Origin of the sequence: Pseudomonas congelans, assembly GCF_900103225.1 — a bacterium.
GTDB lineage: Bacteria > Pseudomonadota > Gammaproteobacteria > Pseudomonadales > Pseudomonadaceae > Aquipseudomonas > Aquipseudomonas congelans.
Map to the genome: position 1 here is coordinate 322,471 of NZ_FNJH01000003.1, position 56,142 is coordinate 378,612.

Annotated in this window: 55 protein-coding genes, 4 tRNA genes and 1 riboswitch (1 of these 60 only partly in view); of the genes, 37 read left to right on the forward strand and 22 right to left on the reverse strand. The window is 59.4% G+C overall.

Annotated elements, in window-relative coordinates; genetic code table 11:
- Nucleotides 1-235: 235 nt before the first annotated feature.
- Nucleotides 236-1,690, reverse strand: coding sequence for a TrkH family potassium uptake protein (locus tag BLR20_RS12775; RefSeq protein ID WP_010436914.1), 1,455 nt, complete (start codon nt 1,688-1,690; stop codon nt 236-238).
- Between the two features lie 173 nt (nt 1,691-1,863).
- Between BLR20_RS12775 and BLR20_RS12780 the strand changes: the two genes are divergently transcribed.
- Nucleotides 1,864-2,424 carry a nitroreductase family protein gene (locus BLR20_RS12780; protein ID WP_054994325.1) on the forward strand — a complete coding sequence of 187 codons (561 nt, stop codon included), beginning with the start codon at nt 1,864-1,866 and terminating at the stop codon, nt 2,422-2,424.
- On the opposite strand, the gene BLR20_RS12785 is transcribed toward BLR20_RS12780, so the two are convergent.
- The 6 genes from BLR20_RS12785 to BLR20_RS12815 form a co-directional block, all read right to left on the reverse strand.
- Nucleotides 2,425-3,774 (reverse strand): sensor histidine kinase, encoded by a 1,350-nt coding sequence (locus BLR20_RS12785; RefSeq protein ID WP_032612449.1) that lies wholly within the window; start codon nt 3,772-3,774, stop codon nt 2,425-2,427.
- Nucleotides 3,775-3,860: 86 nt separating this feature from the next.
- Complete coding sequence (locus BLR20_RS12795; protein WP_010436907.1) at nt 3,861-4,340, reverse strand: hypothetical protein; 480 nt, start codon at nt 4,338-4,340, stop codon at nt 3,861-3,863.
- A 186-nt stretch (nt 4,341-4,526) separates the two neighbouring features.
- Complete coding sequence (locus tag BLR20_RS12800) at nt 4,527-5,204, reverse strand: response regulator transcription factor (protein WP_003424789.1); 678 nt, start codon at nt 5,202-5,204, stop codon at nt 4,527-4,529.
- 7 nt (nt 5,205-5,211) lie between these two features.
- The gene (locus BLR20_RS12805; RefSeq protein ID WP_054994326.1) at nt 5,212-5,625 is read right to left on the reverse strand and encodes an SH3 domain-containing protein; all 414 of its coding nucleotides are present in this window, start codon (nt 5,623-5,625) and stop codon (nt 5,212-5,214) included.
- A gap of 146 nt (nt 5,626-5,771) precedes the next feature.
- Nucleotides 5,772-6,071 carry a YciI family protein gene (locus BLR20_RS12810; RefSeq protein ID WP_003314712.1) on the reverse strand — a complete coding sequence of 100 codons (300 nt, stop codon included), beginning with the start codon at nt 6,069-6,071 and terminating at the stop codon, nt 5,772-5,774.
- Nucleotide 6,072: 1 nt separating this feature from the next.
- Nucleotides 6,073-6,669, reverse strand: coding sequence for a septation protein A (locus tag BLR20_RS12815; protein ID WP_054994327.1), 597 nt, complete (start codon nt 6,667-6,669; stop codon nt 6,073-6,075).
- A gap of 65 nt (nt 6,670-6,734) precedes the next feature.
- On the opposite strand from BLR20_RS12815, the gene BLR20_RS12820 reads away from it, so the two are divergent.
- The 9 genes from BLR20_RS12820 to arfB all read left to right on the forward strand — a co-directional run bounded on the left by BLR20_RS12820 (nt 6,735) and on the right by arfB (nt 13,787).
- Nucleotides 6,735-7,598, forward strand: a complete 864-nt coding sequence (locus BLR20_RS12820) for a PHP domain-containing protein (protein WP_054994328.1) — start codon at nt 6,735-6,737, stop codon at nt 7,596-7,598.
- 13 nt (nt 7,599-7,611) lie between these two features.
- Entirely contained in the window at nt 7,612-8,241 is a 630-nt protein-coding gene (locus tag BLR20_RS12825; RefSeq protein WP_025991105.1) for an L-threonylcarbamoyladenylate synthase, read from the forward strand.
- Between the two features lie 119 nt (nt 8,242-8,360).
- Nucleotides 8,361-9,059, forward strand: a complete 699-nt coding sequence (locus tag BLR20_RS12830) for a segregation and condensation protein A (RefSeq protein WP_170855934.1) — start codon at nt 8,361-8,363, stop codon at nt 9,057-9,059.
- 15 nt (nt 9,060-9,074) lie between these two features.
- On the forward strand, nt 9,075-9,842 hold the full coding sequence (scpB, locus tag BLR20_RS12835; protein WP_004412831.1) for an SMC-Scp complex subunit ScpB: 768 nt from the start codon (nt 9,075-9,077) through the stop codon (nt 9,840-9,842).
- 210 nt (nt 9,843-10,052) lie between these two features.
- Entirely contained in the window at nt 10,053-10,244 is a 192-nt protein-coding gene (locus BLR20_RS12845; RefSeq protein ID WP_002554453.1) for a DUF1289 domain-containing protein, read from the forward strand.
- A gap of 184 nt (nt 10,245-10,428) precedes the next feature.
- Nucleotides 10,429-11,661 carry a 23S rRNA pseudouridine(2605) synthase RluB gene (gene rluB / locus BLR20_RS12850; RefSeq protein WP_024648258.1) on the forward strand — a complete coding sequence of 411 codons (1,233 nt, stop codon included), beginning with the start codon at nt 10,429-10,431 and terminating at the stop codon, nt 11,659-11,661.
- 17 nt (nt 11,662-11,678) lie between these two features.
- Nucleotides 11,679-11,936 (forward strand): hypothetical protein, encoded by a 258-nt coding sequence (locus BLR20_RS12855; RefSeq protein WP_235810025.1) that lies wholly within the window; start codon nt 11,679-11,681, stop codon nt 11,934-11,936.
- A complete protein-coding gene (locus BLR20_RS12860; protein WP_010436879.1) occupies nt 11,933-13,342 on the forward strand; it encodes an amino acid permease in 1,410 nt (469 codons plus the stop codon). The genes BLR20_RS12855 and BLR20_RS12860 overlap by 4 nt, the downstream gene beginning before the upstream one ends.
- A gap of 31 nt (nt 13,343-13,373) precedes the next feature.
- A complete protein-coding gene (gene arfB, locus BLR20_RS12865) occupies nt 13,374-13,787 on the forward strand; it encodes an alternative ribosome rescue aminoacyl-tRNA hydrolase ArfB (RefSeq protein ID WP_003314723.1) in 414 nt (137 codons plus the stop codon).
- A gap of 209 nt (nt 13,788-13,996) precedes the next feature.
- On the opposite strand, the gene BLR20_RS12875 is transcribed toward arfB, so the two are convergent.
- From BLR20_RS12875 to phhA, 4 genes are all read right to left on the reverse strand, one after another.
- Nucleotides 13,997-15,196: an MFS transporter gene (locus tag BLR20_RS12875; RefSeq protein ID WP_010437497.1), complete on the reverse strand. Its 1,200-nt coding sequence runs from the start codon at nt 15,194-15,196 to the stop codon at nt 13,997-13,999.
- A 137-nt stretch (nt 15,197-15,333) separates the two neighbouring features.
- A complete protein-coding gene (locus BLR20_RS12880; RefSeq protein WP_054994329.1) occupies nt 15,334-15,513 on the reverse strand; it encodes a hypothetical protein in 180 nt (59 codons plus the stop codon).
- A 453-nt stretch (nt 15,514-15,966) separates the two neighbouring features.
- The gene (locus BLR20_RS12885) at nt 15,967-16,323 is read right to left on the reverse strand and encodes a 4a-hydroxytetrahydrobiopterin dehydratase (RefSeq protein WP_003342603.1); all 357 of its coding nucleotides are present in this window, start codon (nt 16,321-16,323) and stop codon (nt 15,967-15,969) included.
- A gap of 35 nt (nt 16,324-16,358) precedes the next feature.
- Nucleotides 16,359-17,156, reverse strand: coding sequence for a phenylalanine 4-monooxygenase (gene phhA, locus BLR20_RS12890; RefSeq protein ID WP_010437499.1), 798 nt, complete (start codon nt 17,154-17,156; stop codon nt 16,359-16,361).
- Between the two features lie 266 nt (nt 17,157-17,422).
- Between phhA and BLR20_RS12895 the strand changes: the two genes are divergently transcribed.
- A complete protein-coding gene (locus BLR20_RS12895; RefSeq protein ID WP_054994330.1) occupies nt 17,423-19,000 on the forward strand; it encodes a sigma-54-dependent transcriptional regulator in 1,578 nt (525 codons plus the stop codon).
- A 106-nt stretch (nt 19,001-19,106) separates the two neighbouring features.
- On the opposite strand, the gene BLR20_RS12900 is transcribed toward BLR20_RS12895, so the two are convergent.
- Entirely contained in the window at nt 19,107-19,373 is a 267-nt protein-coding gene (locus tag BLR20_RS12900; RefSeq protein WP_054994331.1) for a DUF2790 domain-containing protein, read from the reverse strand.
- A 341-nt stretch (nt 19,374-19,714) separates the two neighbouring features.
- Between BLR20_RS12900 and acs the strand changes: the two genes are divergently transcribed.
- The 14 genes from acs (at nt 19,715) to astE (ending at nt 35,409) form a co-directional block, all read left to right on the forward strand.
- Complete coding sequence (gene acs / locus BLR20_RS12905) at nt 19,715-21,670, forward strand: acetate--CoA ligase (RefSeq protein ID WP_010437502.1); 1,956 nt, start codon at nt 19,715-19,717, stop codon at nt 21,668-21,670.
- A 529-nt stretch (nt 21,671-22,199) separates the two neighbouring features.
- Nucleotides 22,200-22,976 (forward strand): ABC transporter substrate-binding protein, encoded by a 777-nt coding sequence (locus BLR20_RS12910; protein WP_010437503.1) that lies wholly within the window; start codon nt 22,200-22,202, stop codon nt 22,974-22,976.
- A gap of 84 nt (nt 22,977-23,060) precedes the next feature.
- The gene (locus BLR20_RS12915) at nt 23,061-23,750 is read left to right on the forward strand and encodes an ABC transporter permease (RefSeq protein WP_054994345.1); all 690 of its coding nucleotides are present in this window, start codon (nt 23,061-23,063) and stop codon (nt 23,748-23,750) included.
- A complete protein-coding gene (locus tag BLR20_RS12920; RefSeq protein ID WP_010437505.1) occupies nt 23,747-24,445 on the forward strand; it encodes an ABC transporter permease in 699 nt (232 codons plus the stop codon). The genes BLR20_RS12915 and BLR20_RS12920 overlap by 4 nt, the downstream gene beginning before the upstream one ends.
- A 1-nt stretch (nt 24,446) precedes the next feature.
- A complete protein-coding gene (locus BLR20_RS12925) occupies nt 24,447-25,559 on the forward strand; it encodes a succinylglutamate desuccinylase/aspartoacylase family protein (RefSeq protein WP_054994332.1) in 1,113 nt (370 codons plus the stop codon).
- A 22-nt stretch (nt 25,560-25,581) separates the two neighbouring features.
- On the forward strand, nt 25,582-26,346 hold the full coding sequence (locus BLR20_RS12930; protein ID WP_010437507.1) for an ABC transporter ATP-binding protein: 765 nt from the start codon (nt 25,582-25,584) through the stop codon (nt 26,344-26,346).
- A gap of 135 nt (nt 26,347-26,481) precedes the next feature.
- Entirely contained in the window at nt 26,482-27,474 is a 993-nt protein-coding gene (gene argR / locus BLR20_RS12935; protein WP_054994333.1) for a transcriptional regulator ArgR, read from the forward strand.
- Nucleotides 27,475-27,710: 236 nt separating this feature from the next.
- Nucleotides 27,711-28,928: an aspartate aminotransferase family protein gene (locus BLR20_RS12945; RefSeq protein WP_010437509.1), complete on the forward strand. Its 1,218-nt coding sequence runs from the start codon at nt 27,711-27,713 to the stop codon at nt 28,926-28,928.
- 133 nt (nt 28,929-29,061) lie between these two features.
- Nucleotides 29,062-30,093 carry an arginine/ornithine succinyltransferase subunit alpha gene (gene aruF / locus BLR20_RS12950; protein WP_024639111.1) on the forward strand — a complete coding sequence of 344 codons (1,032 nt, stop codon included), beginning with the start codon at nt 29,062-29,064 and terminating at the stop codon, nt 30,091-30,093.
- Nucleotides 30,094-30,156: 63 nt separating this feature from the next.
- Entirely contained in the window at nt 30,157-31,182 is a 1,026-nt protein-coding gene (gene astA, locus BLR20_RS12955; protein WP_010437511.1) for an arginine N-succinyltransferase, read from the forward strand.
- On the forward strand, nt 31,179-32,648 hold the full coding sequence (gene astD / locus BLR20_RS12960) for a succinylglutamate-semialdehyde dehydrogenase (protein WP_162091535.1): 1,470 nt from the start codon (nt 31,179-31,181) through the stop codon (nt 32,646-32,648). The genes astA and astD overlap by 4 nt, the downstream gene beginning before the upstream one ends.
- Nucleotides 32,649-32,694: 46 nt before the next feature.
- A complete protein-coding gene (gene astB, locus BLR20_RS12965) occupies nt 32,695-34,041 on the forward strand; it encodes an N-succinylarginine dihydrolase (protein WP_054994334.1) in 1,347 nt (448 codons plus the stop codon).
- 61 nt (nt 34,042-34,102) lie between these two features.
- Nucleotides 34,103-34,390, forward strand: a complete 288-nt coding sequence (locus BLR20_RS12970; RefSeq protein ID WP_003314741.1) for a hypothetical protein — start codon at nt 34,103-34,105, stop codon at nt 34,388-34,390.
- An 11-nt stretch (nt 34,391-34,401) separates the two neighbouring features.
- Nucleotides 34,402-35,409, forward strand: a complete 1,008-nt coding sequence (astE, locus tag BLR20_RS12975) for a succinylglutamate desuccinylase (RefSeq protein WP_054994335.1) — start codon at nt 34,402-34,404, stop codon at nt 35,407-35,409.
- A gap of 106 nt (nt 35,410-35,515) precedes the next feature.
- Here astE and BLR20_RS12980 read toward each other — a convergent pair whose 3' ends face one another.
- Nucleotides 35,516-36,028 (reverse strand): 6,7-dimethyl-8-ribityllumazine synthase, encoded by a 513-nt coding sequence (locus BLR20_RS12980; protein ID WP_003369893.1) that lies wholly within the window; start codon nt 36,026-36,028, stop codon nt 35,516-35,518.
- A 126-nt stretch (nt 36,029-36,154) separates the two neighbouring features.
- Nucleotides 36,155-36,320: riboswitch (FMN riboswitch) on the reverse strand.
- A 212-nt stretch (nt 36,321-36,532) separates the two neighbouring features.
- Here BLR20_RS12980 and ltaE point away from each other — a divergent pair.
- The 7 genes from ltaE (at nt 36,533) to BLR20_RS13015 (ending at nt 42,491) form a co-directional block, all read left to right on the forward strand.
- Entirely contained in the window at nt 36,533-37,537 is a 1,005-nt protein-coding gene (gene ltaE / locus BLR20_RS12985; RefSeq protein WP_054994336.1) for a low-specificity L-threonine aldolase, read from the forward strand.
- Nucleotides 37,538-37,681: 144 nt separating this feature from the next.
- The gene (gene alaS, locus BLR20_RS12990) at nt 37,682-40,306 is read left to right on the forward strand and encodes an alanine--tRNA ligase (protein ID WP_054994337.1); all 2,625 of its coding nucleotides are present in this window, start codon (nt 37,682-37,684) and stop codon (nt 40,304-40,306) included.
- 90 nt (nt 40,307-40,396) lie between these two features.
- Nucleotides 40,397-41,629, forward strand: a complete 1,233-nt coding sequence (locus BLR20_RS12995) for an aspartate kinase (RefSeq protein WP_003369901.1) — start codon at nt 40,397-40,399, stop codon at nt 41,627-41,629.
- Nucleotides 41,630-41,799: 170 nt separating this feature from the next.
- On the forward strand, nt 41,800-41,988 hold the full coding sequence (gene csrA, locus BLR20_RS13000; protein WP_002554426.1) for a carbon storage regulator CsrA: 189 nt from the start codon (nt 41,800-41,802) through the stop codon (nt 41,986-41,988).
- A gap of 62 nt (nt 41,989-42,050) precedes the next feature.
- Nucleotides 42,051-42,141 (forward strand) — tRNA-Ser (locus BLR20_RS13005).
- A 109-nt stretch (nt 42,142-42,250) separates the two neighbouring features.
- Nucleotides 42,251-42,327, forward strand: a tRNA-Arg gene (locus tag BLR20_RS13010).
- An 87-nt stretch (nt 42,328-42,414) separates the two neighbouring features.
- Nucleotides 42,415-42,491 (forward strand) — tRNA-Arg (locus BLR20_RS13015).
- A 44-nt stretch (nt 42,492-42,535) separates the two neighbouring features.
- Here the strand turns inward: BLR20_RS13015 and bamE are convergent.
- Nucleotides 42,536-43,024 carry an outer membrane protein assembly factor BamE domain-containing protein gene (gene bamE, locus BLR20_RS13020; RefSeq protein ID WP_054994338.1) on the reverse strand — a complete coding sequence of 163 codons (489 nt, stop codon included), beginning with the start codon at nt 43,022-43,024 and terminating at the stop codon, nt 42,536-42,538.
- A gap of 325 nt (nt 43,025-43,349) precedes the next feature.
- Between bamE and mgtE the strand changes: the two genes are divergently transcribed.
- Complete coding sequence (mgtE, locus tag BLR20_RS13025) at nt 43,350-44,792, forward strand: magnesium transporter (protein ID WP_003424840.1); 1,443 nt, start codon at nt 43,350-43,352, stop codon at nt 44,790-44,792.
- A 187-nt stretch (nt 44,793-44,979) separates the two neighbouring features.
- Here mgtE and BLR20_RS13030 read toward each other — a convergent pair whose 3' ends face one another.
- From BLR20_RS13030 to BLR20_RS13040, 3 genes are all read right to left on the reverse strand, one after another.
- Nucleotides 44,980-45,306: an Arc family DNA-binding protein gene (locus BLR20_RS13030; RefSeq protein ID WP_002554423.1), complete on the reverse strand. Its 327-nt coding sequence runs from the start codon at nt 45,304-45,306 to the stop codon at nt 44,980-44,982.
- 431 nt (nt 45,307-45,737) lie between these two features.
- Entirely contained in the window at nt 45,738-45,923 is a 186-nt protein-coding gene (locus BLR20_RS13035; RefSeq protein ID WP_010434883.1) for a PA3371 family protein, read from the reverse strand.
- A 36-nt stretch (nt 45,924-45,959) separates the two neighbouring features.
- The gene (locus tag BLR20_RS13040; RefSeq protein WP_010434882.1) at nt 45,960-46,199 is read right to left on the reverse strand and encodes a hypothetical protein; all 240 of its coding nucleotides are present in this window, start codon (nt 46,197-46,199) and stop codon (nt 45,960-45,962) included.
- A 317-nt stretch (nt 46,200-46,516) separates the two neighbouring features.
- Between BLR20_RS13040 and BLR20_RS13050 the strand changes: the two genes are divergently transcribed.
- Nucleotides 46,517-46,593, forward strand: a tRNA-Arg gene (locus BLR20_RS13050).
- Nucleotides 46,594-47,113: 520 nt separating this feature from the next.
- On the opposite strand, the gene BLR20_RS13055 is transcribed toward BLR20_RS13050, so the two are convergent.
- Nucleotides 47,114-48,040, reverse strand: a complete 927-nt coding sequence (locus BLR20_RS13055; protein ID WP_025991046.1) for an alpha/beta hydrolase — start codon at nt 48,038-48,040, stop codon at nt 47,114-47,116.
- A gap of 121 nt (nt 48,041-48,161) precedes the next feature.
- Between BLR20_RS13055 and BLR20_RS13060 the strand changes: the two genes are divergently transcribed.
- Nucleotides 48,162-49,130 (forward strand): LysR family transcriptional regulator, encoded by a 969-nt coding sequence (locus tag BLR20_RS13060; RefSeq protein WP_054994339.1) that lies wholly within the window; start codon nt 48,162-48,164, stop codon nt 49,128-49,130.
- Nucleotides 49,131-49,258: 128 nt separating this feature from the next.
- Here the strand turns inward: BLR20_RS13060 and BLR20_RS13065 are convergent, their stop codons facing one another.
- Nucleotides 49,259-51,673, reverse strand: a complete 2,415-nt coding sequence (locus tag BLR20_RS13065; RefSeq protein ID WP_010434877.1) for a DUF3772 domain-containing protein — start codon at nt 51,671-51,673, stop codon at nt 49,259-49,261.
- 338 nt (nt 51,674-52,011) lie between these two features.
- Here BLR20_RS13065 and BLR20_RS13070 point away from each other — a divergent pair, with 338 nt between their 5' ends.
- Entirely contained in the window at nt 52,012-52,713 is a 702-nt protein-coding gene (locus BLR20_RS13070) for a glutathione S-transferase family protein (protein WP_054994340.1), read from the forward strand.
- 211 nt (nt 52,714-52,924) lie between these two features.
- Nucleotides 52,925-53,509, forward strand: a complete 585-nt coding sequence (locus tag BLR20_RS13080) for a TetR/AcrR family transcriptional regulator (RefSeq protein ID WP_054994341.1) — start codon at nt 52,925-52,927, stop codon at nt 53,507-53,509.
- Between the two features lie 19 nt (nt 53,510-53,528).
- Here BLR20_RS13080 and BLR20_RS13085 read toward each other — a convergent pair whose 3' ends face one another.
- From BLR20_RS13085 to BLR20_RS13095, 3 genes are all read right to left on the reverse strand, one after another.
- Complete coding sequence (locus BLR20_RS13085) at nt 53,529-54,341, reverse strand: oxidoreductase (protein ID WP_054994342.1); 813 nt, start codon at nt 54,339-54,341, stop codon at nt 53,529-53,531.
- A 65-nt stretch (nt 54,342-54,406) separates the two neighbouring features.
- Complete coding sequence (locus tag BLR20_RS13090) at nt 54,407-55,408, reverse strand: NADP-dependent oxidoreductase (RefSeq protein WP_054994343.1); 1,002 nt, start codon at nt 55,406-55,408, stop codon at nt 54,407-54,409.
- Between the two features lie 59 nt (nt 55,409-55,467).
- Nucleotides 55,468-56,142: the 3' portion of an SDR family NAD(P)-dependent oxidoreductase gene (locus tag BLR20_RS13095; RefSeq protein WP_054994344.1), read on the reverse strand. The gene runs 114 nt beyond the window's last position; only the last 675 of its 789 coding nucleotides appear in the window; its start codon lies beyond the right edge, outside the window; the stop codon is at nt 55,468-55,470.

The window sequence follows — 56,142 nt, forward strand, 5'->3', positions numbered from 1 at the left end:
ACGAAGTCGGGCCGGAAACGGAGCTGCGGGCTTTGCCTACTTTGGCCCCATCAAAGTAGGTCGCCGAGGGGCGAAAAGGTGACCTGAGCCGAACCCAAATCCACCTGACAAAGAAAAACCGTTGTGTGACGCAGAGCGTCACGATCTGCATTCCCACGCGGAGCGTGGGGACGATAAAAATCTCCGTTTTCCGGACTCTTCAAGACTTGTGTACGACGATGAGTGCTGCCAGACCTCAATGCCGCCAGAATGCCGGTACACACAGCACCAGCACAGTAATGATTTCCAGACGACCCAGCAGCATGCCGCCGGACAGAATCCATTTGGCCGCATCCGGCAAGGTAGAGAAATTGCCCGCTGGCCCGATGACCTCACCCAACCCTGGCCCTACACCCGATACTGTACTGGCAGCGCCAGTCAGTGCGGTCATCCAGTCCAGCCCGAGCAGCGACAGCATCAGCGCGATCAGACAGATAGTGATCGTGAAGAAAAACGAAAAAGTCAGGATCGAGCGCACGATTTCGTCGTCCAGCCGATGGCCGTTGTATTTCTGCTTCATCACCGCGCGCGGATGGATCAGTTGATTGAGGTTGGTCTTGAGGAGAATGTAGGCCACCTGAAAGCGGAAGATCTTCACCCCGCCCGCGGTCGAGCCGGAACAACCGCCGATAAAGCCCAGATAAAAGAACAGCATCAGCGAGAAATTGCCCCACAGGCTGTAGTCACCCAGTGCAAAACCCGTCGTCGTCACCACCGAGGTCACGTTCAGCGCGACATGGCGCAGCGCCTCGGTCCACGGCAGGTCAGTGGTATTGGCGTACCAGACGGTCATTACCAGCCAGGTGATCAACAGCAGCCCGATCAGCCCCTGAACCTGTTCATCCTTGAGCAACGCCTTGCGGTTGCCGCGCAGCGTCGCGACATACAGGGTAAAGGGCAGGCTGCCGAGGATCATCACCACAATCGCCACCCAATGCACCGCCGGTTGCGGCCATTTGGCCAGCGACTGGTCGGAGGTGGAGAAGCCGCCGGTGGAAATCGCCGACATCGCGTGATTGATCGCGTCGAACAGACTCATGCCCGCCGCCCAGAAGGCCAGGCTGCCCAGCGCGGTAAAGCCCACATAGGCGAGCACGATGAACTTGGCCACCATGTGCGAGCGGGGCATGACCTTTTCCGAGCGGTCCGAGGACTCGGTCTGAAACAGGCGCATGCCGCCGATGCGCAGCAAGGGCAGAATCGCCACGGCCATACCGATGAAGCCGATGCCGCCCAGCCAGTGCAGCATCGAACGCCAGATCAGAATGCCCGGAGACATGCTGTCCAGGTGGCTGAGTACTGTCGAGCCGGTGGCCGTGATGCCGGACATGCTCTCGAAGAACGAGTCGGTGTAACTGATGTGCTGGGTAAGCAGAAAGGGCAGGGCGGCGAAAATGCACACCACAATCCAGCTGGAGACGGTCAGCATGTACATGTCCCGCGGGCGCAACTGAACGTTGTCGGGACGTCCGGGCACCACCAGCGCCAGGCCGGCGATGAAGGTGATTGCGCTGGCCCAGAGAAACTCGCGCAGGTCCTCGAAACGGTCGTAGATGACCAGCGTGGCCATGGGCACGATCATGGCGACAGCCAGGGTGATCAGGAAGATGCCGATAATGAAACCGATGATACGCAAGGTCGGCAACGACATGACAGGCTCTGGCTGGTGTGAGGAAAGGCGCCATTCTACCTGCGCTTGAGGGCATGTAAACCGGCGCGGCCGAGGACCTGCTTCAAGCGCAGAGGTAACGAATTGTGCGTCGCGCTCGTTATTGACGCTAAACAGGCTCTAGAATGCTCGATCACTTTTTAAGGAGACAGTCCATGCAGGCGCTCGACGTTTTGCTCAATCGTGTATCGGTTCCACGACTGGTCGACCCGGCCCCGGACGCTGCGCAGCGGGAAATCCTGTTCGGTGCCGCACTGCGCGCGCCGGATCATGGACAGCTCAAGCCATATCGTTTTCTGACTGTCGAAGGCGCTGCCCGTGATCGTATGGGCGAGATGCTGGCGCAGGCGCTGCAGGGGAGTGGCGCTGAAGTGACCCCGCAGGCGTTGGAAAAGGCCCGTCTTGGCCCATTGCGCGCGCCCTTGGTAGTGGTCGTGATCGCGCGCCTGCAGGACCACTTCAAAGTCCCCCGTTCAGAACAGCGGATCACTGCCGGATGCGCCGCTCATGGTGTGTTGCTGGCAGCGTATGCACTGGGTATCGGTGCCGTCTGGAGGACCGGTGAGCTGTCCTATGCTCCGCAGGTGGCCAAGGGCTTCGGCCTTGAAGCCGACGAAGAAGTGCTCGGTTTTCTATACCTGGGCACCCCCCTGAACCCGCCGCGCGAAGCGCCGAAAGTCGAGGTGGGCGGGTTTGTCAGCGAGTGGCAGGGCTGATCATACCGACGATGAACTGAGCGGCTCTCTGGGCAGATCCAGCGTGGCGATAAAACCGCCTTCCGGATGATTGCCCAGCATAAGGTTGCCGCCATGTCGCTCCGCTGCGCGTTTGGCGATCGCCAGCCCCAGGCCGTGACCCGGCGTGGTCTGGCCGGGAGCGCGGTAAAACGGCTCGCCCAGTTGCGTCAGATGTTCGTCGGCAACGCCCGGGCCGTGATCACGGACGCTCAGACGAATGTGATTGTCGACCTGAATTGCCTGCAGATCGATGCGCTGCCCGGCGGGATTGAAGCGCAGCGCATTGCGCAGCAGGTTGTCCAGCGCCCGCTCGATCATGTCCGGCCAGCCTTTGAGATGCAGGTTGTCCTGCACCTCGACATGAATATTCTGATCGATACCGTCCAGTTGTGTGTCGTTCTTCAGACGCTGCAGCAGCGCTTCGAGGTCGATGGGCTCAGGGCCACGAAGCTCGGCGTCGAGGCGTGCCAGGGCCAGAATCTCACTGATCAGCGCCTCCAGTCGGTCACATTCACGGCCCAGTCGTGGCCAGAGCTTTTCACGCTCGGCAGGCTCCGCACGTTCAGCCAGCGCCAGGGCGATACGCAATCGGGCCAGCGGTGAGCGCAGTTCATGAGACACATCGCGCAGTAACTGGCGCTGACTGCCAATCAGGCTTTGCAGGCGCGCACCCATGCGGTTGAAGTCCTTGGCCAGCACGCCGAATTCGTCACGCCGGTTGGCCAGTTGTCCGAGGCTGTGTTGTTGATAGCTGGTTTGCCCCAGATCGTGCACCGCCCCGCGCAGGCGACTCAGCGGTCGGGTAATCGACAGCGTCACGAACAGGCTGAACAGGGTCAGAACCACCAGTGCAATGCCCAGCGCGCTCAATGGCCACATCAGACTCTGACGGTGCCACTCGTCGAGCTCCGGGTGCGGAACGCGGTAGATGAACAGGTAGGTTTCGCCGGTCTTCGGGCTGCTGTACTCGGTGGCCAGTCGGCGCCAGGGCAGTTTGCGCCCCTGCTCGTCGCCTTCCCGCTGCCGTGCTTCCAGGGCTGCGGCGCGCGGCGGGAAGGTGCCGCGGACCATGGGCTCGCCGCTGTCGCTGAGCACCTGTGTGTCGATACGATTGCGTCGTTTGATGTCCTGAAGAAATTCCTGAGCGTTATCTGCGCCCTTGTCCTCGAAGCGTTGCGTCCACTGTTCGGGCAACGAGTTGAGCACCGGGTGACGGCTGAGGATCCATGCATCCTGATTGAGCATATGCCCCATGAGCACCGACAGGCCGCCTACCAGAGCGATGGCCAGCCAGAAGCTGGCCAGGATTCGCCAGAACAATGAACGCACGGGATTTCCTCGGTCTCAGTAAAAAAGCCCGGCATGCGCGCGCATGCCGGGTTGTGTTCAACTCATCGGGCCGCGAGGCCTGATGGTTACAGCGTCTTTGCTGCTTTTGCCGCTTTCCAGGCCTTGAACTCGGCCCATTCGGCGCGACGTGCGTCTTCTTTCTTCTTGATTTCGTCAAACAGCTTCTGCTGGTCAGGCCTCAGCAGTGCACGAACTTCGCTGTCGGTCTTGGAGCGTTTGGCTTCGATTTCGTCGTGCATTGCCTTCTGGTCGGCAGCAGGCATTTTTTCCAGGTAGCTTTGGGTGATTTCGCGACGCTCATGCTTTTGCTCGCGCATCAAACGTTCGATCTGCTGACGCTGTTCACGTGTCAGGTCCAGCTCACCCATCGGTCCCATCGGGCCAGGGCCGCGATCCATTCGTGGGCCTGGGCCGCGGTCATCGCGATCCATGTGCATGGCAGGTCCGTCAGCATCCGGGCCACCGGCAGGTGGCGGAGGTGGTGCGGCCATGGCAATGGTCGGCAGGGCAGTGGCAAACATCAAAGCGATCAGGGTCTTGCGCATTGTGTATCTCCTTGTCTCTAGTGCGGCTCGATGCCGATGAGCCCAGTTTAGGGAGATCAAGGTCAAGCGCGGTCAGCGCTTGGTAAAGCTTGTGTAAGGAGACCGTTGCAAGTTTTCAGCTTGCGGCTACACGCCAGAAGCGCGGTGCTTTCAACTTGCCGCGTGAAGCTTGCCACGTGAAGCGGCTCAAAGCGCGTAGTAATAGCCGCGGCTGCGCAGGGCGACGATGCGCGGGCGGCCGTCGGAGTGCGGGCCGATTTTCTTGCGCAGGTTGCTGACGTGCATGTCCAGACTGCGGTCGTACAGGGTCAGTTTGCGGCCCAGCGCCAACTGTGCCAGTTCCTGCTTGTCCAGCGGTTCGCCGGGCTGGCGCATCAATGCTTCCAGCAAGCGGCTTTCGGACACGGTGAGGGTCAGCTCCTTTTCGTCGACACTGACCACGCCGCGCATCGGGCTGAAGGTCAGGTCACCCAGTTCGAGCTGGCTGGACGAGGCTACCGGATGACTGCGGCGCAGTACGGCGCGCAGGCGGGCGGTGAGTTCGCGAGGGTCGCAGGGTTTTGCCAGGTAATCGTCAGCGCCCAGTTCAAGGCCCAGAATGCGGTCCAGCGGCTCGCCGCGTGCCGAGAGCATCACCACCGGCAGGTCAGGGTGGTCTGCGCGTAATTGCTTGAGCAGCTCAAGACCGCTGCCATCGGGCAGCATCACGTCCAGCACCACGGCAGCGGGGGCGGCGTCGGCCAATGCCTGACGCGCGCTGGTCCCGTCGTGACAGGCGCGCACCTGAAAGCCTTCCTGGCTCAGCCAACTGCTCAGCAGTTCGCACAGCTCCTGATCATCATCAATTAGTAACAGCTCGCTCATGACTCACTCAATTTAGCCACTGCCGACGTTGCCTACGCCAACCGCTGACCAATATACCGCACAGAAGGGCGAACATCGCAACGCCACCGCCTGCGATGAACCATTGTTGCTGCTCGGTCAGCAGACGCGGGGGCGCTGCGGACAGTGCTTCTTTGAGCTGCAACTTGAGCTTTTGGTTCTCCTGACGCAAACGTGTCAGCAAGGCGTTGTTGCGTTCCGGATCGGCGTTCTGCAACTGCCGGGTCAATTCTTCGCGCTGCTGCTCGCTGTCCTTGAGGCGCAACTGAAGGTCGGCAATCTGGCTGGCGGCACCGGGCTGATGCAAAGGCTGCACCGCGCCACCCTCACTGACAGTCTCGGCGTTTACCTGCACACCCGCTGCCATCAATATCGCCAACAGACACCACGTCGCTGAACGCATCTGAACTCCCTTTTACCGAGCCGTGTAAATTCGCACATTGAGCGGGTTATCGGCAGGCAGGCGGGAATGATGAATGAAGGGCGAGGCGGCGGCGCGGCCCTGCTTCGCTGAAAGCAGGGCCTGCAGTTGCTATAAAGGGGAGGGGATCACGGCAGGACTTGCTTGAACGGCTTGACCACGACGTTGGCGTAGACACCTGCGGCAACGAACGGATCGGCTTCGGCCCAGGCCTTGGCGGCGCTCTGCGATTCGAACTCGGCAACGATCAGGCTACCGCTGAAACCGGCAGCGCCCGGGTCGTTGCTGTCGACTGCCGGGTGTGGGCCGGCCAGCACCAGTCGGCCCTCATCCTTGAGCGCGTTGAGGCGCTCCAGATGTGCCGGACGAACGCTGAGGCGTTTTTCCAGCGAGTTTTCGACGTCGGTGGCAATGATTGCGTAGAGCATGTCAGTCCTCGGATTTGGTCGTATTGGGAGCGGAGTCGTGCAGGTGGCGCGACAGATAGATACCCTGGCCGACCAGGAAGACCAGGGTCATGCCCAGGCTGCCGAATACTTTGAAGTCGACCCAGAATTCCTGATAAGTGAAGGCCACATACAGGTTGGCCGCGCCACAGAACAGGAAGAATATGATCCAGGCGATGTTGAGCCGGGTCCAGATCGCCGCCGGCAGGGTCAATGCATGGCCCATGATGCGCTGGATAAGCGGACGGTCGCCGATGAAATGACTGCCGGCGAAGGCGACGGCAAACAGCCAGTTGACCACCGGGGCTTTCCATTTCAGGAAGGTTTCGCTGTGGAAGGCCAGAGTCAGGCTGCCGAACACCAGGCACGCTACCAGCGTGAGCCACTGGCTTTTTTCCAGCTTGCGCTGTTTGACGTAGAGAATGCCGTAGACCACCACCGAACTGATGATCAGCATCGCCGTTGCACTGAAAATGCCGCCTACCATATAGGTATTGCCGAGGATATCCACGGCACGCGGCTCGGTTTTGTAAACGATGAAGAACAGCAGCAGCGGGATGAAGTCGATGAATTGTTTCACAATGGCAGCCAGAAGCAGGATGTGGCGGCATAATAACAAACATCAATGAACACGAAAGCATCACTATGAATGTAGACCTGCACTGCCACAGCACCGCTTCCGACGGGGCACTCTCGCCCACGGCACTGGTTGCGCGTGCTCATGAAAACGGCGTGCGCGTCCTTTCGCTGACCGACCACGACACCCTTGAAGGGCTTGAAGAAGCCCGTACGGCGGCGCATTCATTGGGTATGCAACTGGTCAACGGGGTGGAGCTGTCCTGCACCTGGGGCGGCGCGACCATTCATATTCTGGGTTACGGATTCGATACCCAGGCCCCGGCGCTGACCGAAGCCGTCAGTCGTTTGCATGAGGGACGCTGGCTGCGTGCGGAAGAAATCAGCCGCAAATTGGCGATCAAAGGTATGCCTGGCGCGCTGGAAGGCGCTCGCGCGATTCAGCAGGAGCTGGGTGACAGCGGTAATGCGCCTGCACGTCCGCACTTTGCCGACTTCATGGTGCGCTCGGGTTTCGTCAAGGACCGCGCCGAGGCATTTCGCAAATGGCTGGGGGCGGGCAAACTGGGCGATGTGAAGCAGCACTGGCCGACGTTGGAAGACACGGTTGCCACCCTGCGGGCGTCGGGTGCATGGGTCAGCCTCGCGCATCCTTCACATTATGACTTTACCCGCAGTAAACGGCGTAAACTGGTCGGCGATTTCGTCCAGGCCGGCGGGCACGCCATAGAAGTGGTCAATGGCATGCAGCCTGCCGATCAGGTCGGCACCCTGGCCATCCTTGCACGCGAGTTCGGACTGCTGGTCTCTGCCGGCAGCGACTTCCACGGTCCTGGCACCTGGGGCGAGATCGGCACTTATCGTCCCGTGCCTGAAGATCTACCGCCTTTGTGGTGCAGATTCAAACATGAACAGCCTACTGCCGCCGTCTGAACAGGAAGTAATCGTGAGTCAATTTTTCCAGGTCCATCCGGAAAACCCGCAGCCGCGCCTGATCAAGCAGGCCGCTGAAATCATCAAGGCCGGCGGGCTGGTGGTGTACCCGACAGATTCGTCCTATGCACTGGGTTGCCAGATCGGCGACAAGAGCGCCATCGAGCGTATCCGCCGCCTGCGTCAGCTGGACGACAAGCACAACTTCACCCTGATGTGTTGCGACCTGTCGCAACTGGGGCTGTTTGCCAAGGTCGATACCGGCGCGTTCCGTGCTCTGAAGGCACACACGCCAGGTCCGTACACCTTCATTCTCAACGCCACCCGCGAGGTGCCGCGTCTGGTGCTGCACCCCAAGCGTCGTACCATCGGCCTGCGTGTGCCGAGCCATCCCATCGCCCAGGCCCTGCTGGAGCAACTGGGTGAGCCGCTGATGAGTGTCAGCCTGATCATGCCGGGTGACACTGTGCCGCTCAGCGACCCCTATGAGATGCGTCAGGTTCTCGAGCATCAGGTCGACCTGATCATCGATGGCGGGATCGGCGGTATTTCGGCGTCCACGGTCATTAATCTGGCCGAGGGTGAACCCCAGATCGTTCGGGTTGGCTGCGGTGATCCGACGCCGTTCGGTGAACGCGCCTGATGACAGCCGTCGAGGCAGTGGACAGCCAGGCCGACGCCCAGCAGGAACTGCCGTTCGCACTGGTCTACGGGCGTGCGGTCACGCAGATGCCGCTGGACCTCTACATCCCGCCCGATGCGCTGGAGGTTTTTCTCGAAGCGTTCGAAGGGCCGCTCGACCTGCTGCTTTATCTGATCCGCAAACAGAACATCGACATCCTCGATATTCCCGTGGCCGAGATCACCAAGCAGTACATGGGCTACGTCGAGCTGATGAAAACCGTGCGCCTGGAGCTGGCTGCCGAGTATCTGGTCATGGCCGCCATGCTGGCCGAGATCAAATCGCGCATGCTGTTGCCGCGTTCGGCGGAAGTCGAAGAGGAAGAGGGCGATCCGCGCGCCGAGCTGATTCGCCGCTTGCAGGAATACGAGCGCTTCAAGGCCGCCGCCGAAGGCATCGATGGCCTGAGCCGGGTCGGCCGCGACGTCATCGTGCCGAAACTGGACGCTCCCGAAGCCCGTGCACGCAAGTTGCTGCCGGATGTCAGCCTTGAAGAAGTGCTGATGTCGATGGCCGAGGTGCTGCACCGCGGCGACATGTTCGAAAGCCACCAGGTCAGCCGCGAGGCACTGTCCACCCGCGAGCGTATGAGCGATGTACTGGAACGTCTCAAGGGCGGCGGTTTTGTGCCGTTCGCCGAGCTGTTTACCGCCGAAGAAGGGCGTCTGGGTGTGGTCGTGACGTTTATGGCGGTGCTTGAGCTGGTCAAGGAATCACTTGTCGAGCTGGTCCAAAACGAGCCCTTTGCGGCGATCCATGTCCGGGCGCGAGCCGAGTAGAGCTAAAACACATTCATGAACCTCAACGAACCTCGCGAACTGGCCCCGCTGCTTGAAGCATTTCTGCTGGCCTCCGGAAAACCGCAGACGCTGGAGCGCCTGTATGAGTTGTTCGAGGAGGGCGAGCGGCCTGAGCCTCCGGTGTTCAAAAAGGCACTTGAGGTGCTGCGCAAGTCTTGTGAGGGTCGCGCCTTCGAGCTCAAGGAAGTGGCGTCGGGTTATCGCCTGCAGATTCGTGACCGCTTTTCGCCGTGGGTCGGGCGCTTGTGGGAAGAGCGCCCGCAGCGTTACTCCCGGGCCATGCTGGAAACCCTCGCGCTGATCGCCTACCGCCAGCCGATCACGCGGGGCGAGATCGAAGATGTGCGCGGTGTGGCGGTCAACAGCCACATCGTCAAGACCCTGCTCGAGCGCGAGTGGATTCGCGTGGTGGGCTATCGCGATGTACCCGGCAAACCGGCCATGTTCGCGACCACCAAAGGTTTTCTCGACCACTTCAACCTCAAAAGCCTCGACGAACTGCCGCCGCTGGCCGACCTGCGCGAGATGGAAACCGAGCCGGTGCTGGATTTCGAAGAAGCGCCGGTGCCTGCGCACCTGCAAGCCCTGGCCGACGCCAGCCTCGACCCGGACGCAGAGCCCGAAGCCCCGCGTGACGAAACCAGCTTCCGCAGTCTGCTGGTGGAACTGGACTCGATGGAGCAGGGCCTCAAGACCGATTTCGACGACCTGTTGCGTACGGAGCCGGAGCCTGAAGACGGCAAAGGCGACGATGAGGTCTGATTGATTATCGCTCCCACGCTCTGCGTGGTAGCGCTTTTCTCGACGCTCTGCGTCCTCTTGACGACGCAGAGCGTCGAGAACTGCATTCCCACGCTGAAGCGTGCGGAACGACAATCCGAACTGTCGTGCCAACGCTCCGCGCACTTTGGTCGAATTCATACGTCAGCCCAGGGTCACATCTGTTACCACTCGCCATGAGATTCGCTGCCCATGAGTTCGACCAAGAACCCTTGCATCAGCCTGTGCAAGTTCGATGATGACATTTGTCTGGGATGCGGCCGCAGCAAGCGCGAAATCAAGGCCTGGAAGAAACTCGACAAGGACGACAAGCGTACGGTGCTTGAGGAGTCTGCCAAGCGGCTGGCGAAGCTCAAGACCGCCGGTCGCAAAAAGAAGAAGTGATCCGGGTATTTGCCGTTGACGCCGGATGCGCAAACCGGCGCAGGGGCGTATGATGGCCGACCCTCGGCGATCAAGTGTCGCCCGGGCTTTCAAGTATTTCGCCTTGCCGCTATCCACAGCGCGCCGGGCACAGGTCTTGCCGGTTCTCGGCCAGCCCTGATTCGACACACCGGGAGGTGCCCAGATGAGTGAAAAAGACAAGCAGGACAGCCAGGAAATCGGACCCGCAGGCGAAAAGCTGCAGAAGGTTCTGGCGCGCATTGGTGTGGGTTCACGCCGTGACGTAGAAGCCTGGATTACCCAAGGCCGTATCAAGGTCAACGGCAAGGACGCGACCCTTGGTCAACGCGTCGACCTGCATGACGCCATCAGTGTCGATGGTCGCGTCATCAAGCGCGAAGAAGCGGCCGAAACGGTCCGTCGCGTGATCATGTACAACAAGCCCGATGGCGAAATCTGCACTCGTGACGACCCTGAAGGCCGTCCGACCGTGTTCGATCGTCTGCCGCGCCCGAAAGAAGGCCGCTGGATCAACATCGGTCGTCTCGACATCAACACCACCGGCCTGCTGATGTTCACCACCGACGGTGAACTCGCCAACCGCCTGATGCACCCGTCGTTTGAAATGGACCGTGAATACGCGGTTCGCGTGCGTGGCGAAGTCGATGACGACATGCTGCTGCGCCTCAAGAACGGTGTGATTCTCGAAGACGGTCCTGCGCGCTTCACCGATATCCAGCAGGCGCCGGGCGGCGAAGGTTTCAACCACTGGTATCACTGCGTGGTGATGGAAGGCCGTAACCGCGAAGTGCGTCGTCTCTGGGAATCCCAGGGGCTGGTGGTCAGCCGCCTGAAGCGCGTGCGTTATGGGCCGGTGTTCCTCAACTCCGACTTGCCGATGGGCCGCTGGCGCGAAATGAGCCAGTACGAAGTCGACATTCTGGCCGCCGAAGTCGGTCTGCAACCTGTGGCCCAGCCGCAGATGAATGCCAAGACCAAGGACAAGATGGAGCGTCTGCAGCGTCAATCGTCCCGTCCGTTGGGCAAGGGCGAGCGCGTTGTCCGTACACTCCGTCCTGCCGCTGGTGCTCCAGCGACCGGCGGCGAGCGCGCACCGCGTCAGCCGCAGATCACCGGTAGCGAGCGTGATCGTCCGCGCGGTGGCGATTCGACTCAGCGTCCTTCGCCGCGCAAGGATTCGGGCAAGCCCGGTTCACGCGCGCCGCGTCCGGCCGACAACAGCCGTGGCACACCGGTTGCCGAGCGTCCTAGCGACATGAACAAGCGTCCGGCCAAGCCGGGCCCCAAGCGTGTCGGCATCAAGCTGGTCAACGATGATGCGCCTTCAGGCAAGCGTCGTGGTCCACCGGCAGGTTCAGGTCAGCGTCCGGGCTTCGGTCGTCGCAAGCCTGAGTGATTGAGCGGTGTGAATGAATGGCAACGCCAGCCCACAGGGCTGGCGTTGTCGTTTTCGGCGATCTGAAAAGCGCTGTCACACTGCCGTTGCGCATCGACCTTCCTGTTTTAAACCTCAGCCGGGATGCACGTGTACAATGCTGCGCTTTTTTCTGTGAAACAGTGCTGTTCAACGCTCCGGGCCATCCGCCTTGGGCGCTGCAATTCTGTTGTGCCACGAGCGCAGCAGGTTCTATTCCGTCACAGAACAAGATCGATCAGGTGGCTATTGAATGAGTGAAACAACCTCACCCTCGGGCGAACTGAAACGTGGCCTGAAGAATCGACACATCCAGCTGATCGCCCTGGGCGGTGCCATCGGGACGGGCCTGTTTCTCGGTTCGGCGGGCGTGCTGAAATCAGCCGGGCCGTCGATGATTCTCGGTTACGCCATCTGTGGCTTCATCGCCTTCATGATCATGCGCCAGTTGGGCGAGATGATTGTCGAAGAGCCGGTCGCCGGATCGTTCAGCCATTTCGCCCACAACTACTGGGGCGGTTTCGCCGGGTTCCTGTCGGGCTGGAATTGCTGGCTGCTGTACATCCTGGTCGGCATGTCCGAACTGACCGCCGTCGGCAAATACATCCATTACTGGTTGCCGGACATCCCTGGCTGGGTATCTGCAGCGGCCTTCTTCGTGCTGATCAATGCCATCAACCTGACCAACGTCAAGGTGTTCGGCGAAACCGAGTTCTGGTTCGCGATCATCAAGGTGGTGGCGATCATCGGCATGATTGCGCTGGGCAGTTACATGCTGGTCAGTGGCAGCGGTGGCCCGCAGGCCTCGGTGAGCAACCTCTGGGAGCATGGCGGATTCTTTCCCAACGGTGTCAGCGGTTTGGTGATGGCGCTGGCAATCATCATGTTCTCGTTCGGCGGCCTGGAGATGCTCGGTTTCACCGCTGCCGAAGCCGAGCAGCCAAAAACCGTGATCCCCAAGGCGATCAACCAGGTCATCTACCGCATCCTGATTTTCTACATCGGCGCGCTGGTGGTGCTGTTGTCGCTGACACCCTGGGACAGCCTGCTGGCCAGTCTCAATGCGTCTGGCGATTCCTACAGCGGCAGTCCGTTCGTCCAGGTGTTCTCGATGCTCGGCAGCGACACGGCGGCGCACATCCTCAACTTCGTGGTGCTGACGGCCGCGCTGTCGGTCTACAACAGCGGCACTTACTGCAACAGCCGCATGCTGGTGGGCATGGCCGAGCAGGGCGATGCACCCAGGGCGCTGGCCCAGGTCGACAAACGCGGCGTGCCGGTCAAGGCGATCTTCGCCTCTGCCGCGGTGACACTGGTCGCCGTCCTGCTCAATTATTTCGTGCCGCAGCAGGCGCTGGAACTGTTGATGTCGCTGGTGGTGGCCACACTGGTGATCAACTGGGCGATGATCAGCTACTCGCACCTGAAATTCCGCCAGCATATGAACCGGACCGCACAGGTGCCGCTGTTCAAGGCGCTGTGGTATCCCTATGGCAACTATGTGTGCCTGGCCTTTGTGGTGTTTATTCTCGGCATCATGCTGATGATTCCCGGCATCCGCATATCGGTCTACGCGATACCGGTGTGGCTGGCGGTGATGTGGGTCTGTTACCGGGCCAAAAACAGGCATAGCGTTGTCCTATCTGTACAGTCTGGCAAATAGCCTTGCCCGTTTCCGAGAAGAAGAGACCCCGATGCTGGTGATTTCCAACAACGTTCATCTGCCGGATGCAGAGATCGAATTGACCGCTATCCGTGCCCAGGGCGCGGGTGGGCAGAACGTCAACAAGGTCTCCAGCGCCGTGCATTTGCGTTTCGACATCAACGCCTCGTCGCTGCCGCCGTTTTACAAGGAACGGCTGCTGGCGTTGAGTGACAGCCGGATTACCAGCGACGGCGTGATCGTGCTCAAGGCTCAGCAGTATCGGACCCAGGAGCAGAACCGTGCCGATGCGTTGCTGCGCCTGAGTGAGCTGATCGTCAACGCGGCCAAGGTCGAAAAGAAACGCCGCCCGACACGCCCGACCCTCGGCTCCAAGACCCGACGTCTGGAATCCAAGAGCAAGCGCGGCTCGATCAAGGCCGGACGCGGGAAGGTGGATTTCTGAGCGTAAGTTAAGACTATCGTTCCTCACGCTTGAGCGTGGGAACGATGACCTGCGGAGCGTCGTACGATAGTTGAGGTTATCGTTCCTCACGCTCCAGCGTGGGAATGCCTTGGGTGACGCTATGCGTCACAAATCCGCGCCGCACCGCACACCCGAGATCGGACGCAGAGCGTCCAGAGCGGCGTTCCCACGCTGGAGCGTGGTGGGCATCACTGGCGCAGCACCTGCGCCTGCTTGTACAGGTAGACGCTCAGTCCCAGCCCGGTGAGTGACGCCAGTGCCGCGAACAGGAAGATCGAGACGAAGCCGAAGCCGGCGGCAATCGCGCCTGCCAGTGGGCCGGTGATGCCCAGCGACAGGTCTATGAACAGCGAGTAGGCGCCCACTGCCGCACCTCGGCTTGACGCCGGGACCAGATTGACCGCTTCCACGCCCAGCGCCGGGAACACCAGTGAGAATCCGAAGCCGGTCAGCGCCGCGCCTGCCAGTGCCAGGTCAGGATTGGGCGCCAGCCACAGCAGTAAGAGCCCCAGGCTTTCCACCGACATACAGACAATCGCGACTCGAAAGCCGCCCAGGCGATTGATCAGGCTGCCGAACAGCAGGCGCGCGGCGATGAAACTGCCCCCGAACAGCGTCAGGCACAGTGCGGCATTCGGCCAGTGGTTGCTCGCGTAATACAGGGTGATGAACGTCGCGATAGTGCCGAAACCGATACCGCCCAACGCCAGGCCCATGCCATGCGGAAACACTCGCCCCAGCACATGCATGAACGGCAGTCGCTCACCTTGCACAATCGGCGCGGGCTCTTTATGCCATGTCAGGTATAGCCCCAGCGCACACAGCAGCATGATGCTCACGCCCACTGTCCACAGGCCGAGTTCGTTGACCATCCACACGCCCAGAGGCGCACCGATGGCCAGCGCGCCGTAGCTGGCGATGCCATTCCAGGAAATGACCTTGGCGGTGTTTTGCGCTCCGACCCGGCCGATACCCCAGCCAATCGAGCCAGAACCGACCAGGCTTTCCGCGGCACCGAGGATCACCCGGCCAATCAGCAGGATCACCAGACTTGCCATCGGCCAACTGTCCAGCCACACCGGCACCAGCATGAACACACCGCTCAGCCCGCAACCGGTCAGTCCGATCTGCACAGCTTTCTTGCTGCCCAGATTGTCGATGATGCGACTCGACCAAGGCCGACTGATCAGCGTGGCCAGGTATTGCACGCTGATGACCAGCCCGGCGATGACTGCACCGAAGCCCAGATCACTGTGGACATAGCCGGGCAGAACGGCGAGGGGAATGCCAATGTTCAGGTAGCCGATAAAGGTGAACATCACGATGGAAACGACGGTCAGGGTAACGGCCATCGGGGTTTGCGGTGCGTTTTGCTGTGTCTCGGACATGGGGCGGGCTTTCGTTCTGTGCGGGCATGGCGTTCGAGCGGGCAGGGAAAAACCCTTAGCAAGCTCTCGAAGTGCTCATCATACCGATGCATCGGGTGATGCAGGTGCAACAGATTGAAATAAACCTGAATGGAGGGCTATTCGTCCCTGGGTGCCACAAGGTGTGTGGTCACAAGTGCGGCCAGGGCGTTTTCCTGAGTACCGAAACGGGCGAGCAGGGCGCTCTGTTTTTCCGGGCTGAGGCGTGACCAGATCTCGATCATTTTCTCTGCGGTGCCAATCAGGGCGCTGGCTTGTGTTTCAGTGAAGTCGCTCATAAAAATCTGCTGTTTGCCTGTTGCTGGTTTTCCAGGCGTATTGAAAACCGGCAAAACCGTTTTTCGATACGCCTGAAAACAATCGCCTTCAGTCTTTGCTTCCGGCTTTCTGGCTGTCTTGAGCCGAGGGTGCTGCTTTCATTGCGACAGGTTGACCAAGCTCTTGCTGAGCCAGAGTCGACTGTTGTGGTTCCTGTTGGCCTGGTGGGAAGTTAGGGATTTCATGCATCGTCGTCGCTCCTCGCAAGGGGTTGCAGATAGAACCGTGCTTTAAAAAAGCCTGCGCAGGATAACCCACTGAAAATGACAATCAGGATATTTTTTTACCCCGATTGCCCTGCTCGTGAAACAAAATGGCTTTTTTACTGTCCGGCTTCTCACCTCTCCAAGCGCTGAGCAGCTTGATTTCATTGGGCCGGACCGCATGAGCAGGTCCACCACCCGCCAATCATTTTATTTTCGGCCTTCTGCGCCTTTGGCCACTTCGTCCGTGCGCGCGGCCATGATGAAGTCGTTGCGGTGCAGGCCCTTGATCGAGTGGCTCCACCAGGTCACGGTCACCTTGCCCCACTCGGTCAGCAGGCCCGGGTGATGGCCTTCCGCTTCGGCAATTTCGCCTACTGCGTTGGTGAACGCCAGCGCCCATTTGAAATTCTTGAACAGAAACACTTTTTCCAGCTGCATCACCGCGTCGCGGACCTCGATGTTCCAGTCCGGGATCTGCTTGAGCAGTTCCGGCAATTCGGCTTCGCTGACCTGCGGCGCGTCGGCACGGCAGGCTTCACAGTGAGCTTGATTCAAGGTGGTCATAAGCAGAGTGTCCTTTTCGGAGAACTGGCCGAGTGTCAGGCGGCGTGGCTTTTGGTTTTAGGCGGAAATTTGGGGGCGTGCAAGCCCAACTGCATGCCTTGCCCGACCAGCGCCATGATGTCTTGCTGCGCCAGGTCGAACAGGCGCTTCAGATCCGGCAGGACAAAGTACAGCGGTTGCAGAATATCGATGCGATACGGTGTACGCATCGCTTCAAGTGCATCGAAAGGGTGGTGTTCAGGGGCTGAGGACAAGCTATACAAGGCTTCTTTCGGCGAAGAGAGAATACCGCCGCCGTAGATTTTCCGCCCTTGCGGTGTGTCGACCAGGCCGAACTCGATGGTCATCCAGTACAGCCGGGCCAGGTACACGCGTTGTTCCTTGCTCGCGCTCAGGCCAAGTTTGCCGTAGGTGTGGGTAAATTCGGCAAACCACGGATTGGTCAGCAGCGGGCAGTGGCCGAATATTTCATGAAAGATGTCCGGCTCTTGCAGGTAATCCAGTTCTTCTGCGGTACGAATGAACGTCGCTACCGGAAAACGCTTGCTGGCCAGCAGTTCGAAAAACGTCTGGAAGGGGATCAGCGCGGGCACCCGCTCGACCTGCCAGCCCGTGGTCGCGCCCAGAACCTTGTTGATTTCGCCTAACTGAGGAATGCGATCGAGCGGCAGGCCCAGTTGCTCGATGCCGTCCAGATATTCCTGACAGGCACGCCCTTCGATGATCTTCATCTGCCGGGTGATCAGGGTGTTCCATACCGCATGTTCGTCCGCCGTGTAGTCGATGAAACCCGAAGCGTCCGGCTCGCGTGCCACGTAAAGCGTCTGGGCCATGCTGATGTCCTCGAAAGGCTGCTGTTTTTAAAATGTTCTTGTAAAAGCCTGTGTTCAGGAATAACCCGGTTTCGAGGGCGCGTCAGTGGCTGTGAGCTGGGTCGCGTGCGGATTTGATCATCCGCTCGTAACGAAAAGTTTACGATTGCGATGGATGAGGCCTTGATTCAGTCATCCTGCCCCTCGCGAAGCGTAAATGCGTAACGTATTGTTGACATTAATTTTGCCGTTTCATAAAAAACATACCTTCACAGGGACAATGACTCATGCGCATCAAGGTGCACTGCCAGAACCGCATCGGCATTCTTCGCGATATTCTCGATCTGCTGGTGGCTTACGGCGTCAACGTGGCACGCGGTGAAGTTGGCGGCGAGCACGGTGACGCGATCTATCTGCACTGCCCGAACCTCATCAATCTGCAGTTCCAGGCCCTGCGCCCGAAGTTCGAGGCGATCACCGGAGTGTTCGGCGTCAAGCGGGTCGGGCTGATGCCCAGCGAACGCCGGCACATGGAGCTCAATGCCTTGCTCGGCGCGCTGGAATTCCCGGTGTTGTCGATCGACATGGGTGGGGCCATCGTTGCGGCCAATCGTGCCGCCGCGCAGTTGCTGGGTGTGCGGGTCGATGAAGTGCCGGGCATGCCCTTGTCGCGCTACGCCGAGGATTTCGACCTGCCTGAGCTGGTGCGTGCCAGCCAGTCGCGGATCAATGGCCTGCGGGTCAAGGTATGCGGCGATGTGTTTCTTGCCGACATCGCGCCCCTGCAATCGGAACATGACGACAGCGAGGCCATGGCCGGGGCCGTGCTGACGCTGCACCGTGCTGATCGGGTCGGCGAGCGCATCTACCATGTGCGCAAGCAGGAGCTGCGCGGCTTCGACAGTATTTTTCAGAGCTCGAAGGTCATGGCCGCGGTGGTTCGCGAGGCGCGGCGCATGGCGCCCCTCGATGCGCCGCTGCTGATCGAGGGTGAAACCGGCACCGGCAAGGAATTGCTGGCCCGCGCCTGTCACCTGGCCAGCCCGCGCGGCCAGTCGCCGCTGATGGCGCTCAACTGCGCCGGGTTGTCGGAGTCCATGGCCGAGATCGAGCTGTTCGGTTATGACCCTGGCGCGTTCGAGGGCGCGCGCGCGGAAGGGCGGCTGGGGTTGTTGGAACTGACCGCGGGCGGCACGCTGTTTCTCGATGGCGTGGGTGAACTGAGCGCCCGCATGCAGGCCAAACTGCTGTGCTTCATTCAGGATGGCAGCTTTCGCCGGGTCGGCAGCGACGAGGACATGTTTCTCGATGTGCGGGTGATGTGTTCGACCCAGGTCGATCTTTCGGAGCTGTGCGCCAAGGGCCTATTCAGGCAGGACCTTTACCATCGCCTTAACGTGCTATCGCTGCATATACCGCCACTGCGCGACTGTCTGGATGGTCTTGAGCCTCTGGTGGAGCATTTTCTCGATCAGGCCAGCCGCCAGATCGGCTGTGCGCTGCCGGGCATATCACCTGCGGCCATCAAGCGTTTGAGTCAGTACCACTGGCCCGGCAATGTGCGGCAACTGGAAAACGTATTGTTTCAGGCCGTATCGCTGTGTGACGGCGGCAAGGTGCAGGCCGAACATATTCGTTTGCCGGATTACGGCGTGCGACAGGGGTTGAGCGAGGTGTCGCTGGAGGGCGGGCTGGGCGCCATTGTCGGGCGCTTTGAAAAGTCGGTACTGGAACAGCTGTATGCGCAATATCCCAGCAGTCGCCAATTGGGCAAACGCCTGGGCGTGTCTCATACAACGATTGCCAACAAGTTGCGTGATTATGAATTGGGTCGCGAATCAGATCCGCATTCAGTCGATAAATAACGCGCTCATTGATCGCCCGGTAATCAACTTCGTGCATGCGCCTCGCACCTTATATAGCGGCATAGAGCGGCGAGGCGTCGTGCACAGGCTGTTGCAGCGACAAGCCTCAACCGTTGCTGCAGCCGTTGCCCATCACCTGATAGCCCAGGGTGTGACGTGCGCCTTGCGAGTCCTCATACACCATGCGCGCCGGGACCACTTCGCAGACGTTGGGGATCTGGCTGATGGAGATAACCCGGGCGATATCCAGATGAGTGCCGTAGGTATATTGCTCGACCCGCGCCTGTTGGGCAGCCACTTTGGTCTGCGATTCTTCGGCCATGGCGAAACTGCTGATACCGCACAGGGCCAGTGCCACTAGTAAAGCTTTCATTGTCGTTTACCTTTTTCAAAGTGAGCGCCGTCGCATCACGTTTTTGACGTCATGTGCTAAGGCGGTCTGATACGTTTTTCGAGTTGGAACAACACTGCGTGGGGGCAGTTGATGTCTGCCTTGTTGGCGGATCGAATTCTATGCCTGTTGCGACAGCGCATATATAAAGACTTCGGATAAGCGCTTTTATCAAAATGGTAATAATCTGAAGCGCCGCATCAAGCCTGTGGCTTGTCGTCATGGTCCGGCCCCGCCGGTAAGACCAACGTCGAATGGCCCCTGCGGGTGGGGCGGGATACAACAGGGGCATAAAACAACAACTATCCACCGAGGTAACCAAGATGAGTGCAGCTTCCCTGTACCCCGTCCGCCCAGAAGTCGCAGCGACTACGCTGACGGATGAAGCGACCTACAAGGCCATGTACCAGCAGTCGGTGGTCAACCCTGATGGTTTCTGGCGTGAACAGGCTCAGCGCCTCGACTGGATCAAACCTTTCACCGTGGTCAAGCAGACCTCGTTCGATGATCACCGCGTCGATATCAAATGGTTCGCCGACGGCACGCTGAACGTTGCCTACAACTGCCTGGATCGCCATCTGGAAGAACGCGGCGACAGCATCGCCATCATCTGGGAGGGCGATGACCCTTCCGAGCACCGGGAAATCACCTACCGCGAACTGCATGCCGAAGTCTGCAAGTTCGCCAACGCCCTGCGTGGCCAGGACGTGCACCGTGGCGACGTCGTGACGATCTACATGCCGATGATCCCAGAGGCTGTGGTCGCCATGCTGGCGTGCGCGCGGATCGGTGCGATCCACTCGGTGGTGTTCGGCGGTTTCTCGCCCGAAGCGCTGGCCGGGCGGATCATCGATTGCAGTTCCAAGGTGGTCATCACCGCTGACGAAGGTCTGCGCGGCGGCAAAAAGACTGCGCTCAAGGCCAACGTCGACCGTGCCCTGACCAACCCGGAAACCAGCAGCGTGCAGAAGGTCATTGTCTGCAAGCGCACCGGGGGCGAGATCGAATGGAACCGGCACCGTGATATCTGGTACCACTCGCTTCTGGAAGTGGCGTCCAGCACCTGCGCGCCGAAAGAGATGGGTGCCGAAGAGTCGCTGTTCATTCTCTACACCTCGGGCTCGACCGGCAAACCCAAGGGCGTGTTGCACACCACCGCCGGTTATCTGCTGTATGCCGCGCTGACTCACGAGCGCGTGTTCGACTACAAGCCAGGCGAAATCTACTGGTGCACCGCCGACGTCGGCTGGGTCACCGGGCACAGTTACATCGTCTACGGCCCTCTGGCCAATGGTGCGACCACGCTGTTGTTCGAAGGTGTGCCTAACTACCCGGACATCACCCGTGTGTCGAAGATCATCGACAAGCACAAGGTCAATATTCTCTACACCGCGCCGACCGCGATTCGCGCCATGATGGCTGAAGGCACCAAGTCCGTTGAAGGCGCCGACGGTTCCAGCCTGCGTCTGTTGGGTTCGGTGGGTGAGCCGATCAACCCGGAAGCCTGGGCCTGGTACTACAACACGGTCGGCAAGCAGAACTGCCCGATTGTCGATACCTGGTGGCAGACCGAAACCGGCGGCATCCTGATCAGCCCGCTGCCAGGCGCCACTGCTTTGAAGCCGGGCTCGGCGACACGTCCGTTCTTTGGCGTGATCCCGGCGCTTGTGGACAACCTGGGCAACCTCATCGAGGGCGCTGCCGAGGGCAATCTGGTGATCCTCGATTCGTGGCCGGGCCAGTCGCGCTCGCTGTATGGCGATCACGACCGTTTTGTCGACACCTACTTCAAGACGTTCCGGGGCATGTACTTCACCGGTGACGGTGCCCGTCGTGACGAGGACGGTTACTTCTGGATCACCGGGCGTGTGGACGACGTGCTCAACGTTTCCGGCCACCGCATGGGCACGGCAGAGATCGAAAGCGCGATGGTTGCGCATCCGAAAGTAGCCGAGGCGGCTGTGGTCGGTGTGCCGCATGACCTGAAGGGGCAGGGCATTTACGTCTATGTGACCCTCAACGGCGGTGAAGAACCGAGCGACGCACTGCGCACCGAATTGCGCAACTGGGTGCGCAAGGAAATCGGCCCGATTGCCTCGCCTGACTTCATTCAGTGGGCTCCCGGCCTGCCGAAGACCCGTTCGGGCAAGATCATGCGCCGTATCCTGCGCAAGATTGCGACTGCCGAGTACGATGCGCTGGGTGATATCTCCACCCTGGCCGACCCGGGCGTGGTGCAGCATCTGATCGACACGCACAAGAGCATGAACGCTGCCTGAGCGATCCTGTGACTGAAGCGCCCCGTTCGGTGAGAGCCGAACGGGGCGCCTTCGTTTCCAGGGTCAGATACTGGAAGCGGGATATATATCGGGTTGTTACCGGTTTACCCGGTGTTGTCGAGCGGTGCTTCGTTGTAGGACATACCTGGGCTTTACGCGTAGGAAAGCGCGACGCAGCAGGGCTTTTAAATCGCCATGTGACACGCTGGGCTTGCCGGATTAAAAGGGTTTGCCAATAATGGGCGCGCTTTTTGCTGTTATGACAGGTTGAGTCTGTGCTGCTGGATCAGCAGAAACAGGCCCCGTCAATACCGTGTAGTGGGTTTTCAGGCGCTTCTGTAACTAGTTGTCGCATTGAAGAAATATCGACTTCGAGCCTGTCGTTAAAATGCCCCTCATTCGCCGAAGGGCTGTGAGCCGCCAGCGCGGTCACGCACCCGGCGTCGCTTTTCCCCGAGATTGTCCTTTCGCACATTGGGCGCTTGCTCACTTTGCCATTTGTCGTGCTTTACCGATGGAGTCCCTGGAAATGAAAAAGCTCATGCTTATTGGCGCGATGGCGTTGTCCGTGCTCGCCCAGCCGATCTTTGCTGATGAAAAACCACTGAAAATCGGTATCGAAGCGGCTTACCCACCGTTCGCGTCCAAGGCGCCGGATGGCAGCATCGTCGGCTTTGACTACGACATCGGCAATGCGCTGTGTGAAGAAATGAAGGTCAAGTGCACCTGGGTCGAGCAGGAATTCGACGGTCTTATCCCGGCGCTGAAAGTGCGCAAGATCGATGCGATCCTGTCGTCGATGTCCATCACCGACGACCGCAAGAAGTCCGTGGATTTCACCGGCAAGTATTACAATTCTCCGGCACGTCTGGTCATGAAGGACGGCACCAAGGTCAGCGACAGTCTGGCTGAACTCAAGGGCAAGAAGATCGGCGTGCAGCGTGGCACGATCCACGAGCGTTTCGCCCGTGAAGTGCTGGCCCCGCAGGGTGTCGAAGTGACCCCGTACGGTTCGCAGAACGAAATCTACCTGGACATCAGTGCCGGCCGTCTGGACGGTACTATCGCCGACGCCACGCTGTTGCAGGACGGCTTCCTGAAAACCGACGCTGGCAAAGGCTATGCGTTTGTAGGCCCGTCGTTCTTCGATGCGAAATACTTCGGTGACGGCATCGGCATTGCCGTGCGCAAGGGCGACAAGGCCAACCTTGACCGTCTCAACGCCGCCATCGCCGCGATCCGCGCCAACGGCAAGTACAAGGCTATCCAGGACAAGTATTTCGATTTCGATATCTACGGCAAATAAGTCGTCGTCCTTATCCTGACCAATGGCGCAAACAGAATTGCCTGGATTGCGCCATTTTTATTCCACGCTTGAGGACCGCACATGATGTTGAAAGGTTACGGAGCTGTCATCCTCGAAGGTGCCTGGCTGACGTTGCAGCTGGCCCTGTCGTCGATGGCTCTGGCGATCGTTCTCGGTCTGATCGGCGTGGCGCTGAGGCTGTCGCCGGTACGCTGGATCGCCTGGCTGGGCGACCTGTACAGCACGGTGATTCGTGGCATTCCCGATCTGGTCCTGATTCTGCTGATCTTCTACGGCGGCCAGGACCTGCTCAACCGCGTCGCCCCTTTGCTGGGGTTTGACGACTACATCGACCTTGATCCGTTGATGGCCGGCATCTTCACGCTGGGCTTCATCTTCGGCGCGTATCTCTCGGAAACCTTTCGCGGCGCGTTCATGGCCATCCCCAAGGGCCAGGCCGAAGCGGGCATGGCGTATGGCCTGAACAGCGGCAAGGTGTTCTTCCGCATTCTGGTGCCGCAGATGATTCGTCTGGCGATTCCCGGTTTCACCAACAACTGGCTGGTGCTGACCAAGGCCACTGCGCTGATCTCTGTGGTCGGTCTGCAGGACATGATGTTCAAGGCCAAGCAGGCGGCCGATGCCACCCGCGAGCCTTTCACCTTCTTTCTGGCGGTTGCGGCGATGTACCTGGTGATCACCAGCGTCTCGCTGCTCGCCTTGCGTTACCTCGAAAAACGCTACTCGGTAGGCGTCAGGGCGGCTGACCTATGATCTTTGACTACAACGTGATCTGGGACAGCCTGCCGCTGTACTTCGGCGGTCTGCTGACCACCCTGAAGCTGCTGGCGATTTCGCTCGCGTTCGGGCTGCTGGCGGCATTGCCGCTGGGCCTGATGCGGGTATCGAAAAACCCTTGGGTGAACATGCCTGCCTGGCTGTACACCTACGTGATTCGCGGCACGCCAATGCTGGTGCAGCTGTTCCTGATCTACTACGGGCTGGCCCAGTTCGATGCGGTGCGCGAAAGCTTTTTGTGGCCCTGGCTGTCCAGCGCCACCTTCTGTGCCTGCCTGGCGTTCACCATCAATACCAGCGCCTATACGGCGGAGATCATCGCCGGCAGCCTCAAGGCCACACCGGCCGGTGAAATCGAGGCAGCACGGGCCATGGGCATGTCGAAAGCCAAGATGTACCGACGCATTCTGCTGCCGTCGGCGTTGCGCCGGGCACTGCCGCAGTACAGCAACGAGGTCATCATGATGCTGCAGACCACCAGTCTGGCGTCCATCGTGACCCTGATCGACATCACGGGCGCGGCCCGTACGGTCAACGCGCAGTTCTACCTGCCTTTCGAGGCTTACATCACCGCAGGCGTTTTCTATCTGTGCCTGACATTCATTCTGGTGCGGCTGTTCAAGATCGCCGAACGTCGCTGGCTGGGCTATCTCGCCCCACGGAAGGTCTGAAATGCAAAGAACCGATCATGTGTTGCCGTGGAGCACCCTCGGCACCGAACGCACGCTGAGTGTCTTTCGCTTCGGCACCGGCGAACGCAAGGCCTACATTCAGGCCAGCCTGCATGCAGACGAACTGCCTGGCATGCGCACGGCATGGGAGCTGAAAAAACGCCTGGCCGAGCTGGAGCAGCAAGGCCTCCTCAAAGGTGTCGTCGAACTGGTGCCGGTGGCCAATCCGCTGGGCCTCGGGCAGTTACTGCAAGGCGCGCATCAGGGTCGTTTCGAGTTCGGCAGTGGCAAGAATTTCAACCGTGACTTCACCGAGCTGAGCGAGCCGGTCGCCGAGTTGCTGGAAGGTCAGCTGGGCGATGACCCGCGCGCCAACACCCGGCTGATTCGCCAGGCGATGAGCGCTGTGCTTGAAGGTCTGCCCGCGCCGCAGAGCGAATTGCAAGGCATGCAACGCATCTTGCTGAGTCATGCCTGCGTCGCTGATGTGGTGCTCGACCTGCATTGTGATGCCGATGCCGCGCTGCACATGTACGCCTTGCCGCAGCACTGGCCGCAATGGCGTTCGCTGTCGGCGCATCTGAATATCCAGGTGGCGCTGCTCGCCGAGGATTCGGGTGGCAGCTCCTTCGATGAGGCTTGTTCGCTGCCGTGGTTGCGCCTTTCGCGGATTTTCCCGCAGGCGCAGATCCCGCTGGCCTGCCTGGCGACCACCCTTGAACTGGGTGGTCAGGCTGACACCGGCAAGCCGCAGGCACTTGTGCACGCCGAAGGTATCCTGGCGTTCCTGGCCGAACAGGGCTTCATCAGTGGCGACTGGCCGCAGCCGGCGCACGAAGCCTGCGAGGGCTTGCCGTTCGAAGGCACCGAATTGCTCTATGCGCCGCACCCTGGCGTGGTGACATTCCTGCGCGCCGCAGGCGACAGGGTCGAGGTGGGCGATCCGCTGTTCGAAGTGATCGACCCGCTGTCCGATCAGGTCAGTACCATTTTTGCGAATACTGCCGGGGTGTTGTTCGCCATCGAGCGGCTTCGTTACGCTCAACCCGGTTTCTGGCTGGCCAAGGTGGCAGGGCGCACGGCGCTCCGTCACGGACGTCTGCTCAGTGATTGACCGTTCTGTGGAAACCCAAAGCATGAACAAACTGGAAGTGCAGGATCTGCACAAGCGCTATGGCAGTCACGAAGTGATCAAGGGCGTGTCCCTGACCGCCAGGGCCGGCGATGTCATCAGCATCATCGGCTCCAGCGGCTCGGGCAAAAGCACCTTTCTGCGCTGCATCAACCTGCTCGAACAGCCCCATGCCGGCAAGATCCTGCTCAATAACGAAGAGTTGAAGCTGGTGCCGAACAAGGAAGGTGGCCTCAAGGCTGCCGATGCCAAACAGCTGCAGCGTATGCGTTCACGCCTGTCGATGGTGTTTCAGCACTTCAACCTGTGGTCGCACATGACGGCACTGCAGAACATCATCGAAGCGCCGGTCCATGTGCTGGGCGTTTCGAAAAAGGAGGCGCTGGAAAAGGCCGAACACTATCTGGCCAAGGTCGGTGTGTCTCATCGCAAGGACGCTTACCCGGGGCACATGTCCGGCGGTGAGCAGCAGCGTGTGGCGATTGCCCGCGCACTGGCGATGGAGCCTGAGGTGATGCTGTTCGATGAGCCGACCTCGGCGCTGGACCCCGAACTGGTCGGTGATGTGCTCAAGGTGATGCAGGGGCTGGCTCAGGAAGGCCGCACCATGGTGGTGGTGACGCACGAAATGGGTTTCGCCCGTGAGGTCTCCAACCAACTGGTTTTCCTGCACCAGGGCGTCGTTCTGGAACGTGGCGATCCGCGCGAGGTGCTGGCCAATCCGCAGACCGAGCGCTTGCAGCAATTCCTGTCCGGCAGCCTGAAGTGACGATCGGCAACGCATGACGATGCCTTTTTATGGCAGAACAGGGCATGCTGCGCGACGCGCGACACGACCTGGATGTTCCAGATCGAGCTATCTTCCAAGGCTCGGCTTTTGCGGCAATACGTATCGGATCTCCCAATGACTGCCCATCGAATAGGTTTCCTCGTCTGGCCTGGTACCAGAGCCCTGACCCTGGCACTGGCCGAGGAAGCCTTGCGCGTTGCGCAGCGCGTTCACCCTGAAGTGGTTTATGAACTGTCGTTCCTGCAGGCCGAGGCTGCGGAGCCAGCGGCGGTTGCCGGTGCATGGCAGTTGCCGGGTGAACCTTGGGCCGGGCGGCTGGAAGGCTTTCAGAAGCTGTTTTTGCTGGCTGACGAGCCTCCGACAGGCGTGGCCTCGGCGCTGGGCAGTGCGCTCAAGCAGCTGGTGCGTGCCGGATGTTCGATTGGCGGGCTGTCGGCAGGCGTCTATCCACTTGCGCAACTGGGCCTGCTGGATGGCTACCGTGCTGCCGTGCACTGGCGCTGGCAGGACGACTTTGCCGAGCGCTTCCCCAAGGTCATCGCCACCAGCCATTTGTTCGATTGGGACCGGGATCGCCTGACCGCCTGTGGTGGCATGTCGGTGCTCGACCTGCTGCTGGCGGTGCTGTCTCGCGATCATGGCGCCGAGCTGGCCGGGGCGGTATCCGAAGAGCTGGTGGTCGAGCGCATTCGCGAAGGTGGCGAACGTCAGCGCATTCCGCTGCAGAACCGTCTGGGCTCCAGCCATCCCAAGCTGACCCAGGCTGTGCTGTTGATGGAAGCCAACATCGAAGAACCGTTGACCACCGACGAAATCGCCCAGCACGTGTGCGTGTCTCGTCGTCAGCTGGAACGGATTTTCAAGCAGTACCTCAACCGTGTACCGAGCCAGTACTACCTGGAACTGCGCTTGAACAAGGCGCGCCAGATGCTGATGCAGACCAGCAAGTCGATCATTCAGATCGGCCTTTCGTGCGGTTTTTCCTCGGGGCCGCACTTCTCCAGCGCCTACCGCAATTTCTTCGGCGCCACGCCGCGTGAAGACCGCAATCAGCGACGCAGCAGCAGCCCGTTCGAACTTTCTCCTGTGCCTGCCGAACGCGGTTGATTGCCTTGTCGCGATAGAAGTACTGCCGCGACAGCTCAGGTCCAGACAGGCCGGCCTCAATCCGTTTAAACTGCGCCTTTGTGACGCAAATTGTCGCATTGCCGAAAACCTTGAAAAAACCCGGTTTTGCGCTGTAACAAGTTGTCGCTTGGCGGCAAGGCCGAACACAATTCAGTCCTTACAATCTTTCCATCGCTCGCCAGTTTCAGGCAGGCGTTCCTCATCAGGAGACTCCGATGTCCGTTGAGCATGCTGCGGTGCAACGCGCCGATTTCGACCAGGTAATGGTCCCCAATTACGCCCCGGCCGGGTTCATCCCCGTGCGCGGTGCGGGCTCCCGGGTCTGGGATCAGGCGGGACGCGAACTGGTGGATTTCTCGGGCGGTATCGCCGTCAACGTATTGGGCCACTGCCACCCGGCGCTGGTCGGTGCCTTGACCGAGCAGGCCAATAACCTCTGGCATGTGTCCAACGTGTTCACCAACGAGCCGACCCTGCGTCTGGCTAAAAAACTGGTGGATGCGACGTTCGCCGAGCGCGTGTTCTTCTGTAACTCCGGTGCTGAAGCCAACGAAGCCGCCTTCAAGCTGGCGCGTCGTGTGGCGCATGACCAGTACGGCCCGGAAAAGTACGAAATCATCGCTGCGCTGAACAGCTTTCATGGCCGCACCCTGTTCACCGTCAGCGTGGGTGGGCAGCCGAAGTACTCCGATGGTTTCGGGCCGAAGATCACCGGCATCAGCCATGTGCCGTACAACGACCTCGACGCACTGAAGGCCGCGGTTACCGACAAGACCTGTGCCGTGGTGCTGGAACCGATCCAGGGCGAGGGCGGCGTGCTGCCGGGTCAACTGGAATACCTGCAAGGTGCGCGCAAGCTGTGTGACGAGCACAACGCCCTGCTGGTGTTCGATGAAGTGCAGAGCGGCATGGGCCGTAGCGGTCATCTGTTTGCCTACATGCACTACGGCGTGACACCGGACATCCTTTCCAGCGCCAAGAGCATCGGCGGCGGTTTCCCGCTGGCGGCCATGCTCACCACTGAAAAGCTCGCCAAGCACTTTGCAGTCGGCGTCCACGGCACCACCTATGGCGGCAACCCGCTGGCCTGTGCGGTCGGTGAAGCGGTAATCGATGTCGTCAATACGCCCGAAGTGCTGGCGGGTGTGCAGCGCAAGCATCAACAGTTCAAGACCCGCCTGGAAAGCATCGGCCAGCAATACGGCGTGTTCACTGAAGTGCGCGGCCTGGGCCTGTTGATCGGTTGCGTGTTGTCCGATGCCTGGAAAGGCAAGGCCAAGGACATCTTCAATGCGGCCGAGGCTCAGGACCTGATGATTTTGCAGGCCGGCCCCGACGTGATTCGTTTCGCGCCAAGCCTGGTGATTGAAGACGCAGACATCGAAGAGGGCCTGAACCGCTTCGAGCGCGCCATCGCCAAACTGACATCCTGACTCGATTGCAGCCTTGCGGTGTTCGCCTGATGGCGGGCGCCGCACCTGTTTCCTGCGCCACGCGGCCTGACGCCGCGTGGTGCTTTTACTAGCGCCGGTCGTAAAGGCCGGTCGATCTACAAGGAGTGGCACCATGCTGGTAATGCGCCCTGCGCAAATGGCTGACTTGGCCGAGGTTCAACGCCTCGCTGCCGACAGCCCTATCGGTGTCACGTCCTTGCCCGACGATGCTGGCCGCCTGACCGACAAGATCGGCTCGTCGGAGGCGTCCTTTGCTGCCGAGGTCAGCTTCAACGGTGAAGAAACCTACTTCTTCGTGCTCGAAGACAGCGAAAGCGGCAAGCTGGTGGGCTGTTCGGGGATCGTGGCCTCGGCGGGCTACTCCGAGCCGTTCTACAGTTTTCGCAACGAAACCTTCGTGCATGCTTCCCGCGAACTGAAGATCCATAACAAGATTCACGTGCTGTCCCAGTGTCATGACCTGACCGGCAACAGCCTGTTGACCAGTTTTTACGTGGTCCCGGAGCTGGTCGGCACGGCCTGGTCGGAGCTCAATTCGCGCGGCCGCCTGCTGTTTGTCGCCAGCCACCCCGAGCGCTTTGCCGATTCGGTGGTGACCGAGATCGTCGGTTACAGCGATGAGCAGGGCGACTCACCGTTCTGGGATGCCATCGGGCGCAACTTCTTCGATATCAATTACGCCGCTGCCGAGCGCCTGTGCGGGCTGAAAAGCCGGACCTTCCTCGCCGAGCTGATGCCGCATTACCCGATCTACGTGCCACTGCTGCCGGACGCTGCGCAGGAAGCCATGGGGCAGGTGCATCCGCGCGCGCAGATCACCTTCGACATCCTGATGCGCGAAGGCTTTGAAACCGATCACTACATCGACATTTTCGACGGTGGACCGACGCTGCATGCGCGGGTGTCCGGGATTCGTTCGATTGCCCAGAGCCGTCTGGTTCCGGTCAAGGTCGAGCCCGGGCAAAGCAGCGATGTCGGCAAGGGCGGGCGTCTGTATCTGATCGCCAATGGCCTGTTGCAGGACTACCGCGCGGTGCTCCTGGAACTGGACTGGGCGCCCGGCAGGCCGGTGGTGCTGAGCCTCCAGGCTGCCGATGCCCTGGGTGTTGGTGAAGGTGCCAGTGTGCGGATCGTCGCGGTCTGAACCGGACGTTCGATAGCCGATTAGCGAGTTTCAAGGCTCTCGATGAGCCGCTGAGGAGATAACATGATCGTTCGTCCTGTACGCAGCAGCGACCTGCCCGCGTTGATCGAGCTGGCGCGCAGCACCGGCGCCGGTCTGACGACCCTGCCCGCCAATGAGCAGCGTCTGGCGCACCGGGTAGGCTGGGCTGAAAAGACCTTTCGCGGAGAAGCCGAGCGCGGCGATGCCGATTACCTGTTCGTGCTGGAAGATGACGACGGCCGGGTGGTGGGCATTTCCGCCATCGCCGGAGCGGTCGGTCTGCGCGAGCCTTGGTACAACTACCGGGTCGGCCTGACCGTCAGTGCTTCGCAGGAGCTGAATATCTACCGGGAAATTCCGACCCTGTTCCTGGCCAACGACCTGACCGGCAATTCCGAGCTGTGCTCGCTGTTCCTGCACAGCGATTCGCGCACTGGCCTCAACGGCCGGCTGCTGTCCAAGGCGCGCATGCTGTTCATCGCTGAATTCCCCACGCTGTTCGGCAACAAGATCATTGCCGAAATGCGCGGCATGTCCGATGAGCAGGGCCGTTCGCCGTTCTGGGAAAGCCTGGGGCGGCATTTCTTCAAGATGGAATTCAGCCAGGCCGATTACCTGACCGGCGTGGGCAACAAGGCATTCATCGCCGAACTGATGCCCAAGTTTCCGTTGTACAGCTGCTTTCTTTCCGAAGACGCACGCAGCGTGATCGGTCGGGTGCATGCCGACACCGAACCTGCGCTGACCATGCTCAAGAGCGAGGGCTTCTCGTATCAGGGTTATGTCGACATCTTCGATGCCGGCCCGGCCATCGAGTGCGAGACCGGCAAGATTCGCGCAATCAAGGACAGCCAGGCGCTTGTGCTGGCCATCGGCACGCCAGGTGACGATGCTCCACAGTTCCTGATCTACAACCGCAAGCGTGAAGACTGCCGCGTGACGGTAGGCGCTGCACGTTTTGCCGCCGGCACGCTGGTCGTCGCTCCGCAAACCGCCAAGCGTCTGCGCATGAGTGCTGGCGACAACGTGCGTGCGGTGCCTTTGTCTGCGGCACGGGAGGGCGCTTGATGAACAGCCTTTACATCGCAGGTGCCTGGCAGGACGGGCAGGGTGAGGTGGTCAATTCGCTGAACCCGGTGACCCAGCAGGTATTGTGGTCCGGGCGTGGGGCGAGTGTCGCGCAGGTCGAACAGGCGGTGCAGGCGGCGCGTCAGGCATTTCCCGCCTGGGCGCTGATGCCCCTGGATCAGCGCATCGCGGTACTGGAGGCTTTCGCTGCACGTCTCAAGCATCACGCCGACGCGCTGGCGCACTGCATCGGTGAAGAGACCGGCAAACCGTTGTGGGAATCGGCGACCGAAGTGACCAGCATGGTCAACAAGATTGCCATCTCGGTGCAGAGCTATCGCGAACGAACCGGCGAAAAGAGCGGGCCACTGGGCGATGCCACTGCGGTATTGCGCCACAAGCCGCATGGCGTGGTCGCCGTATTCGGCCCGTACAACTTTCCGGGACATTTGCCCAACGGCCATATCGTCCCGGCCTTGCTGGCGGGCAACGTGGTGCTGTTCAAACCTAGTGAAATGACACCGAAAGTCGCTGAGCTGACCGTCAAGTGCTGGATAGAAGCCGGGCTGCCTGCCGGGGTCCTGAACCTGCTGCAGGGCGGTCGCGAAACCGGTACCGCGCTGGCAGCCAATCCGGGTATCGACGGCCTGTTCTTCACCGGGTCGAGCCGGACCGGCAATGCGCTGCACCAGCAGTTCGCCGGCCGACCGGACAAGATCCTTGCGCTGGAAATGGGCGGTAACAACCCATTGATCGTCGATCAGGTTCAGGACATCGATGCAGCGGTGTACACCATCATTCAGTCCGCCTTCATTTCCGCAGGCCAGCGCTGCACCTGTGCGCGTCGCCTGCTGGTGCCCGAAGGCGACTGGGGTGATGCCTTGCTGGCGCGACTGGTTGGCGTCAGCGCAACTATCCAGGCCGGGGCGTTCGATCAACAGCCTGCGCCGTTCATGGGTTCGGTGATTTCGCTGGAGGCTGCACGTGCCTTGCTCGACGCGCAGCGCAATCTGCTCGCCAACGGCGCGCTGACCCTGCTGGAAATGCGCCAGCCGCAGCCCGGTTCGGCGTTGCTGACACCGGGCATTATCGACGTCAGCGCGGTGCCCGACCGTCCCGACGAAGAGCTGTTCGGCCCGCTGCTGCAGGTCATCCGTTACGCTGGTTTTGACGCCGCCATCGCCGAAGCCAACGCCACCCGTTACGGTTTGGCGGCAGGCCTGCTCTCGGACTCCGAAGCGCGTTATCAGCAGTTCTGGCTGTACAGCCGTGCCGGTATCGTCAACTGGAACAAGCAGCTGACCGGAGCCGCCAGCAGCGCACCCTTCGGCGGGGTAGGCGCCTCGGGCAACCACCGCGCCAGCGCCTATTACGCGGCCGATTACTGCGCCTATCCGGTGGCTTCGCTGGAGGCGGGCAGCCTGACGCTGCCTGCGACACTGCCCCCCGGTATCAGGCTGAGCTGACAGTGCGCACGATTGCTTATAAAAACAGATCCACGGAGCCTTGCCGATGAAGTCCTGTGAAGTGAATTTTGACGGTCTGGTCGGGCCAACCCACAACTACGGCGGGTTGTCCTACGGTAACGTTGCCTCGCAAAGTAACAGCCAGCAATGCGCGAACCCGCGTGAGGCGGCGCTGCAAGGCCTGGCGAAAATGAAAGCGCTGATGGACCTGGGTTTTACCCAGGGCGTGCTGGCACCGCAGGAACGTCCTGATGTGTCCGGCCTGCGCCGCCTGGGCTTCACCGGCAGCGACGAGCAGGTGATTGAAAAAGCGGCCCGTCAGGACATGCCGCTGCTGGTTGCCAGCTGCTCGGCGTCCAGCATGTGGGTGGCCAACGCCGCCACAGTCAGCCCCAGTGCCGACACTGCCGATGGGCGCGTGCATTTCACGGCGGCCAATCTCAACTGCAAATACCACCGCAGCATCGAGCACCCGACCACCACGCGCGTGCTCGGCGCCATGTTCGCCGATGCAACGCATTTCGCTCATCACCCTGCGTTACCGGCTGTCGCGCAGTTTGGCGACGAAGGTGCTGCCAATCACACTCGTTTCTGTCGTGATTACGGCGAGGCCGGTGTGGAGTTTTTCGTGTTTGGCCGCAGTGCGTTCGACACGCGCTATCCGGCACCGCAGAAGTATCCGGCCCGTCAGACCCTGGAGGCGTCGCGCGCGGTTGCGCGGTTGCACGGTCTGAGCGAGGACGGCGTGGTTTATAGTCAGCAGAACCCGGCGGTCATTGATCAGGGTGTGTTCCATAACGATGTGATTGCGGTCGGCAACGGTGAGGTGCTGTTCTATCACCAGGACGCGTTCCTCCATACCGAACCGATGCTCGACGAGCTGCGCGATAAACTCAGTCGTGTCGGCGGGCAGTTGCGGGCTATTTGCGTACCGCGTGCCGAGGTCTCGGTTCAGGATGCAGTGCGCTCCTACCTGTTCAATAGCCAGCTGTTGTCGCGTCCCGATGGCTCGATGCTGCTGATCGTGCCACAGGAATGCCAGGCCAATGCCAGCGTCTGGGCTTACCTGCAACGACTGATCGCCGATGACAGCCCGGTTGCCGAGGTCAAGGTGTTCGACCTCAAACAAAGCATGCAGAACGGCGGCGGTCCGGCCTGCCTGCGTTTGCGTGTGGCGCTCAACGAGACCGAGCTGGCTGCGGTGAACCCGGGGGTGATCATGACGGCGCCGTTGTACGAAACGTTGACGCAGTGGGTCGACAGGCACTACCGCGATCGCATGAGTGAAAGCGATCTGGCCGACCCCCGATTGCTCAACGAATGCCGCACGGCATTGGATGAACTGACGCAAATCCTTAAACTGGGCGCGGTTTATCCGTTTCAACTGAATTGAAGCATCCTGCGCGTCGGGCAACTGTCCGGCGCACTATCCACTTTATAGAGAGCATTCCTATATGAGCGACGCCCTGCAACTGATCCTTGAAGACACTGATGGCACCCAGCTGGAAACTTCCTGCACCCGCGTTGCCGTTATCTGGCAGGGCAAGGAATTGTGGATTCAGCAGGATGGCCGTGGCCAGTTGCTGATCGGCGTCGACGTCGAAGAAGACGACGCCGAATACGCCAACCTGCTGCTGCGCCCGCTGGCGACCAACCTGGTCAGCCTGCAACTGGAAATGGAGCCGGCCGACATGGGTGTCGAGGAAGACGGTCACGTTCACGGTCCTGACTGCAACCACTAAGGAAGCGCGCCATGCTCGCCCTCGGCAAACTGCTTGAACTGACCCTGGCTGGACGCGAGCCGGCGGAAAAGACTCAACTGACCGTCGAAGGCGTGCGCATGCGCTGGATGGGCGAGGGCGCACTGGAAGTCCGCCCGCCAGAGGGTCGTGACAATGGCACTGACCTGCTGCTGTCTGCCGGTATTCATGGCAACGAGACTGCCCCCATCGAGCTGCTGGATGAACTGATCCGCAGCATCGCGCGCGGCGACCTGAAACCGCGCGCACGTATTCTGTTCCTGTTCGGCAATCCCGACGCCATGCGACGCGGGACGCGTTTTGTCGAGCAGGATGTCAATCGGCTGTTCAACGGCCGTCATCTGCAAAGTGGCGGCGTCGAGGCCTTGCGGGCCTGCGAGCTGGAACGACTGGCTGCCAGCTTTTTCAGCCTGCCGGAGCGTTACCGGCTGCACTACGATCTGCACACCGCCATTCGAGGCTCGACGATCGAGCAGTTCGCACTGTATCCGTGGAAGGACGGACGTCAGCATTCGCGGCTCGAACTGGCCCGTCTGCGGGCTGCGGGCATGCGTGCGGTGTTGTTGCAGAACAAGCCGTCCATTGTGTTCAGCGCCTATACCTACGATCAATTGGGGGCCGAGGCATTTACCCTGGAACTGGGCAAGGCACGCCCGTTCGGGCAGAACCAGCAGGTCAATCTTGGACCGCTGCGCTTGTGTCTTGAGCAGCTCATCGAAGGTACCGAGCCCGAGCTGGATGACGATCTTGAAGGGTTGCAACTGTTCAGCGTGGCGCGGGAAGTCATCAAGCGCACCGATGCGTTCACGTTCAACCTGGCCGATGAGGTCGAGAACTTCTCCCCTCTGGAGAAAGGCTACGTGCTGGCCGAAGATGCGGGTGGTTCACGCTGGGTAGTGGAAGAAGAGGGTGCGAGGATCATCTTCCCCAACCCCAAGGTCAAAAACGGCCTGCGGGCGGGGATTCTGATCGTACCGACTGATGCAGATAGCCTAGGCTGATCGCTCGGCACTCTCAAGACCGGACGCAGAGCGTCCAGAACGGCATTCCCACGCTGGAGCGTGAGGAACGATAGGTGTCCGGGAGAACACCTACCGATGCTGCGTCTCAGCAGGCCGCTTTCTGTTGTGCATCCAGACGGCGCAGGCTGCGTACCTTGTTCAGGGTATCAGCGCAGGTTTTGGCTGCTTCTTCGCCCTTGTGCACGAAGTGATCGAAGAAGAACTTCTGATGCTCTTCGCCTGCATGGAAGTGATGCGGTGTCAGGACCACGGAGAACACCGGTACTTCGGTTTCCAGCTGGACCTGCATCAGCGCGCTGACCACTGACTGCGCAACGAATTCGTGACGATAGATGCCTCCGTCCACTACCAGTGCAGCGCCGACGATGCCAGCGTAGCGGCCGGTATTGGCCAGCAGTTTTGCATGCAGCGGGATTTCAAAGGCGCCGCCCACTTCAAAGATATCGATGTCGCTCTCGGCATAGCCCTGATTGGCCATCTCGGCGATAAAGCCTTTACGGCTCTGGTCGACGATATCCTTGTGCCAGCAGGCCTGGATGAACGCGACACGCTCGTTTGCGTGGCTTTTGCTTTTGCTGTCGATTGCAGTTGGTTGCACGTGTTCTGACTCCTGTTTATGGAAAAAACAGGGCATTTGGATCGAAAGGGATTCAAGTCGCGTAGGAAAGCCTCCTGAACGATGTCGTTCATGGATAGGTTTTGCAGACGTTCTTGTTGACGCCAATCCCGCTCTCTCTTCATCCGGACTATGACCGTCGGCCCCGGAATCACACCGGGTCTGCTGACCTTGCAGATCGCGGCCAACGCCACGACCCCCAAGCGCTCGCGGGCTAGACGCATTGCACGCCATTACCGCCGGTGGGGAGTTGCACCCCGCCCTGAGAACGTTGCCGTCACTTTACGTGTCCGGCGCGAGATTTTTATCATAGTTCGCTGGATCATGCATGGACACTTTCGTACGGTGTACCTGCCTTTTTCTTATAAGGGGTCGGAGTATCGAGAGCCGCAGCGCTTGATTATCATGTACCGCGGCCTCAGTAATGCCTTGTTGCAAGCCAAAGGTTGCATGCATTATCGGTCTCCAACTTCAGGGAGCTTTTTCGTGACTGTCATCGATCTGCGCAGCGACACAGTGACTCTGCCCACGGCCGGCATGCTTGATGCCATGGCACGTGCGCCCGTTGGCGATGATGTCTACGGCGAGGACCCTACCGTCAATCTGCTCGAAGCGACGCTTGCCGGACGCCTCGGGTTCGATGCCGCGCTGTTCGTGCCGTCGGGCACCATGAGTAATCTGCTGGCACTGATGGCGCACTGTGAGCGTGGCGATGAGTACATCGTCGGTCAGCAGGCCCACACCTATAAGTACGAAGGTGGCGGTGCGGCAGTGCTGGGCTCGATTCAGCCGCAGCCGCTGGAATTACAGGCCGACGGCTCTCTGGACCTGCAGCAGGTGCTCGATACCATCAAGCCCGATGACTTTCACTTCGCCCGCACGCGCCTGCTTGCCCTGGAAAACACCATGCAGGGCAAGGTGCTGCCGTTGGACTACCTGGCCGCCGCGCGTACCCTGACCCTGAAAAAAGGGCTCGCCCTCCATCTGGACGGCGCACGGCTGTACAACGCCTCGGTCAGGCTGGGTGTCGATGTCCGCGAGATCACCCGGCACTTCGATTCGGTTTCGGTCTGCCTCTCCAAGGGGCTGGGCGCGCCGATCGGCTCGGTGCTGTGCGGCTCACATCCGTTGATCGCCAAGGCCCGCCGGTTGCGCAAAATGCTTGGCGGTGGCATGCGTCAGGCCGGAGGGCTGGCTGCGGCGGGGCTCTACGCGCTGGATCATCAGGTCGAGCGGTTGGCGGACGACCATGCCAACGCGGCGTTTCTGGCTGAAGGCCTGAGCGGGCTCGGCTACTCTGTCGAGCCGGTACAGACCAATATGGTCTATGTGCAGATCGGTGAGCGCGCGGCATCGTTCAAGGCGTTCTGCGCCGAGCGGGGTATCGTACTCACGGCCGCGTCGCGGCTGCGCATGGTGACCCACCTGAACGTGTCGCGCGCTCAGGTCGAACAGGTCATCGCCGCATTCGCAGCCTTTGAACACCCATGACATGCCGATAATCCAGTTACTTGTTTCTATCGCACAAACACACTGTACCGAGGGCGCAACGCCTATATAATGCGGCCCTTTGCCGTCGCTACGTCATTTGACGTTTTGCACTTGCCTCTGGCCGCAGTCTCCGTGGAAGAACCTATGAAAAGCGCAGAAATCCGTGAAGCCTTCCTTGGCTTCTTCGAAGAGCAAGGCCACACCCGTGTCGCTTCAAGCTCCTTGATTCCGGGCAATGACCCAACCCTGCTGTTCACCAACGCAGGCATGAACCAGTTCAAGGATTGCTTCCTGGGCCAGGAAAAGCGCGCTTACACCCGCGCCGTTACCAGTCAGAAATGCGTGCGTGCCGGTGGCAAGCACAATGACCTGGAAAACGTCGGCTATACCGCTCGTCACCACACTTTTTTTGAAATGCTGGGCAACTTCAGCTTCGGTGACTATTTCAAGCGTGATGCCATTACCTACGCCTGGACCTTCCTGACCTCCGAAAAGTGGCTCAACCTGCCCAAGGAAAAGCTCTGGGTCACGGTGTACGCCACTGACGACGAAGCCTACGACATCTGGACCAAAGAGATCGGCGTGCCAGCCGAGCGCATGGTCCGTATTGGCGACAACAAAGGCGCACCGTACGCCTCCGATAACTTCTGGACCATGGGCGATACCGGCCCGTGCGGTCCCTGCAGCGAGATTTTCTTCGATCACGGCCCGGAAATCTGGGGCGGCCCGCCAGGCTCGCCGGAAGAAGACGGCGACCGTTACATCGAAATCTGGAACAACGTATTCATGCAGTTCAATCGCACTGCAGATGGCGTGCTGCACCCGCTGCCAGCGCCGTCGGTCGATACCGGCATGGGCCTGGAGCGCGTCAGTGCGGTTCTGCAGCACGTGCATTCCAACTATGAAATCGACCTGTTCCAGAGCCTGCTGGCTGCATCGGCCAAGGCCATTGGTTGCAGCAATGACAACCAGGCTTCGCTGAAAGTCGTGGCTGACCACATCCGCTCGTGCGGCTTCCTGATCGCCGACGGCGTGCTGCCGTCCAACGAAGGGCGTGGTTATGTGCTGCGCCGCATCATTCGTCGCGCCTGCCGTCACGGCAACAAGCTGGGTGCCAAGGGCAGCTTCTTCTATCAGATCGTTGCCGCGCTGGTTGCCGAAATGGGGTCTGCATTCCCTGAGCTGGTGCAACAGCAGTCGCACATCGAACGCGTGCTGAAAGGCGAAGAAGAGCAGTTCGCCAAGACCCTCGAGCAAGGTCTGAAAATTCTCGAACAGGATCTGGCCGACCTCAAAGGCACCGTGGTTCCGGGCGAAGTGGTGTTCAAGCTGTATGACACCTACGGTTTCCCGATGGACCTGACCGGCGACATCGCTCGCGAGCGCAACCTGACCCTGGACGAAGCCGGCTTCGAGCGTGAAATGGACGCCCAGCGCGTGCGCGCCCGTTCGGCCAGCTCGTTCGGCATGGATTACAACAGCCTGGTCAAGGTCGATGTGGCCACGCAGTTCACGGGTTACTCTGCGACCACTGGCAGCGCCAGCGTCGTGGCCCTCTATAAGGAAGGCCAGTCGGTCTCGCATCTGAACGAAGGCGAAGAGGGCGTGGTGATTCTCGACATCACCCCGTTTTACGCCGAATCGGGCGGTCAGATCGGTGACAGCGGTTTCCTGCAGGCCGGTGATGCGCGCTTTGACGTCAGTGATACCACCAAGACCGGCGGTGCCTTCCTGCACCATGGTGTCGTTGCTTCCGGCAGTCTCAGCGTGGGCACGCAGGTTGAAACGCAGGTCTCCGATGAGGTTCGCAATGCGACCGCATTGAATCACTCGGCCACCCACTTGCTGCACGCCGCATTGCGTCAGGTGCTGGGTGAGCACGTGCAACAGAAAGGCTCGCTGGTCGACAGTCAGCGTCTGCGCTTCGACTTCAGTCACTTCGAAGCGATCAAGGCCGAGCAACTGCGCGCGCTGGAAGATATCGTCAACGCCGAGATTCGCAAGAACACCGAGGTGATGACCGAAGAGACTGATATCGACACGGCGAAGAAGAAGGGCGCCATGGCGCTGTTCGGCGAGAAGTACGGCGACAGCGTTCGCGTACTGAGCATGGGCGGCGAGTTCTCGGTCGAGCTGTGCGGTGGTATCCACGCCAGGCGTACCGGTGACATTTCGCTGTTCAAGATCGTCAGTGAAGGCGGTGTCGCTGCAGGGGTGCGCCGTATCGAGGCAGTCACCGGCGCTGCGGCCCTGGCCTGGCTGAATTCGGCCGAAGATCAACTCAAGGAAGCCGCGACGCTGGTCAAAGGCAATCGCGACAACCTGCTGGACAAGCTGACGGCGGTGATTGAACGCAACCGTCTGCTGGAGAAACAACTGGAACAACTGCAAGCCAAGGCAGCCAGTGCCGCCGGTGACGACCTGTCGTCAGCGGCGCTGGATGTCAAAGGTGTCAAGGTTCTGGCCACGCGCCTGGATGGTCAGGATGGCAAGGCGCTGTTGGCGCTTGTCGATCAGTTGAAGAACAAGCTCGGCCGCGCAGTGATCCTGCTCGGCAGTGTTCATGAGGAAAAGGTTGTCTTGGTCGCAGGCGTGACCAAGGACCTGACTGGCCAACTCAAAGCCGGTGATTTGATGAAGCAGGCAGCCGCCGCCGTAGGTGGTAAAGGTGGTGGCCGTCCTGATATGGCTCAAGGCGGTGGTGTCGATGCCGGTGCGCTGGATTCAGCGCTGGCACTGGCCGTTCCTTTTGTAGAGCAGGGTATCTGAGTCGGGTCAGCGGGCCTGCCGCACACCGGCAGGCCGTACTGGGCTCGAATGTTAATGGGTACTCTTAACGGGATTTGAGGCGGCTTTGAGATGGCTTTAATCGTACAGAAATTTGGCGGCACCTCCGTGGGCTCTGTAGAGCGCATCGAGCAGGTGGCCGACAAGGTCAAGAAATTCCGTGAGGCGGGTGACGACCTGGTGGTCGTGCTGTCGGCCATGAGCGGCGAAACCAATCGTCTGATCGAACTGGCCAGGCAAATCAGTGATCAGCCGGTTCCCCGTGAGCTGGATGTCATTGTCTCCACGGGCGAGCAGGTGACCATCGCGCTGCTGGCGATGGCCTTGATGAAGCGTGGCGTTCCTGCGGTGTCCTACACCGGCAATCAGGTGCGTATTCTCACCGACAGCGCGCACAACAAGGCGCGCATCCTGCAGATCGACGACCAGAAGATCCGCTCCGACCTGAAAGCGGGTCGCGTGGTGGTGGTCGCCGGTTTCCAGGGTGTCGACGAACACGGCAACATCACGACCCTCGGGCGTGGTGGCTCTGACACGACCGGTGTTGCCCTGGCGGCGGCGCTGAAAGCGGACGAGTGCCAGATCTACACCGACGTCGATGGCGTATACACCACTGATCCGCGCGTCGTGTCGCAGGCCCAGCGCCTCGACAAGATCACCTTTGAAGAGATGCTGGAAATGGCCAGCCTCGGTTCCAAGGTGCTGCAGATCCGTGCGGTCGAATTCGCCGGCAAATACAATGTCCCGCTGCGCGTTCTGCACAGCTTCAAAGAGGGGCCGGGCACCCTTATTACAATCGATGAAGAGGAATCCATGGAACAGCCGATCATTTCCGGCATCGCCTTCAACCGCGATGAAGCCAAGCTGACCATCCGTGGTGTGCCAGACACCCCCGGTGTAGCGTTCAAGATTCTTGGCCCGATCAGCGCGGCCAATATCGAAGTGGACATGATCGTGCAGAACGTCTCGCACGATAACACCACCGATTTCACCTTCACGATCCATCGCAACGACTATCAGGCGGCCTTGCAGGTTCTTGAGGCCACTGCGCGTGAAATCAGTGCACGTGAAGTGTCCGGCGATACCAAGATCGCCAAGGTGTCCATCGTCGGCGTCGGCATGCGCTCGCATGCAGGCGTTGCCAGTCGCATGTTCGAAGCGCTGGCCAAGGAGAGCATCAATATCCAGATGATCTCCACATCGGAAATCAAGGTTTCCGTGGTCATCGAAGAGAAATACCTGGAGTTGGCTGTGCGCGCATTGCACACGGCCTTTGAGCTGGATGCTCCGCGGCAGGGTGAATGACCCTGTCATCGAAGGGCGCGGCGTGACCGCGTCTTTCGGGTGCTGCGCAGAAGGGCTTTTGTTTTCTTTGCGTTAGTCGATATACAGGTAGTGGTTATGGCGTTTTGCTACTGTCACTGCCTATAGGTTTGCAGACTGTTGTCCCTGAATAAAGGCGTAAGGAGAAAAGTATGCTGATTCTGACTCGTCGGTGCGCGGAAAGCCTGATCATTGGGGATGGTGAAATCACCGTCACCGTGCTCGGAGTGAAGGGTAATCAGGTGCGTATTGGTGTCAATGCGCCCAAGGAAGTCGCTGTCCATCGTGAAGAGATTTACCTGCGTATCAAGAAAGAGAAGGACGAAGAACCAAGCCATTAATTTTTATTGAATTTTTGGTTTGCAAACGGGGAAAAGGGTGGTTATTATACGCCCCGTGTTGCGGAGAGCTGGCCGAGTGGCCGAAGGCGCTCCCCTGCTAAGGGAGTACACCTCAAAAGGGTGTCGGGGGTTCGAATCCCCCGTTCTCCGCCATTATTTATGTAGTGCGTAAGATTGGGCTTGATCTGTAAGTTGTTGAATTTACTAGAAAAAGTGCTTGACTAAACAATCTTACGACCTATAATACGCGGCACCAACACATGCACTCGTAGCTCAGCTGGATAGAGTACTCGGCTACGAACCGAGCGGTCACAGGTTCGAATCCTGTCGAGTGCACCATTTAAAGTTGTTTGAAGCGTTGTAAGCAATTACAGGGTTTCCGATAACTGGCTCCAACCAGAGGTGATCTGGTCTAAAAACACCAATGCACTCGTAGCTCAGCTGGATAGAGTACTCGGCTACGAACCGAGCGGTCACAGGTTCGAATCCTGTCGAGTGCACCATACAAACGAAAAGCCCACATCGAAAGATGTGGGCTTTTTGCTTTCTAGCGTTTTCCTTTAACGCATCCGTGCTCGTCAAATGTCACCTGATTACTGCGACCTTTTTTCTGGTTGTACACGTAGTGCAATTCTCCGTTGCGATTGGTGACTTTGTCGGGGCGCCCCAGCAGGCTTTCGACATCGCGCCGCGTCATGCCGGGAGGGGTGCGCTGGTTGATGATTGCAGCCCTGCGCTGTTCGGCGCTCAAACGGTTGCCGCAGCCATCATCTCGCGCGCCGACCACGACTACTGTCTGAGCTGCCGGTTTTCGAGGCGCGGGGGCCGGAGTGTTGCCGGGCAGCAGCAAATCGATGCGGGTGCCTGGTGGCGCATTGAAGGCCCTTTGCAGGCTTGTACTGTGCCCATCCGGACATCCCAGGGTGGTAAACGTAATATTTCCGGATGCATCCTCGCAGCGATGAATGCTGCTGGCGGTTGCCGTTGCAGAAAGGCAGAGCAGGGCGCTCCACAGCAGATGATTGGCAGGTCGCATGCTCAAGGTCCTCCGTGACGGGTGTCAGCAAAGGCTAACTGCCGTCTTTGGATGGGGCGAGCGTGTTTTGTTGGCTGAATGTGACGTCGAACCCTGGCTGGCTTACGGAGTTGTGCAGGTTTGCACTGCAAACGGTTGTTCTGGGCTGAATTTTCTCGCGTGCGCTTCGCTCAAAGCGGTGTATCATTGCGCCCGTCAGCTCCGCCGGGGCTTGTGGAACACCTCCATGGACATACCCAGTCGTTACTCAATAATGTTTTTCAACAATCATGAATTAACTGATTGATCTCCCGGCGTGCTCCGCTGCTGGGAGTGGAGTTCGCCTATGACCGAAAGAGAAGTAAAAAAAACGCAGGAAAGCTTGCAGGACCGCCTGGCTCAGGTTGTCGATCTGCTGCAGCGCCAGCGTATTGTTGAAGACCTGACCCATCGTCAGGAAGGTCAGCATCAGGACCGTGTAGAAAACCTGGTTCACCGGCAGAATCTCGTCGAGTTGCAACGCAAGCTCGAAGACCTTCACTCTGCCGACGTCGCTTATATCCTCGAAGCCTTGCCCCTGGAAGACCGTCTGACCGTCTGGCAGCTGGTCAAGGCCGATCGCGACGGCGACATTCTTCTTGAAGTATCCGATTCCGTTCGTGAAACCCTGATCGCCGACATGGACGATCATGAGTTGCTCGCGGCGGCACGGGACATGGACGCCGACGAACTGGCCGACCTTGCTCCCGAGTTGCCCCGCGACGTCGTTCATGAGCTCATGGAAACACTGGATTCACAGCAGCGTGAGCGTGTGCGGTCAGCCCTGTCCTATGACGAGGATCAGGTCGGCGCGCTGATGGACTTCGAGATGGTGACGATCCGTGAGGATGTCAGCCTTGAAGTTGTACTGCGCTACCTGCGCAGGCTCAAAGAGCTGCCTGGCCACACCGACAAACTGTTCGTGGTCGATTCCGAGGGCGTGCTCAAGGGCGTGCTGCCGATCAAGCGTCTGCTGGTCAATGATCCGGAGAAGCAGGTTGGCGAAGTCATGGCCAACGATCCGGTCAGCTTTCACCCGGAAGACGATGCCTACGATGCGGCACAGGCGTTCGAGCGTTACGACCTTATCTCCACGCCGGTCGTGGACAAGAACGGCAAGCTGATCGGTCGTCTGACCATCGATGAAATGGTCGACCTGATCCGTGAGGAAAGCGAAAGCGAAGTCCTCAACATGGCGGGTCTGCGCGAAGAAGAAGACATCTTCGCATCGGTATGGCGTTCGCTGCGCAACCGCTGGGCCTGGCTGGCAGTCAACCTGGTAACCGCGTTTCTGGCTTCGCGTGTGATCGGCCTGTTCGAAGGCTCCATCGAGAAGCTGGTGGCACTCGCTGCGCTGATGCCTATCGTGGCCGGGATCGGTGGCAACTCCGGTAATCAGACCATCACCATGATCGTCCGCGCGATGGCGCTGGACCAGGTCAATACCGGTAATACAGCGCGATTGTTGCGCAAGGAGCTGGCTGTCGGCCTGATCAACGGGCTGCTCTGGGGGGGTGTGATCGGCGTGGTCGCTTACATGCTGTATGGCAGCTGGTCGCTGGGTGTAGTCATGACCGCCGCCATGACGCTCAACCTGCTGCTGGCAGCGCTGATGGGCGTTTCCATTCCCATGGCGCTTGCCCGTTTGGGGCGAGATCCTGCGATGGGGGCGAGCGTCATGATTACGGCAATGACCGACAGCGGCGGTTTCTTCATCTTCCTTGGACTGGCAACGATCTTTCTGCTCTAAGTCTTGCGACTCTTACAGTCCTTTGAAATAAAAAAACCGCCGTGATCAGGCGGTTTTTTTATGCTTCGGCCAAGTCTTCATGTCGCTGAGTACTGCAATAAGCCGACGACTAATAAAGAAAAAGACTACAAAAAGGCTATAACGAAAAAGGCCAGCTTTCGCTGGCCTTTGTCTGTTACGTCAAGTCTCAGGACTCTTCGGAAGCGAGTTCCGTGTCATGAGCAATCAGCGAAACAAGGGCGTTCTGTTGACGATGTGAAAGCTGACGAAAGCGCTGCAGCAGCTCGCGTTCGTGCAAGGACAGCTCAGGACTATCGAGGCGCAGGCTTGGTTCATCACCAAGAGCACCTTCCTGAATCAGGCTTTGTTCGAGACGAGCGATGATTTCCGAGTTCATGCTGCGGTGATGATTCTTGGCTACCTCTTGCACGCGATTACGCATGCCGTCTGGTAGGCGAACGACGAACTTGTCAGCCGTGCGGCTGGAATAAGTAGCCTGTTTCATAGGGCTCATATATTTAACCGGTTAGTTCAGGGGAAGCGGTTCTAGCAAGTGGCCGCAAGATTGTCACAGTCAGACAGTCTTTTTGGCCAAATGTTCAACCGGGGTTCCAAGGGGCCGACATCATGCCGTATTGCGTCGAATCCTTGGCGTCAATTCTGTGACAAATATTGACTCAGGTAGCGGCGTATTGCCAGCACCAATTATCAGAAATGCGAGCGAATTTGCAAAGTCATCGCATTTGTCCCCGGATAAAAGGGCACGCCACCGAGCTTTTTTGCTGTCATGGCCATTTGACTCTGAGTATGCGTCTAAATTCAGCGTGAGCGAGGTTAGCCGACAAAGGGTTGGCTGCGGTGCAGGAGGGTTGTTCTGGAGCAGGGGGGGATTTCGGATGCGAGATGGTCAGGCGACCGGACACATTGCTGCAAGTAGCTTCGCTGTCAGCGAAGCACCGGATCGAATTTGAAGCGACGACCGACGAACAGCGCAACCACGAAGAGACTGGCGAATACACCGGCAGCGATATTTGCAGCGATACTCGTAGCTTGCGCGTTAACGGGAAGCAACAGGTCGGCGACGACGGCCATGATCGCCAGGACCAGAAATGACAACGCGGATTTTGACATGGCTACTCTCTCTTGAAAGGGTCGTTACAGGCGTTATCAGAAAACCCAGCGCTGTTCGGCGCGTGGAAACTGAAGTGACTCATCATCGTCATTGGCCAGCATCGCTGCGCTTGCAACGCGTTCAGTCATGATTGCCAGCTTTGGCGCCTGACTGATCTGGTGATGGACAGGAGCAGGCGTGATGGCCTGAGCGTCCTTGATACCAGAATCCTGGAAATGAAATGCCACCAGAGCCACCAGAGCTGCCGCATTCAACGCTGAGAGAGTCTTGTTCATTTTCCAGTACCTGTGCCCGACCGTTTGGGATGAGATGTGTTCCACAGATATAGATAATGCAGTCTGCATGCCAATCAGAAATTGATATAAATTCCTTATAAATCAATGTCTTAGTAAATGAAAAAAAGTGCTCTACAGTGCGTTTTGCAATGATGGCTTTTTGGGGTGTTGCAAATTGCATGATCGGTTTATCAGGCCATGTTTCCAGGCGACATCGGCTACAGGGTTGTAGGGCAATGACGACATGACAAAAGCGCCACATGCCGCTAAGATGCACGCCGTCCTCGCTGGCACCGATCGGTGTGTCGGCATGCAGTGTCTCAGTAGCTCAATTGGATAGAGCATCCCCCTCCTAAGGGGAAGGTTGCAGGTTCGAACCCCGCCTGGGACACCATATAAATAAAGCTCTTCAAGCCATTATCCTGATAGCTCGCCTTCTCCGTGACGGCAGGGTGACGCAGCTCTATGCCACCAATCTCGACACTACTACGTCCAACCCGCTTCCGAAGCCGGTGAGAAAAGCTGTTTAGGTAAGCACGAATCACAAATACTAAATCGCAACCAATAAAGGGCATCCGTAATGGATGCCCTTTTCCATAAGTCTGAAATAGCCTGCAGACACAGTCTGGTTGTTACCTTTCAGTGGTGCGGATATACAGAGGTCGTCCGCTTCTGGATATCAGCATTTCTGCAACCTGGAAGGTTTTAGCAATGTGCTGTCGTTGTCTTGGTGGCTCAGTCAATAGAGCAAAAGCTGTCACGAGCCCACCCGCCGCACCGATAGTGGGGGCTAGCGATGCAGACGAGTTGGGGCAGGGCACTTGCCCAGGTTTTCGAATACCTTGAAAAAGCTTTCGTAGAAACAGGACGAGCAAAACCCCGACAGCCGAAAGCTGTCGCGGTTGTTCTGCGTTTTAGCGGTTTGCGTCGGCCAGGCCAGTCTCAATGAAGCGAACGGAACTCTCCATTGCCTGCTGACCTTCTGGCAGCATGGTGGCGTAGAAGTGCCAGGCGTGGAACATCGCAGGCCATACTTCCAGGTTGACGCGAACACGGTTATCAGCCAAGTGAGTTGCAAGACGCATCGCGTCACTCAACATCAACTCGTTTTCGCCGATTTGTACCAAGATGGGGGGAAGACCGGTGACGTCCGCGAACACCGGAGATGCCAGCGGATGATTGGCCAGCGTGTCGCCCAGGAATGCTCTGGCGAGGATGTCCAATACAGGCTTGGAGTTCAGAGGATCCAGACCTTCACGGTTACTCATGGAAGCACCGGTGTGTTCAAGGTTCGCCCATGGCGAGATGGAGGAGCCAACCGCAGGCAATGGCAGCCCTTTCGATTTAGCCGCGACCATGACGCTGACAACCATCGCGCCGCCAGCCGATTCGCCGCAGAACGCAATTCTGTTAGCCGGGACTTTCTGCTCAAGCAGCCACTCGTAAGTGCGCAGTGTGTCATCAATAGAGGCTGGGAACTTGTGCTCAGGGGCAAGGCGGTAGTCCGGCATGTACACACGAGCACCGAGCATTTTCGCGTAGTTGCCGCCGATGCCGTGGTAGCCGTCTGGACGACCTACGATGTAGGCGCCTCCGTGGATGTACATCACAACCGCGTCGGTTTTGATCTCGTTCGGAGTGACCAGTGTGCCGGGTACGCCACCCATGTCGACTGCTTCGAATTTAACGCCAGTTGGCGCTGGATTTTGCGCGAGCATTTTTGCGTAAGAGTCGCGGATGTCGCTCATGTTTGTAGTGGTATCGATTCCCGTAAGAACAGGTACCAGATCGCTAAGGCTGTTGGCCCAGGTTTGGACGGCTGCTTGGACTTTAGTGTTCATAATGACCTCAATTGATCGTTCGGAGTTGGTTAGCTAATTGAGATACTATGCTTAGTATTGGGGAATAGGGTTCCCTATAACAGGTGCTAAGCCGCCCGAACGTTGAGACCACTGATGCCGTATGGAACTCCATAACCTGAATGACATTGCAGCATTCGTAAGCTCGGTAAACGCAGGAAGCTTCACTGCGGCGGCCAAGCAGCTGGGGTTGACTCGCTCGGCGGTGGGGAAATCGATAGTGAGACTGGAGGCTCGATTGCAGGTACGTCTGCTCAATCGCACAACTCGCAGTTTGAGCATGACTGACGAAGGCCAGATTCTTTATGAGCGCTGCGTGGGCGTTCTTCAGGATCTGGACGATGTAGAGGACGCGCTGGCATTTCGTCGTTCGACACCCAGTGGACGATTGCGGATAAGCTTGCCGGTTGCGTTGGGCAGACTTCATGTTCTTCAGCACATTGAGTGCTGCCTGAACGATTGGCCCTCTTTGAGCGTGGATATCACTTTTTCCGACAGGCTGGTCGACCTGATTGATGAGGGGTTTGACTTGGCCATGCGCATCGGGCCTCCCAAGGAAGATTCTCGGTTGCTCACGCGTACGGTGGCCTATCAACAAATGATTACCTGCGCTTCACCCAAGTATCTGGCTGAGCATGACGAGCCCAAAACGCCTGAGGATTTATCCGAGCACCAGTGTCTGCATTTTGTGAGCGGTGGGAGATTGCTTCCTTGGAATTTTCGCGTGAACGGTAGCTCTGTGCCCGTTACTCATGGTGGAAGGTTACAGATGGACAGTGCTGAGTCATTGCACCAGTCAGCTATCGCTGGCCTGGGTATCGCGACTCTTCCTTCCTACGTGGTGAACGACGATTTGAGGAGCGGCAAGCTCGTGCAATTGCTCGTTGGGTATGCAGAGGCGGCAGAGCCTATTCGGGTGATCTACCCTAGCAAGCGCCACCTCTCTCCAAAAATTCGACTCTTCATCGATAAGCTTGTGGAGGCTTGGTCACCTCGCCCGCCATGGGAACAGCAGCCAGTAAAAGGCACTACATCTAGGGCGAAAAATCCCAACGGCATGAAATTTTCGTGACAGCAGAGTGGCAGTAAGGGCAACTGAAAAAGCCCCAATCAGGCCGAGCCTGACGGGTGCTTTTTGTATTGCCTGTGAAAGAATAAGGCAGGCCCCAGAACCTCCCACCCCTGCGCTCCACTCCCGCCCTAAGGCGTCACCGAATCTTCCGTCGCCTCCTTCCCAGCCCCCTCATTGATCAACACCATGCTCTGCGGTGCAGACAGCGCTACACCCAATTCCCTCAGACGCCCCAGAACGGTAAACAACAGATCACTCCGTGCGCCACCCACCGAGCGTGGGCTGTTCACGTAGCCGCTGGCGCTGATGATCAAGCCGGTATTGGTCAGGTCTTTAAAGGTGACTGAAGGCGCTGGCGCATCGAGTATCGCTTCGTGTTCGGTGAAGGCCTGCAACAGCAGTTCGCGTATTTGCAGAACGTCAGTTTCCAGGGGCAGGGTGAGGGTGATTCCGACCACTCCCAGCGCATTGCCCATGGTCACGTTACGCACGTTCTGCGTGATGAACTGCGAGTTCGGCACGATCACTGTCGAGCGGTCGCCCATCTGGATTTCGGTCGCGCGGACGTTGATCCGGCGAATATCGCCTTCGACCCCCGCCAGGCTTACCCAGTCGCCGACTTTGACCGGACGCTCGGTCAGCAGAATCAGGCCGGAGATGAAGTTCTGCACAATGGCTTGCAGGCCGAAACCTATCCCCACCGATAGCGCACTGACCACCCAGGTCAGATTGGTGAGGCTGATATTGAGTGTGGACATCACCACAGCCACCACCAGCACAAAGCCGATGTAACCGATCAGGGTCACCAGCGAGGCCTGCATGCCCGCGTCCATGTTGGTTTCGGGCAGCAGGCGTTCTCCAAACCACTCCTTGAGTACACGCACACTCAGCAGGCCGACGACCAGGCAGACCAATGCCACTAGAATGTCGCTGGGGACGATGTTCAGGTTGCCCATGGATTTGGACGTGACATCCAGCTGAGTAAAGCTGGCGAGCAGATCGCCCGGGCTCGACCCCGAAGGCAGGAACGCCAGCAGTACAGCGGTGAGCAGCAGTAAGGTGCGGCCTATGCCGGCGAGCACGGTACTTGCCTGCGCCTGATGGCGCGTGGACAAGCCCAGCGCTGAGCCCAGCGCCAGGCCGCCAGGTTGCTTGGGCGACAGGAGGGTTTCGCAGATGTCACCGAAGCAGGCGATCAGCAGGTACGCAGTGGACGCCACCACGCTCACCCAGAGCAGTTTCACTGCCAGAAAGTACGCCAGCGTCAGATAGCCGCTCAACAATGCCAGCAAACTCAGGCCGACCCACACCGCAACGATAAACGGAATCAGACCGGCGAAGCCTGCCGGGCGCTCCAGCTCAAAGCGGCGGCGGGTACGGCGGTAGCGCAACAGGGCGTAGAAGAACACCAGCGAAACCGCCAGTGCCGTCAGGCCATTGACCGCAACTGTCAGTGCCAGGCTGCTGGCAATCACACTGTTGATTCGCTCCTGCGTGCCGATGACCATCAGTGCCAGCGCCAGTGCGGGCGGGAAGCGGCCCAGTGCGGTGGCGATCTGGTCAGGAATTTGCGGCAAGCGCCACGAGGCATGTGCCAGCATCAACAGCGCGCGGCCCAGACCGACGATGAAGGCGCAGAAGGTAATCAGCGTCTGCACCTGATCGAGCAGATTGACCACGTCATTGCTGAGCACCGCGTTGTGGACGATTCCCCAGCGCAGCAAGGACGTGGCGATGGTGATGGTGAGAATGGTCGACAGCCCGACCGCCAGGGCCAGGGCGCTGCGGCGCAGGCGGCCTTCGGGCAGCCAGCGAATCATCGCCCAGATCAGCAGGCGCTCCAGCAGGCGCCGGACAACCACCCAGATGAACAACGCGCCCAGCACCACGCTGATGAATTGCACACGGTTGTCCGGTGCCATCGCGTTGTCGAGCACCTGACGCACGTCCACCAGAAGCCTGTTCAAACGTCCCAGGTCGTCATCGGTCGGGCGAATCAGTGTGGACCAGAATGCCGAGCTGAGCGGGCTAGCGGTGCGCGTGCTGATCTGTGAATCGAAGAGGCTGCGGCGCAGGTTGAATATCTGCGTAGCCAGATCCCGGGCTGACTGGCTTAGCTCATTGGTCTGCCGTTCATCACTGACCAGCGCGTTTTTCTGCGCGGTCAACGTCTTGCGCTGACTGGTCAGGCTTTGCGCTTCGTCCGGTTGCACCGGCCCGAGAATGTTGAGCTGATCATTCAGGTGTTCGATGTCGACAGCTTGCTGCGCAACCAGATTGTCGGCTTGTTTCTGAACTTGCAAAGCCGCCTGACGCAGGCTTGAAAGCAGGTCATCGTTGGCGCTGCCCGTCACTTTCTGACGGATCTGATCGAGCTGTTTGTTCAGATCATCCAGACTCGGGACATCCACGGCAGGCGCGGCGCTGCTGGCACTATCAGCTTGGGGCGCGGGGGCATTCTGGGCCAGGGCCGGCAAGGTCACGCACAGCAAAAGCAAGGCGAGCAACCCGGTACGAAAACGGTTCAGCGAAGCGTGCTGCATTCTTTTTCCTTCTTTCTCTGCGCTATGCGGCCTGGCGAGGCCTGTGGTTCGAGCCTGGGTCTTGTACGGTTTTGAGCGGCATTCACTGGCCGCCCGAGATCGGCGGACAGGATATCAAGGCGCTCACGTTTGAGCGCTGTCAATGCGGGCCAAACCGTGCATCAAGCCTGCATTCTCAGCAGAATTTTCTCTGGTTGCCAGGCTAACTGATAAGCCGAGCCAATACTGTTCACCTAACAAATGTTAGGTAGGTGTTGACTCGATGCAAAGGTGCCGCTACGGTACGGATACCTAACGATAGTTAGGTAGGTTTTTTACCCTACCGCACAGGCCCGACCATGACCTCTAAATTGCGACTTTTCACCTCTCCTTCGGCTTTTCCGAATCCTCAACGCCTGCGTTTGTTCATCCATGAAAAAGGCATCGCCGATCTGTTCGATGAAACCATTTATGACATGGCGCCCGGCGGAGAGCAGCGTGGCTGGCGGCACCTGAATATGAACCCGTGGGGTGAAACGCCGACCCTCGAACTGGCAGACGGTAGCTTTATTTCCGAGACGGCAGCTATTGCTCGCTATCTGGATCAGTCTTATCCGGGCCGCAAGATCATGGGCGAGGGCGCTCTGGAGCAGGGCCTCGATAACATGTGGGATAACCGCATCTGGGTGCATATCCTCTATCGGATCGTTACGGCGTTTCACGTGCTGCACACCGGCCTCGGTTTCAAGCTTGAACTGACCAGGAACGAAGCATGGGGCGAGCACTGTCGCAAGGAGGCGCTGAGCCATGCGGCATTGGTCAATCTTCATCTGTCCGATGGTCGCGAGTGGCTGCTGGGCGGCGATGCGCCAACGTTCGCGGACATCACGCTCGCAACTGCCATTGCCTTCTCCAAGTTCCCGGTCAACGCCACGCCACTGGATGAGCGTTTCGAGTTCCTGGACCTGTACTGGCAGCGCTGGCAGAAGCGTCCGGCTTTCCAGGCGGCCTATGCTGATCGCAGCAGCGGTATTCCTGAGCTGGACTCGCCGGCCGAGTGATTGGCCTGGTGTTCGCGCACCTTGTCGCCGGGAACGTCATGCAGGATGTTCCCGGCGATAGCCGTTGCAGGCCGGGATATACCAACGACGGCCGTTCAGCAGCGGATGACCGCTGCCATGCGCGACCCCGTCTTTCTACCTAACAAAAGGCAGGTTTTTGAATTAGCATGTGTCGGTTTCCAGAAACGCGTCCGAAGTACAAGGCATTACGATGACCATCAACGCCCGTGAGGCGATCCTGCTTGCTGCCAGAAACATCGCCCAGTCCCAGGGCTACAACGGCCTGAACTTTCGCGATCTGGCCGCCCAGGTCGGAATCAAGCCGGCCAGTATTTACTACCACTTCCCCAGCAAGGCTGATCTGGGTGTCGCGGTTGCCACGCGATACTGGCAGGACGGTGCCGCTGAACTCGAGACGATCTCCGCAGAAACCCCCGATCCGATCGAAGCGTTACAGCGTTTCCCGGAAATTTTCCGGCGTTCGCTGGAGGTTGAAAACCGCCTTTGCCTGGGCAGTTTCGTCGGCGCTGAAACCGACAACCTGCCGCCAGAGATGACCGAGGAAATGCAGCTATTTGCCCAGGTCAACATTGCCTGGCTGAGCAAGCTTCTGGTGGCCGCGAACGTTTGCTCGCCCTCGGACAGCGAGGTGCGGGCGCAGGCCATTTTTTCCGCGGTGGCGGGCGCGCAACTGGTTGCCAGAAGCAGGTCGGACATTGCCCTTTTTGACACGTTGATCGACACCTATCGTGCCTGTGGGCTACTGCCGAACCAAGTCAGTATGGAACGGCGCTGATACGTCCAGACCATGGCATCTACACCGGCAAGCGAAACTGCTTGCGCAAGCTCTTATCGAACGCTCCGGCAGGCGCGAAGCGCCGCAGCATGCTGATTTGTCGGGCGGTCTTGCCGGCGGTGTATCGATGCCGTGGGCGAACATCGCTCGCCGCTTTCAGCACCACTGCTGCAACAACTTCGGGCAGGTCGGCTGTCGGCATGACATCGGCGAGCAACGCACGGACACCTGCTCGCACCTGATCGTACGCCTGCAACTGCGAGTCCGGCTCGATGCCATTTTGATCGAAGACTGTACGTACGTAGGCCGGCTCAATGACCGAGACCCGGACGTTGAAGGCGCGAATTTCATGATCGAGCGATTCGGAATAGCCTTCCAGGGCATGTTTGACCGCCGAATAATGAGCCGAGTAGGGCGCCGGTATCAGCCCCAGGACCGATCCGATATTGATAATGCGCCCCTGACCTCGTTGGCGCATCGACGGCAGTACTGCGTTGGTCATGCGCATGACGCCAAACAGGTTGACGTCGAACAGTGCCTGCACTTGCGGGATCGAGAACTCCTCGGCGCCGCCCAGCATACCGATGCCGGCATTGTTGACCAGCAGGTCGATGCGCCCGGTCTGCGCGAGAACGGTTGCAACCAGCGCACGGACAGAGTCGTCATCCGTGACATCGCAGCTCAGCATGGAGACCTGTGCATAACTGTCACCGGCTTTGCGGCTGGTGCCAAACACGGTATACCCCGAGCGCGCCAGCGCCTCGGCGGTGGCGCGACCGATGCCCGATGATGCACCCGTGACGATGGCGGTTCTTTCGGAAGAAGTGTTCATTTGATACTCCAATACTCGACAGGTGCGGGCCTGAAGTGTGGTTGAGCGGGGCGATGAGTAAGCGCTTACTTGATCTTCACGACGACCTTGCCCTTGGCACGGCCCTGACCCAGGTATTCAAGCCCTTCGCTGGCCTGTTCAAACGCAAAGACGCTGTCAATCACCGGTGTTAGCTGGCCACGTTCAAGCAACCTGGCAATGTCGCCAAGTTGAGCGCCATCCGCGCGAACAAACAGAAACGAGTACGACACACTTTTCTTGCTGGCCAGACGCGTGATCCTGCGGCTCATCAACCCGAATACGAAGGTGAAGAAGGCATTCATCCGCCGAGCCCTGGCGAATGCCTTATCCAGCGGGCCGACCAGGGATACGATCCTGCCGCCGGGCTTGAGGATGCCGACAGCTCTTTCAAGGTCGTCTCCCCGGGTGGTGCCGAGCACCAGGTCAACGTCGTGTAACACCTGTTCGAATGCCTGCTCTTTGTAATTCACCACTTCATCTGCGCCCAGGCTGCGGACCAGCTCCATATTCCCGGTGCTGGTGGTCGTGGCCACTGTGACGCCCAGATGTTTTGCCAGCTGTATGGCGAAGGTGCCGATACCTCCAGACCCGGCCGGTATGAACACCTTCTGGCCCGCTTGAAGAGGGGCGCAGTCCTTGAAAGCCTGCCACGACGTAAGCCCGACCATCGGGATGGAGGCTGCCTGAACAAAGTCCAGATTGGCCGGCTTCAGGGCGGCAGCGTGTTCCGGTACGGCGGCGAACTCGGCGATGGCGCCCCCACCCAGTTCGAACAGGCTCGCAAATACCGCGTCGCCCGCCTTGAAACGAGTGACTGCGCTACCCACCTGAATGACCACGCCCGCCAGATCGCTGCCCATGGTGGCCGGTAGTTGCAACTTCACCACAGGCTTGAAGACACCCGTAGTGATCATGTTGTCGATCGGGTTCAACCCGGCCGCGTGAACTTCCACCAACAGTTCGTCAGGTTTGATGGCTGGTATGGGAATGTGGGTAATCGCAATCTCGGGCGACTTGCCGTAATTTTCGAATGTCAGTGCTTTCATGACGCTCTGATTCCAGTGTCGTCGAACAAGGATGTGCATCCGCCGCGGCTTGATCCGCTTCAGGCTTGCGGGCGATAGCGCTCGGCTGCCTGAGCCTGCCGAATGTCCGACAACAGCCCTTGGCGCGCCTCATCCAGCGAGTCCCAACGCCCCGCCACATGCAGCGGCGGAATGGTCACCTGTTCGCGGCGGTCGAAACCCACCAGCGCCGCATCAACCAGTTCGTCGACGTCCATCACCTCTGCAATAGTGTTCAGATCGATCCCCGCGCGCTCCCAGATTTCGGTGCGCGTGGCCGCCGGGAGCACTGCCTGGACGTATACGCCCTTGGGCGCCAGTTCCACGTTCATTCCTTGGGAAAGGAACAGCACGTAGGCCTTGGTCGCACCGTAGACCGACATGCCGAACTCTGGCGCAAAGCCCACCACCGATCCGAGGTTGACGATCGAGCCCGAGCCGGACTGCGCGAAACGCGGGGCCACTGCGGCCGCAAGGCGTGTCAGGGCGACGATATTGAGTGCGACAAGCTTGTCGATGGACTCGGCGTTCTGTTGTGCGAACCCTCCGTATTGGGCAATGCCTGCGTTGTTGATCAGCACACCGATGCTTGCATCGTCACGCAGGCGGGTTTCCAGCGCCGTGAGGTCGGCAGATTGAGTCAAATCGGCCTGGATGACTTCAACGGCAACGCCGTTTTCTTCACGAAGGCGTGCTGCCAGGGCATCAAGACGTGC

Bases quoted from the DNA above. Each gene is read 5' to 3' on its own strand.
- BLR20_RS12970 (WP_003314741.1), top strand. From the start codon at position 34,103: ATGAGCGACGCCCTGCAACTGATCCTTGAAGACACTGATGGCACCCAG.
- BLR20_RS12920 (WP_010437505.1), top strand. From the start codon at position 23,747: ATGATCTTTGACTACAACGTGATCTGGGACAGCCTGCCGCTGTACTTC.
- BLR20_RS12945 (WP_010437509.1), top strand. From the start codon at position 27,711: ATGTCCGTTGAGCATGCTGCGGTGCAACGCGCCGATTTCGACCAGGTA.
- csrA (WP_002554426.1), top strand. From the start codon at position 41,800: ATGCTGATTCTGACTCGTCGGTGCGCGGAAAGCCTGATCATTGGGGAT.
- phhA (WP_010437499.1), bottom strand. From the start codon at position 17,156: ATGGCCCAGACGCTTTACGTGGCACGCGAGCCGGACGCTTCGGGTTTC.
- BLR20_RS12860 (WP_010436879.1), top strand. From the start codon at position 11,933: ATGAGTGAAACAACCTCACCCTCGGGCGAACTGAAACGTGGCCTGAAG.
- BLR20_RS13040 (WP_010434882.1), bottom strand. From the start codon at position 46,199: ATGAACAAGACTCTCTCAGCGTTGAATGCGGCAGCTCTGGTGGCTCTG.
- BLR20_RS12820 (WP_054994328.1), top strand. From the start codon at position 6,735: ATGAATGTAGACCTGCACTGCCACAGCACCGCTTCCGACGGGGCACTC.
- BLR20_RS12805 (WP_054994326.1), bottom strand. From the start codon at position 5,625: ATGCGTTCAGCGACGTGGTGTCTGTTGGCGATATTGATGGCAGCGGGT.
- BLR20_RS12930 (WP_010437507.1), top strand. From the start codon at position 25,582: ATGAACAAACTGGAAGTGCAGGATCTGCACAAGCGCTATGGCAGTCAC.
- BLR20_RS12875 (WP_010437497.1), bottom strand. From the start codon at position 15,196: ATGTCCGAGACACAGCAAAACGCACCGCAAACCCCGATGGCCGTTACC.
- BLR20_RS13065 (WP_010434877.1), bottom strand. From the start codon at position 51,673: ATGCAGCACGCTTCGCTGAACCGTTTTCGTACCGGGTTGCTCGCCTTG.
- argR (WP_054994333.1), top strand. From the start codon at position 26,482: ATGACTGCCCATCGAATAGGTTTCCTCGTCTGGCCTGGTACCAGAGCC.
- BLR20_RS12775 (WP_010436914.1), bottom strand. From the start codon at position 1,690: ATGTCGTTGCCGACCTTGCGTATCATCGGTTTCATTATCGGCATCTTC.
- rluB (WP_024648258.1), top strand. From the start codon at position 10,429: ATGAGTGAAAAAGACAAGCAGGACAGCCAGGAAATCGGACCCGCAGGC.
- mgtE (WP_003424840.1), top strand. From the start codon at position 43,350: ATGACCGAAAGAGAAGTAAAAAAAACGCAGGAAAGCTTGCAGGACCGC.
- BLR20_RS12910 (WP_010437503.1), top strand. From the start codon at position 22,200: ATGAAAAAGCTCATGCTTATTGGCGCGATGGCGTTGTCCGTGCTCGCC.
- BLR20_RS12810 (WP_003314712.1), bottom strand. From the start codon at position 6,071: ATGCTCTACGCAATCATTGCCACCGACGTCGAAAACTCGCTGGAAAAA.
- BLR20_RS12885 (WP_003342603.1), bottom strand. From the start codon at position 16,323: ATGACCACCTTGAATCAAGCTCACTGTGAAGCCTGCCGTGCCGACGCG.
- BLR20_RS13085 (WP_054994342.1), bottom strand. From the start codon at position 54,341: ATGAACACTTCTTCCGAAAGAACCGCCATCGTCACGGGTGCATCATCG.
- BLR20_RS13090 (WP_054994343.1), bottom strand. From the start codon at position 55,408: ATGAAAGCACTGACATTCGAAAATTACGGCAAGTCGCCCGAGATTGCG.
- BLR20_RS13055 (WP_025991046.1), bottom strand. From the start codon at position 48,040: ATGAACACTAAAGTCCAAGCAGCCGTCCAAACCTGGGCCAACAGCCTT.
- BLR20_RS13060 (WP_054994339.1), top strand. From the start codon at position 48,162: ATGGAACTCCATAACCTGAATGACATTGCAGCATTCGTAAGCTCGGTA.
- astE (WP_054994335.1), top strand. From the start codon at position 34,402: ATGCTCGCCCTCGGCAAACTGCTTGAACTGACCCTGGCTGGACGCGAG.
- scpB (WP_004412831.1), top strand. From the start codon at position 9,075: ATGAACCTCAACGAACCTCGCGAACTGGCCCCGCTGCTTGAAGCATTT.
- BLR20_RS13080 (WP_054994341.1), top strand. From the start codon at position 52,925: ATGACCATCAACGCCCGTGAGGCGATCCTGCTTGCTGCCAGAAACATC.
- BLR20_RS12925 (WP_054994332.1), top strand. From the start codon at position 24,447: ATGCAAAGAACCGATCATGTGTTGCCGTGGAGCACCCTCGGCACCGAA.
- BLR20_RS12895 (WP_054994330.1), top strand. From the start codon at position 17,423: ATGCGCATCAAGGTGCACTGCCAGAACCGCATCGGCATTCTTCGCGAT.
- BLR20_RS12800 (WP_003424789.1), bottom strand. From the start codon at position 5,204: ATGAGCGAGCTGTTACTAATTGATGATGATCAGGAGCTGTGCGAACTG.
- bamE (WP_054994338.1), bottom strand. From the start codon at position 43,024: ATGCGACCTGCCAATCATCTGCTGTGGAGCGCCCTGCTCTGCCTTTCT.
- BLR20_RS12855 (WP_235810025.1), top strand. From the start codon at position 11,679: ATGGCAACGCCAGCCCACAGGGCTGGCGTTGTCGTTTTCGGCGATCTG.
- BLR20_RS13070 (WP_054994340.1), top strand. From the start codon at position 52,012: ATGACCTCTAAATTGCGACTTTTCACCTCTCCTTCGGCTTTTCCGAAT.
- BLR20_RS12900 (WP_054994331.1), bottom strand. From the start codon at position 19,373: ATGAAAGCTTTACTAGTGGCACTGGCCCTGTGCGGTATCAGCAGTTTC.
- BLR20_RS12845 (WP_002554453.1), top strand. From the start codon at position 10,053: ATGAGTTCGACCAAGAACCCTTGCATCAGCCTGTGCAAGTTCGATGAT.
- astB (WP_054994334.1), top strand. From the start codon at position 32,695: ATGAAGTCCTGTGAAGTGAATTTTGACGGTCTGGTCGGGCCAACCCAC.
- BLR20_RS12795 (WP_010436907.1), bottom strand. From the start codon at position 4,340: ATGCGCAAGACCCTGATCGCTTTGATGTTTGCCACTGCCCTGCCGACC.
- acs (WP_010437502.1), top strand. From the start codon at position 19,715: ATGAGTGCAGCTTCCCTGTACCCCGTCCGCCCAGAAGTCGCAGCGACT.
- BLR20_RS12880 (WP_054994329.1), bottom strand. From the start codon at position 15,513: ATGAGCGACTTCACTGAAACACAAGCCAGCGCCCTGATTGGCACCGCA.
- astA (WP_010437511.1), top strand. From the start codon at position 30,157: ATGATCGTTCGTCCTGTACGCAGCAGCGACCTGCCCGCGTTGATCGAG.
- BLR20_RS12780 (WP_054994325.1), top strand. From the start codon at position 1,864: ATGCAGGCGCTCGACGTTTTGCTCAATCGTGTATCGGTTCCACGACTG.
- BLR20_RS13030 (WP_002554423.1), bottom strand. From the start codon at position 45,306: ATGAGCCCTATGAAACAGGCTACTTATTCCAGCCGCACGGCTGACAAG.
- arfB (WP_003314723.1), top strand. From the start codon at position 13,374: ATGCTGGTGATTTCCAACAACGTTCATCTGCCGGATGCAGAGATCGAA.
- alaS (WP_054994337.1), top strand. From the start codon at position 37,682: ATGAAAAGCGCAGAAATCCGTGAAGCCTTCCTTGGCTTCTTCGAAGAG.
- BLR20_RS12995 (WP_003369901.1), top strand. From the start codon at position 40,397: ATGGCTTTAATCGTACAGAAATTTGGCGGCACCTCCGTGGGCTCTGTA.
- BLR20_RS12915 (WP_054994345.1), top strand. From the start codon at position 23,061: ATGTTGAAAGGTTACGGAGCTGTCATCCTCGAAGGTGCCTGGCTGACG.
- BLR20_RS13035 (WP_010434883.1), bottom strand. From the start codon at position 45,923: ATGTCAAAATCCGCGTTGTCATTTCTGGTCCTGGCGATCATGGCCGTC.
- aruF (WP_024639111.1), top strand. From the start codon at position 29,062: ATGCTGGTAATGCGCCCTGCGCAAATGGCTGACTTGGCCGAGGTTCAA.